Origin of the sequence: Citrobacter sp. U14242 (genome assembly GCF_046555775.1) — a bacterium.
Classification (GTDB): Bacteria; Pseudomonadota; Gammaproteobacteria; order Enterobacterales; family Enterobacteriaceae; genus Citrobacter.
Window position 1 is genome coordinate 230,687 of sequence record NZ_JBKGLW010000003.1, and the last position, 57,671, is coordinate 288,357.

Sequence of the window (57,671 nt, forward strand, 5' to 3'; positions counted from 1 at the left end):
GTGGTGAGCTGGTTACGCAATGCCTGAGCATACTGATCTGCAGTCATTCCCATCTGATTCACAATCGCATTGTAGCGGTTGTTATCAAATTTGCCGTCAACCTGGAAAGCCGGAGTGGCGAAAATAGCCTGCTTAATCTGATCGTCGCTAATGTTGAGCTTAAGCTCACGGGAGTACTGATCCAGCAGCGCTTCGTCCACAAGACGATTCAGCACCTGCTGACGCAGCGTTTTCATATAACCTTCGTTCGCCGCCAGCTCAGAATATTGATCGCCCAGCTGTTGCTGCATGCGGTTACGTTCGCTGTTGAACGCATTCTCGAACTGCCCGCGGCTGATCTCCTGGCCATTCACTTTAGCGGCGTAGTTATTGCCCCCGCCAATCAGGTAACCACTCACGCCGGTCAAAATGAACGACACGATAATGATACCGAAAATAATCTTGAGCACGAGACTGTTAGCAGCCGTGCGTAAGCTGTCCATCATGGTGTAACCACACTCCGCTGTAGATGACTATACGCGTTATCCTTCAGGCCGCCTGCGCGTTGACACAACAACGGCGGCAAGGATTTTGAGTATATATGCTTCACGCAGCATAGCGTTTCCTGAACGCTGCGCACAAAGGCCTATTGTGACAAGAAACTGGGGCAATTGTCAGCCCACAACGCGTAGAAAGTACCGGAATCAGAAATAAAAAAGGCACATCGGTTGATGCGCCCTTGTACTTAGTCACATCCCCAAAGGGGAAATCACTTAGTTTACCGCGTCTTTCAGTGCTTTACCTGCACGGAAGCCCGGTACCTTAGCCGCGGCGATGGTGATCTCTTTACCTGTTTGCGGGTTGCGACCAGTACGGGCAGCACGCTCTTTAACGGCAAAAGTACCAAAACCTACCAGTGCTACGTCATCACCTTCTTTCAGGGATTCGGTAACAGAAGCAATAATTGCATCTAACGCACGTCCAGCCGCAGCTTTAGAGATATCAGCCCCTGCAGCAATTTTGTCGATCAGTTGAGATTTATTCACTCTTCTCTTCCTCTTTATAATATATATCGCACCTGAATCCTTCAAAGTGCGACCGCGCAGCAGTTATATCAGGCCTGCCATGCCCTTACAACACCCGATAATGATGGCAAGCCCAATCCGTTATCTAAATTAGCTATACAAAAAAAGGCTGGCAAGCCCGAAATGGCCTGCCAGCCCTGTTTTTATTAATGCTCTTTGCGCGAGGTCACTATTTTGCCGTCACAACCTGCATTCCAGAGGGTTCATTTTGCAACGCAAGAGTCAGAACTTCCTCAATACGTTTCACCGGATGGATGTCCAGATCGGCGATAACGTTGTCCGGAATCTCTTCCAGGTCACGTTTGTTTTCGTCTGGAATTAAGACCGTCTTAATACCACCACGGTGCGCCGCCAACAGTTTTTCTTTCAAACCACCGATAGGCAGAACCTGACCACGCAGGGTGATCTCGCCAGTCATCGCCACATCGGCACGAACCGGATTACCGGTCAGGCATGAGACCAGCGCAGTGCACATGGCAATACCCGCACTTGGACCATCTTTCGGCGTCGCGCCTTCAGGTACGTGAACGTGGATGTCGCGTTTTTCGTAAAAGTCCGGGTTAATACCCAGTTTTTCCGCACGCGCACGCACCACGGTCAGTGCTGCCTGAATGGATTCCTGCATCACTTCGCCGAGCGATCCGGTGTAAGTCAGCTTGCCTTTACCAGGAACACAGGCGGTTTCAATGGTCAGCAGATCGCCGCCCACTTCTGTCCATGCCAGACCCGTGACCTGACCGACGCGGTTTTCGTTATCCGCACGGCCATAGTCAAAGCGCTGCACACCCAGGTAGTCGTGCAGGTTATCGCCATTGATCTCAATGTGTTTCAGTGACTTATCGAGCAACAATTGCTTAACTGCTTTACGGCACAGTTTGGAGATTTCACGCTCCAGACTACGCACGCCCGCTTCACGAGTGTAGTAACGAATGATGCCCACAATGGCGCTATCGTCGACCGTCAGCTCGCCTTTTTTCAGCGCATTACGCTCAATCTGTTTTGGCAACAGATGACGTTTAGCTATATTAAGCTTCTCGTCTTCGGTATAGCCAGACAGACGAATCACTTCCATACGATCCAGCAACGGTGCCGGAATGTTCATGGAGTTCGACGTCGCAACGAACATGACGTCGCTGAGGTCGTAGTCCACTTCCAGGTAGTGATCGCTGAACGCCACGTTCTGCTCTGGATCCAGCACCTCAAGCAGCGCTGATGCCGGATCGCCACGCATGTCAGAAGACATTTTGTCGATCTCATCAAGCAGGAACAGCGGGTTTTTCACGCCCACTTTGGCCATTTTCTGGATCAGTTTGCCCGGCATCGAGCCAATATAAGTCCGGCGGTGACCACGAATTTCAGCCTCATCACGCACGCCACCCAGCGCCATACGGATGTATTTACGCCCTGTCGCCTTCGCGATGGACTGACCCAGAGAGGTTTTACCCACCCCTGGCGGTCCAACCAGACACAGGATCGGTCCCTTGATTTTGTTCACACGGCTCTGGACCGCAAGATACTCAAGAATACGGTCTTTCACACGCTCCAGACCATAATGGTCGGTATCGAGGATTTCCTGTGCCTGACGCAGGTCTTTTTTGACCTTGCTACGCGCGTTCCACGGCACCTGTACCATCCAGTCGATGTAGCCGCGTACCACGGTGGCTTCCGCCGACATCGGAGACATCATTTTCAGCTTCTGCAGCTCTGCTTCCGCTTTCTCTTTTGCCTCTTTCGGCATCTTCGCCGCGTCAATCTTACGTTTCAGCGCTTCGTTTTCATCCGGCGCATCATCCATCTCGCCGAGCTCTTTCTGAATCGCTTTCATTTGCTCATTCAGATAGTACTCACGCTGAGACTTCTCCATCTGCTTTTTCACGCGGTTGCGAATGCGTTTTTCAACCTGCAGCAGATCGATTTCGGATTCCATCATTGCCATCAGATATTCCAGACGTTCATTCACGTCTGACATCTCCAGCACGGACTGCTTATCCGCCAGCTTCAGCGGCATATGGGCAGCGATGGTGTCCGCCAGACGCGCGGGATCGTCAATGCTGTTAAGCGACGTCAGCACTTCTGGTGGGATTTTTTTGTTTAGCTTGATATAGCCTTCGAACTGGCTGATTGCGGTACGCACCAGCACTTCCTGTTCGCGCTCATCAATAGCAGGCGAATCAAGGTACTCCGCTTTCGCAGAGAAATGCTCGCCGTTATCAGACAGCGCAGAAATACGCGCGCGCTGTAACCCCTCGACCAGCACTTTTACGGTGCCGTCAGGCAGTTTCAGCATCTGCAAAATAGAGGCCACGGTCCCGACGGTGAAAAGATCGTTTACACCCGGCTCATCCGTTGACGCTTCTTTCTGCGCGACCAGCATGATTTTTTTATCATGGTCCATAGCCGCTTCAAGACAACGGATAGATTTTTCCCGCCCTACAAATAAGGGTATGACCATGTGCGGATAAACCACCACATCGCGCAACGGCAATACGGGGATTTCAATGCGTTCAGAACGCTCAGGATTCATAGAGCTCTCTCTTAGTTTAGTTTCCGCCAGGTAATCAGGTGGTACGACTGTGCTTCACACCACCTTTAACATGTATGTCAGTATATGGGGATGTTTCCCACACATTCAACGCCATGTTTACGGAAAAATAAAAGGGGAGATAAAATCCCCCCTTTTTGGTTAAACGTCTGTATGAATTGATGAATTATTCGCCAGATGCCTGCTGTGCTTCCGGCTTACCGTAAATCAGCAACGGCTTGCTCTGACCGCCAATCACAGACTCGTCGATCACCACTTTTTCAACGTCTTCCATAGAAGGAAGATCGTACATAGTGTCCAGCAACGCGGCTTCTACGATAGAACGCAGACCACGCGCACCGGTTTTACGAATCATCGCTTTCCTGGCGATAGCATCCAGCGCTTCCTCGCGGAATTCCAGATCCACACCTTCAAGATTGAACAGCGCCTGATACTGCTTAGTCAGGGCGTTTTTCGGTTCTTTCAGGATCTGGATCAGCGCTTCTTCACTCAGTTCGCTCAGCGTTGCCACAACGGGCAGACGGCCGATGAACTCAGGGATCAAACCAAATTTGATCAGATCTTCTGGTTCAACCTGCGACAGCAGTTCACCTTCGCTGGCCTTATCGGACTGGGCTTTTACCGTCGCGCCAAAACCAATGCCGGAGCCGGTTTCAACACGGTTAGCAATCACCTTATCCAGACCGGCAAACGCACCACCACAGATAAACAGAATCTTAGAGGTATCAACCTGCAAGAACTCCTGCTGCGGATGTTTGCGTCCACCCTGTGGCGGAACGGCAGCAACCGTACCTTCGATCAGTTTCAACAGCGCCTGCTGTACGCCTTCACCGGAAACGTCACGCGTAATAGACGGATTGTCTGATTTACGCGAAATCTTGTCGATCTCATCGATATAGACAATACCGCGCTGCGCTTTCTGCACGTCGTAATCGCACTTCTGCAACAGCTTCTGAATAATATTTTCAACATCTTCACCCACATAACCGGCTTCGGTCAGGGTGGTGGCATCGGCCATTGTGAACGGAACGTCCAGCAGACGCGCCAGCGTTTCAGCCAACAGCGTTTTACCAGAACCCGTCGGGCCAATTAGCAGGATGTTACTTTTGCCCAACTCGACGCCATTGCTGGTGTCGCCGTTGCGCAGACGTTTGTAATGGTTGTATACCGCGACCGCCAGCACTTTCTTCGCCTGTTCCTGGCCAATAACGTAATCGTCCAGGTGGTTGCGAATTTCATGTGGCGTCGGCAGCGCACTGCGTTCACGGTGCGGTGCTACTTCCTTAATCTCTTCGCGAATGATGTCGTTACATAAATCAACACATTCGTCGCAGATATACACGGATGGTCCGGCAATCAGCTTACGCACTTCATGCTGGCTTTTGCCGCAAAAAGAGCAGTACAACAATTTGCCCGAGCCATCTTTGCGTTTATCTGTCATGGGTCAAAACCTCTTCTTTGTTCTTTGTGCCGCACACGACGACGCAAATGCCATTCTCAGGCGCAAGACGCTAGTCAGCGTTGTGCCGCTCCAGGTAATTATAGCGGCACACCTGCGCCCTGGGCATTAATTACGATGGGTCAAAATCGAGTCGACCAGACCGTACTCCACCGCTTCAGAAGCGGAGAGGAAGCGATCGCGCTCGGTATCACGTTCAATCTGCTCGAGAGATTGACCCGTATGATGCGCCATAAGTTCGTTCATGCGCCCTTTTACCTTCAGGATTTCACGGGCATGAATTTCAATATCCGTTGCCTGACCCTGGTAACCGCCCAGAGGCTGGTGGATCATGACGCGAGAGTTAGGCAGGCAAAAACGTTTACCTTTCGCCCCGGCAGTCAGCAGAAACGCGCCCATTGAGGCCGCCTGGCCCATACAAATGGTGCTAACGTCCGGCTTAATAAACTGCATGGTGTCATAGATAGACATCCCTGCAGTAATCACGCCACCAGGGGAGTTAATATACAGGTAGATATCTTTTTCCGGGTTTTCTGCTTCCAGGAACAGCATCTGCGCCACAATCAGGTTAGCCATATGGTCTTCGACCTGGCCGGTCAGAAAAATGACGCGTTCCTTAAGTAGACGAGAATAGATATCAAAAGAGCGCTCACCACGCGAGGTCTGTTCAATGACCATCGGCACCAGCGCCATATGGGGTGCAAAGTTATCTCGTTCGCCGCTGTATGACATTTCCGTCTCCTGGATAAAATTTGAAAAAACCTGCTGTGCTGATTGTAACCTTATGGACGGATTATCAGCTAGTCCCTCTGTAATGGGTACGACATCGCCATAATTCAAGCATAACAATCTTTTGTTGTAACGCTAACACTGAAACGCTGTTTTCGCACCCTTCCCATGCAAAATGCGTGACAAAAAAAAACCCGCCACCAGAAGGTGACGGGTTTATGTGCGAATTTCGTGCTATAAAAGCAACGAATTACGCCTGCTGGTTCATCAGTTCGTTGAAAGTAGTGGCTTTTTCAGTCACTTTAGCTTTCGCCAGAACCGCTTCAACAGCCTGTTCTTCCAGAGCGACGTTACGCATGTTGTCCATCAGCTCTTTGTTTTTGCTGTAGAACTCAACAACTTCTTTCGGATCTTCGTAAGCAGAAGCCATTTCTTCGATCAGGCCTTTTACGCGATCTTCGTCAGCTTTCAGTTCATTGGTACGAATCACTTCGCCCAGCAGCAGTCCAACAACTACGCGACGCTTAGCCTGTTCTTCGAACAGTTCACGCGGCAGTTCCAGAGCTTGCTTCTCGTTGCCACCGAAACGCTGTGCAGCCTGACGACGCAGAACGTCGATTTCGCTGTCGATCAGTGCAGCAGGAACGTCGATGTCGTTGGCTTTAACCAGACCTTCGATCGCCTGAGACTTAACGCGGTTACGCACAGCGCCTTTCAGCTCACGTTCCATGTTTTTACGTACTTCAGCACGCAGACCGGCTACGGAACCATCTTCAACGCCAAAACGTTTGATGAATTCTTCGGTCAGTTCCGGCAGTTCACGTTCTTCAACTTTCTTCAGGTTGATAACGAATTTAGCGGCTTTACCTTTCAGGTTTTCAGCGTGGTACTCTTCCGGGAAGGTCACGTCGATGGTGAACTCTTCGCCAGCTTTGTGGCCTTTAACGCCTTCTTCAAAGCCCGGGATCATACGACCCTGGCCCATCGCCAGTACGAAGTCAGACGCTTTGCCGCCTTCGAACTCTTCGCCGTCTACAGAACCGGTAAAGTCGATGGTGACACGGTCTTCTGCGTCAGCAGCGCCGTCTTTGTCTTTCCAGGTAGCCTGCTGCTTACGCAGGGTATCCAGCATAACGTCAACGTCAGCGTCGGTAACTTCAACAACCGGTTTTTCAACTTCGATTGCATCCAGACCGGTCAGCTCAACTTCCGGGTAAACTTCGAACTCTACCGCGTAAGTGAAATCTTCACCCAGTTTGTATTCGCCCGGAACGTAGTTCGGTGCGCCAGCCGGATTAATTTTTTCTTTGATGATGGCATCAACGAAGTTACGGCTCATCAGGTCACCCAGAACGTCCTGGCGAACAGAAGCGCCATAACGCTGAGCAACGACATTCATCGGTACTTTTCCTTTGCGGAAACCGTCAATACGCACTTTCTTCGCTACGTTGACCAGCTCGCTTTTCACAGCGGTCTCGATGCTGTCAGCAGCGATAGTAATCGTTACACGGCGGCCAAGGCCTTGAGTGGTTTCAACTGAAACTTGCATCTTGTTACCTCAAAAAATCACAGTGCTCGGTCAACTCTTCTCCGCAAGCACAGGTTGTTGGCTTCGCGGAACTGGGATGTTCTCATAATCAATCACATTCCCTGTCGTCAGAATCATCCCGAAGACATTCCGAAAAATAAGACGCGCATTATAGCGGCATCACTTTTATGAGTCGAGAACGGTTATTGCGCGTTGCTGCGGCTTTTTTCACAATTCCCGGCTAATTTTTGTCTGAATACTGGACGACCTACTCAGAATTCAGACAAAACAAAACGGCCCGCAGGCCGTTTTCACATAATCTGTAGCAACATACTGGAAAAGCGCCGGTTGTTGCAAATCCGTTTTTTAGGCGATGCTTCCCGCTCCACGACACGGAGGTGATGCAAAAATGGTATCCTGCAACGCCTCCCATTCCTTAATGGTGTAGGTATGCAGGGCCAGAGCATGTACGGTTGTGGAAAGCTCCGCCGTTAACGTGCTGTAAATCATCCGATGACGATTAAGAAAACGTTCACCTGTAAAGCGATCGCTGACCAGCACAACCTTAAAGTGGCTTTCAGAACCTGCCGGGACATTGTGACGATAGCTTTCATCCACAACTTCGAGGAACACGGGTTGGAACGCTGCCCTTAATTTTTCTTCTATTTGCTCACGAATCATCATGAAATTTTTCCTCCGACAACGCTGAGATGTCACCCATCCCTTTAAATATTAGCCGCTTTTACCGTTTTCATTACACCTTAGCAACAAAAAATTAGCGCTTGTCTGATTTTCTCACCCAAACGAATGAAGTTCACTGATTCTTGTGTTCGCGTTATTGCAAAAAGGCCATTTATGGTCTCTACAACATCATCAAACGGACAACATGATGAATTTACATGCGTTACCCACTTCCCCTCATCGTTGGCGATGTTATGATGGCGGGAATTTTCTCTAACCATACAATTTAGATTCGCTGAGAGCCCTGGCATGTTTAAAAAAATCCTCTTCCCTTTAGTCGCGTTGTTTATGTTGGCTGGCTGCGCAACTCCGCCCACTACCATCAACGTATCGCCGAAAATTACCCTGCCACAGCAGGATCCGAGTCTGATGGGAGTGACTGTCAGCATCAACGGCGCCGACCAGCGTCAGGATCAGGCGCTGGCAAAAGTGACCCGCGACAATCAACTGGTTACTCTGACTGCGTCTCGCGATCTACGCTTCCTGCTGCAAGAAGTGCTGGAAAAGCAGATGACTGCACGCGGTTATATGGTGGGTCCAAACGGTGCAGTTAACCTGCAAATCATCGTAAGCCAGCTGTATGCTGACGTGTCTCAGGGTAGCGTGCGCTATAACATCGCAACCAAAGCAGACATTGCCATTATTGCAACGGCTGCCAACGGCAACAAGATGACCAAAAACTACCGTGCCAGCTACTCTGTTGAAGGCGCATTCCAGGCCTCTAACAAAAATATTGCTGATGCCGTTAACAGCGTCCTGACCGACACCATCGCTGATATGTCCCAGGACACCAGTGTTCACGATTTCATCAAGCAGAACGCTCGCTAATTTAAGCCCCCTGACCCGGCATTTCGCCGGGTCAGCTTTTAATGCCCATGTCCAATCACTATTTACGTATTTTTCAGCAACCAAAATCAGCGATTCTGCTGATGTTAGGTTTTGCTTCCGGTTTACCGCTCGCCCTGACCTCCGGTACGCTTCAGGCGTGGATGACGGTCGAAAACATCGATCTGAAAACTATCGGTTTCTTTTCTCTGGTCGGCCAGGCCTACGTCTTTAAGTTTCTCTGGTCCCCGGTGATGGACCGCTACACGCCACCGTTTTTAGGTCGTCGTCGCGGTTGGCTATTGACGACCCAGGTGATGCTTCTTATTTCCATCGCCGCGATGGGTTTTCTGGAACCAGGAACGCAGTTACGCTGGATGGCGGCACTCGCAGTGGTGATCGCATTTTGTTCCGCGTCGCAGGATATTGTTTTTGACGCCTGGAAAACAGACGTTTTACCGGCAGAAGAACGTGGTACCGGTGCAGCAATCAGCGTACTGGGTTACCGCCTGGGGATGCTGGTTTCCGGTGGTCTGGCACTGTGGATGGCCGACCGCTGGCTCGGCTGGCAGGGTATGTACTGGCTGATGGCGGCACTACTAATTCCCTGCATTATCGCCACCCTGTTAGCGCCCGAACCCACTGACACCATTCCAGTGCCCAAAACACTGGAACAAGCGGTTGCTGCGCCACTGCGTGACTTTTTTGGCCGTAACAACGCCTGGCTGATTTTGCTGCTCATTGTGCTGTATAAGCTTGGTGATGCTTTCGCCATGAGCCTGACCACGACGTTTTTAATCCGCGGCGTCGGATTTGATGCCGGTGAAGTCGGCGTCGTCAATAAAACGCTGGGACTGCTGGCGACAATAATCGGCGCGCTGTACGGCGGGATCCTGATGCAGCGCCTTTCGCTGTTTCGCGCGTTACTCATTTTCGGCATTCTGCAGGGCGTATCAAACGCCGGATACTGGCTGCTTTCTATTACAGACAAGCACATGATCAGTATGGCGGCAGCGGTTTTCTTCGAAAACCTGTGCGGCGGAATGGGTACTGCGGCGTTTGTCGCCTTATTAATGACGCTGTGTAATAAATCGTTCTCCGCAACCCAGTTTGCCCTACTCTCTGCCCTTTCGGCTGTTGGCCGCGTCTATGTGGGCCCAGTGGCAGGTTGGTTCGTCGAGGCCCACGGTTGGCCCACGTTTTATCTGTTTTCCGTGTTTGCCGCGATCCCAGGACTCCTGCTGCTGCTGGTTTGTCGCCAGACGCTGGAACATAGCTGGCAAAATGAGAGTTTTATTCCACGCACAGAGTTTCGTGGTGCGTACAATCTGGCTTTGATGACGTTAGTGGCGGGCTGCTGTTTGCTGGCTGTCTGGCTGCTACTTCTGACGATGAACGCCCTCGATTACACCAACTTCTCTTTCCTGTCGGAACTGCTTGAAGTGGCCGTCGTGGTCGCCGTCTGCGGTGTGGTATTCGGTGGACTGCTGGATTATTTGGCACTACGCAAAACTCGTCTGGCGTAATCTGACCGGTTTATTTGGCCGTTGTAATCACCCTGCGTAATTATAACGGCTAAATAAACAGCAGTTAATAAAAATATAATTTGTTGTTTTGTGCGCCATAGAATTTGGAAATTATTGACTCCTTTTATAAATTCTATTTTCCTTACTCGATTCAGCCGAATCAGATTTATTTTTTGTTCGTTATTTGTCTTTTTATTGATAATCAATTGTTAAGCAATTGTTTTATTTTCGTATTGGTTATACCAATTGCCCTCAACACCTCCCCTGCTCGCCCGCTTTCGTTATAACGTGATGTTGCAACAGGTTCTTAAAGCCGAGGCGACATATATTGCAACATATGTGACATGCACGGCAGAACCCGGTAACACAGATCCAATGATGTTTACAGTAATGTAACCTTCCCGTAAAATGCCCTCACACTTTAAACGCCACCCGGTCCCGTGGAATTGAGGTCGTTAAATGAGACTCAGGAAATACAATAAAAGTTTGGGATGGTTGTCATTAATTGCAGGCACTGCATTACTCAGTGGTTGTAATTCTGCGCTGCTTGACCCTAAAGGACAGATTGGACTGGAACAACGGTCATTGATACTGACGGCATTTGGCCTGATGTTGATTGTCGTTATTCCTGCCATCTTGATGGCTGTTGGTTTTGCCTGGAAGTATCGTGCAAGCAATAAAGATGCGAAGTACAGCCCGAACTGGTCACACTCCAATAAAGTGGAAGCTGTGGTCTGGACGGTGCCTATCTTAATCATTATTTTCCTTGCCGTTCTGACCTGGAAAACCACTCACGCTCTTGAGCCAAGCAAACCGCTGGCGCATGACGAGAAGCCCATTACCATCGAAGTGGTTTCCATGGACTGGAAATGGTTCTTCATCTATCCGGAACAGGGTATCGCTACCGTGAATGAAATCGCCTTCCCGGCGAATACTCCGGTTGAATTCAAAGTGACATCCAACTCCGTGATGAACTCCTTCTTTATCCCGCGTCTGGGTAGCCAGATTTATGCCATGGCCGGTATGCAGACTCGACTGCATCTGATCGCCAACGAAGTCGGTACTTATGATGGTATCTCCGCAAGCTACAGCGGACCCGGCTTCTCCGGTATGAAGTTCAAGGCTATCGCAACAAAGGACCGCGCCGAATTCGACCAATGGGTTGCTAAAGCGAAACAGTCCACGAACACCATGAGCGACATGGCTGCGTTCGAGAAAGTGGCTGCGCCAAGCGAATACAACCAGGTGGAATACTTCTCCAACGTGAAACCCGATTTGTTTAAAGACGTTATTAACAAATTTATGGCTCACGGTAAGAGCATGGACATGACCCAACCCGAAGGTGAGCACAACGCACACGAAGGCATGGAAGGCATGGACATGAGCCACGCGGAATCCGCTCACTAAGGGGCCGAGGAAGAATACGATGTTCGGAAAATTGACGCTGGATGCAGTGCCGTTCCATGAACCCATTGTCATGGTTACGATCGCTGCCATTATCATCGGTGGTGCGGCCTTACTCGGCCTAATCACTTACTTCGGTAAGTGGACCTACCTGTGGAAAGAGTGGCTGACTTCGGTTGACCACAAACGCCTTGGCATCATGTATGTCATCGTCGCAATCGTCATGTTGATTCGTGGCTTTGCCGACGCCATCATGATGCGTAGTCAGCAAGCGCTGGCTTCTGCAGGTGAAGCGGGCTTCCTGCCTCCTCACCACTACGACCAGATCTTCACGGCTCACGGCGTGATCATGATCTTCTTCGTGGCAATGCCATTTGTTATCGGTCTGATGAACCTGGTGGTTCCGCTGCAGATCGGCGCACGTGACGTTGCTTTCCCATTCCTGAACAACCTGAGCTTCTGGTTCACCGTTGTCGGCGTAATCCTGGTTAACCTGTCTCTGGGCGTAGGTGAATTCGCACAGACCGGTTGGCTGGCCTATCCGCCGCTCTCGGGAATAGAGTACAGTCCAAGCGTCGGGGTCGATTATTGGATATGGGCAGTCCAGTTGTCCGGTATCGGTACAACGCTGACCGGTATCAACTTCTTTGTGACCATCATTAAGATGCGTGCACCAGGTATGACGATGTTCAAGATGCCAGTATTTAGCTGGGCATCTCTGTGCGCCAACATCCTGATTATCGCGTCTTTCCCAATCCTGACGGTTACCGTCGCGTTGCTGACCCTGGATCGCTATCTGGGCACCCATTTCTTTACCAACGATATGGGCGGCAACATGATGATGTACATCAACCTGATTTGGGCCTGGGGCCATCCGGAAGTGTACATCCTGGTTCTGCCGGTCTTCGGGGTGTTCTCCGAAATCGCTGCAACCTTCTCGCGTAAACGCCTGTTTGGTTACACCTCACTGGTGTGGGCAACCGTGTGTATCACCGTTCTGTCGTTCGTTGTTTGGCTGCACCACTTCTTCACCATGGGTGCAGGCGCTAACGTAAACGCCTTCTTCGGTATTACCACCATGATTATCGCCATCCCGACCGGGGTGAAGATCTTCAACTGGCTGTTCACCATGTATCAGGGCCGTATCGTATTCCACTCAGCGATGCTGTGGACGATTGGCTTTATCGTGACCTTCTCAGTCGGCGGTATGACCGGTGTGCTGTTGGCGGTTCCGGGTGCGGACTTCGTACTGCACAACAGTCTGTTCCTGATTGCGCACTTCCATAACGTTATCATCGGCGGCGTCGTATTTGGCTGCTTCGCAGGTATGACCTACTGGTGGCCAAAAGCGTTCGGCTTCACGCTGAACGAAACCTGGGGTAAACGCGCATTCTGGTTCTGGATCATCGGCTTCTTCGTGGCATTTATGCCGCTGTACGTGCTGGGCTTCATGGGTATGACTCGTCGTCTCAGCCAGCAGATTGACCCACAGTTCCATCCAATGCTGGTCGTTGCCGCCTGCGGTGCCGCACTGATTGCACTGGGTATCCTGTGCCAGCTGATTCAGATCTACGTGTCTATTCGTGACCGCGAGCAGAATCGTGACCTGACCGGTGACCCATGGGGTGGTCGTACGCTGGAGTGGGCAACCTCTTCCCCGCCGCCGTTCTATAACTTTGCTGTTGTGCCACACGTCCACGAGCGTGATGCCTTCTGGGAAATGAAAGAAAAAGGTGAAGCGTACAAGCAGCCTGCGCACTATGAAGAAATTCATATGCCGAAGAATAGCGGTGCCGGTATCGTCATTACCGCCTTCGCAACACTGTTTGGTTTCGCCATGATCTGGCATATCTGGTGGCTGGCGATTGCAAGCTTCGCAGGCATGATCATCAGCTGGATCGTGAAAAGCTTTGATGAAGACGTGGATTACTACGTGCCGGTACCGGAAGTCGAAAAACTGGAAAACCAGCATTTCGATGAGATTACTAAGGCAGGGCTGAAAAATGGCAACTGATACTTTAACGCACGCGAATGCCCACGCGCACGAACACGGGCACCACGATGCAGGCCAGACCAAAATCTTCGGATTTTGGATCTACCTGATGAGCGACTGCATTCTGTTCTCTATTCTGTTTGCAACCTATGCCGTTCTGGTGAACGGCACCGCAGGTGGCCCAACAGGTAAGGACATTTTTGAACTGCCGTTCGTTCTTGTTGAAACATTCCTGCTGTTATTCAGCTCCATTACTTACGGCATGGCGGCGATCGCCATGTACAAGAACAACAAGAGCCAGGTTATCTCCTGGCTGGCGTTGACCTTCTTGTTTGGTGCCGGATTCATCGGGATGGAACTCTATGAATTCCATCACCTGATTGTTAACGGTATGGGCCCGGATCGCAGCGGCTTCCTGTCTGCGTTCTTCGCGCTGGTCGGCACGCACGGTCTGCACGTCACCTCCGGTCTTATCTGGATGGCGGTGCTGATGGTGCAAGTTGCTCGTCGCGGCCTGACCAGTACTAACCGCACCCGCATCATGTGCCTGAGCCTGTTCTGGCACTTCCTTGATGTGGTGTGGATCTGTGTGTTCACTGTTGTTTATCTGATGGGGGCGATGTAATGAGTCATGCTAACGAGAGCGGCGGCGCATCCCATGGCAGCGTAAAAACCTACATGACAGGTTTTATCCTGTCGATCATCCTGACGGTCATTCCGTTCTGGATGGTCATGACAGGTTCTGCCTCTCCGGCCGTCATTCTGGGAACTATTCTGGCAATGGCAGTGGTACAGATTCTGGTGCACCTGGTGTGCTTCCTGCACATGAATAGTAAATCTGATGAAGGTTGGAACATGACGGCCTTTGTCTTTACTGTGCTAATCATCGCCATCCTGGTTGTGGGCTCCATCTGGATTATGTGGAACCTTAACTACAACATGATGATGCACTAAGAGCGGCGATTATGATGTTTAAGCAATACCTGCAAGTAACGAAACCAGGCATCATCTTTGGCAACCTGATCTCGGTGATTGGGGGATTCCTGCTGGCCTCGAAAGGCAGCATCGATTATCCCCTGTTTATCTACACGCTGGTTGGGGTGTCACTGGTTGTGGCGTCGGGTTGTGTATTTAACAACTACATCGACAGGGATATCGACAGGAAGATGGAGAGGACCAAAAACCGCGTGCTGGTTAAAGGTCTGATTTCCCCTGCGGTCTCGCTGGTATACGCCACCCTGCTGGGTATTGCTGGCTTTATGCTGCTGTGGTTTGGCGCGAACCCTCTTGCCTGCTGGCTGGGGGTAATGGGCTTCGTGGTCTATGTGGGCGTCTATAGCCTGTATATGAAGCGCCATTCCGTTTACGGTACGCTGATTGGCTCACTCTCCGGCGCAGCACCACCGGTGATTGGCTATTGCGCCGTAACCGGTGAGTTCGATAGCGGTGCGCTGATTCTGCTGGCTATTTTCAGCCTGTGGCAGATGCCGCACTCTTACGCGATTGCGATTTTCCGCTTTAAGGATTATCAGGCTGCCAACATCCCGGTACTGCCGGTGGTGAAAGGTATTTCGGTCGCGAAAAACCATATCACGCTGTACATCGTGGCGTTTGCTATTGCCACGCTGATGCTAACCCTGGGCGGCTATGCAGGTTATAAGTACCTGATTGTTGCTGCGGCGGTGAGTGTCTGGTGGTTAGGTATGGCGCTGCGCGGTTATAAAGTGGAAGATGACAAAGTCTGGGCGCGCAAGCTGTTCGGGTTCTCCATCATCGCCATTACCGCGCTTTCCGTGATGATGTCCGTCGACTTTATGGTGCCAAACTCGCAGAACCTGCTGACTTACGTCTGGTAAAAATCTGCTCATGCAAAAAGGGTGCTTCGGCACCCTTTTTTTATTCGCATCATAAATACAACACAATGTCATATTTGTTAAATAACCACGTATTTACCCTGCCTGCATACCGCTTTACACTAGGCGCGAAATTAATACAGAGGTGGGAATGAACGATTACAAAATGACGCCCGGTGAGTTGCGCGCCACCTGGGGTTTAGGGACCGTATTCTCGTTGCGCATGCTTGGCATGTTTATGGTCCTGCCAGTTCTGACCACGTACGGTATGGCGCTACAGGGCGCCAGCGAAGCGTTGATAGGCCTTGCCATCGGCATTTACGGTCTGGCGCAAGCCGTCTTCCAGATCCCCTTTGGCCTGCTCTCTGACCGCATCGGCCGTAAGCCGCTTATTGTCGGCGGGCTGGCGGTATTCGTTCTCGGCAGCGTGATTGCCGCCCTCTCCGATTCAATCTGGGGAATTATTCTCGGCCGCGCCCTACAAGGCTCTGGCGCGATTGCCGCCGCCGTAATGGCGCTGCTTTCCGATTTAACCCGCGAGCAAAACCGCACCAAAGCGATGGCGTTTATCGGCGTTAGCTTTGGTATCACCTTCGCCATTGCGATGGTGCTGGGGCCAATCGTCACCCATGCGCTGGGGCTCCACGCGCTGTTCTGGATGATCGCCGCCCTTGCCACCACGGGGATCGTGCTGACCGTGTGGGTCGTACCCAATAGCACCAGCCATGTGTTGAACCGCGAGTCGGGCATGGTAAAAGATAGCTTCAGCAAAGTGCTGGCGGAGCCCAAACTGCTGAAACTCAATGTTGGCATCATGTGTCTGCACATTTTACTGATGTCCACCTTCGTCGCCTTACCGGGACAACTGGCGAAAGCAGGCTTCCCCGCCGCCGAACACTGGAAAATTTATCTGGTGACGATGCTACTGTCTTTTGTTTCTGTCGTGCCGTTCATCATTTACGCCGAAGTGAAGCGCCGGATGAAACGCGTGTTCCTCGCCTGCGTGTTACTGATTCTTATTGCAGAGATTGTATTGTGGGCCGCTAACATTCGTTTCTGGGGGCTGATTGCGGGCGTACAGCTATTCTTTCTCGCCTTTAACCTGATGGAAGCCCTCCTCCCCTCGCTTATCAGTAAAGAGTCTCCGGCTGGCTATAAAGGCACGGCGATGGGCGTTTACTCCACCAGCCAGTTCCTCGGCGTGGCGATTGGCGGTTCGCTGGGCGGTTGGGTGGTCGAAATGTTTGACGGTCAGGCGGTATTCCTGGCTGGCGCGCTTCTGGCAGCAGTATGGTTATTGGTGGCAAGTACAATGAAAGAGCCGCCGTATGTCAGTAGCCTGCGCGTGGAAATCCCACCTGAAATTGCTGCGGATGACACCCTGAAACAGCGTCTGCTGGCAAAAGAAGGCGTGAGTGAGGTATTAATTGTGGCAAAAGAGCATTCAGCCTACGTGAAAATCGACAGCAAAGTGACCAACCGATTTGAAATTGAGCAGGCGATAAGCCAGGCGTGATGATGAGATTGTCAGATGGCGGTTTGCGCCATCTGACATAACGACTTAGTCGCGGAAGTTTTTGAACTGGAACGGCTGGCCGAGATCGCCACCGCGAACCAGCGCCATAACGGATTGCAGATCGTCACGCGCCTTACCGGTTACACGAATTTCTTCGCCCTGAATCTGCGCCTGCACCTTCAGTTTGCTGTCTTTGATCAGCTTGACAATTTTCTTCTGCACTGCGCTTTCAATACCTTGCTTCAGTTTAGCTTCGACAAACCAGGTTTTACCGCTGTGCACGAAAGTTTCTGGTACATCCAGCGACGTGCCTTCAATACCACGTTTCAGCAGTTTGGCACGCAAAATATCCAGCAACTGATTAACCTGGAAATCAGACTCGCTCAGCACCTTAATCGTCTTATTTGACTCGTTCAGCTCAAAGGTGGCCTCAACGCCACGAAAATCGAAGCGTGACTCCACTTCGCGGCTGGCATTATCGACCGCGTTACGGGCTTCCTGAAGATCAACTTCAGAAACAATATCGAAAGATGGCATCTTTTCCTCTCCCTTCATTTTTGATGCGAAGCATAATACCTGCAAAGTTACTCAACAGACAGCGCTATACTAGGCTGTATCCTTTAATTGTACGTGGTACTGATAGCTGCGAACAATAATGGGATGTAGCGGATATGGATTAACACCTGGTGCTGTTGCAGGTGAGGAGGAAGAATGAGAATTACCGTACTGGGATGCGGAGCGTTAGGACAGCTGTGGCTTACAGCGCTGTGCAAACATGGGCATGAGGTGCAAGGGTGGCTACGCGTGCCGCAACCTTATTGCAGCGTAAACCTGATTGACACGGATGGATCCGTTTTTAATGAATCCCTGACGGCAAACGACCCCGATTTTTTGGCGAAAAGCGATCTGCTGCTGGTGACACTAAAAGCCTGGCAGGTTTCTGACGCAGTCAAAAGCCTGGCCGCTATTCTGCCTGAAACCACCCCCATTCTGTTAATTCACAACGGTATGGGGACAATTGAAGAACTGCGTAGCATTCGGCAACCCCTGTTGATGGGTACGACCACTCACGCGGCACGCCGTGATGGGAACGTCATTATTCATGTAGCCCAGGGCACAACACGTATTGGCCCGGCACGTGAACAAGATGGTGATTTCAGCTATCTGGCTGAAATTCTGCAAGATGTCCTGCCCGATGTCGCCTGGCACAACACTATTCGTGCGGAGCTGTGGCGTAAGCTGGCTGTGAACTGTGTCATTAACCCACTCACCGCACTCTGGAACTGTCCCAACGGCGAACTGCGTCAGCATCCAGAAAAAATAGCATTGATATGCGAGGAAGTGGCGGCGGTCATCGAGCGCGAAGGTCACCACACATCAGCGGATGATTTACGTTATTATGTCGAGCAAGTGATTGACAGCACAGCGGAAAATATCTCATCAATGCTGCAGGACATTCGTGCCTTGCGTCATACTGAGATCGACTACATTACCGGTTATTTGTTAAAACGCGCACGTGCGCACGGCATCGCCGTCCCGGAAAATGCCCGCCTGTTTGAAATGGTAAAGCGAAAGGAGAGTGAGTATGAGCGCTCAGGCACTGGTTTGCCTCGCCCCTGGTAGTGAAGAGACCGAAGCGGTCACCACTATCGATCTGCTGGTTCGTGGCGGCATTAAGGTCACGACCGCAAGCGTCGCCAGCGATGGCAACCTGACGATTGTCTGTTCGCGTGGCGTGAAGTTACTGGCTGATGCGCCCCTGGTCGAAGTTGCGGACGGTGATTTCGACATTATCGTGTTGCCTGGTGGCATTAAAGGCGCTGAATGTTTTCGTGACAGCCCGTTGCTTATCGAAACAGTGAAGCAATTCCATCGCTCCAGACGCATTGTCGCCGCGATTTGTGCCGCTGCCGCCACCGTGCTCGTCCCGCACGATATTTTCCCCATCGGTAATATGACCGGTTTCCCCGCGCTGAAAGAGAAGATTCCAGCCGAACAGTGGCAGGACAAGCGCGTCGTATGGGATCCGCGCGTTAACCTGTTAACCAGCCAGGGACCGGGCACCGCCATCGATTTTGGTTTAAAAATCATCGATCTGCTGGTGAGTCGCGAAAAAGCCCATGAGGTGGCATCACAACTGGTGATGGCTGCGGGAATTTATAACTACTACGAGTAAATCTTCAGGCCACTTCCTTACAAGGAAATATGATGAAAGGATATCTGAGCGGAGTGGCTTTACTGCTCCTTTCCGGCTACACCACAGCAACCCAGCTTGAAATAAAGAACATTGAGTACCGCTATCCCAACAGCACTGAGATGCAGTATCGCCTGCCGTGGTTTAGCTCGGCGGATAACCCGACAGTCGCTAAACGCATTAATGATTATATTTTCGCAAGCTTTATCAACCAGCTACCGGGTAATAATCCGCAGGCTACAGTGAATCAGTTTGCGAAATCAGAGAGGAATCCCACCGCAAACCTTGACTACACGGTTGAGTATCGCGACGCCAAGGTTCTGACCCTGAATATGTTTGTCGAAGGCTGCGGGGCGTATTGCGAGTCGTACAATGTACCGCTGAGCTTCGATTTAGCCAACGGCGCCGCTATTACCCTTAACGATCTGTTTTCCCGCGCCACGATGGCCGAATTAAACACCCGCATCAGAAAAGATATCCGTGGCCAAATCGATGCCTTCGTTGCGGCGCATAAATCACAGACGCCCGAGCAAATAAAAGAAGAAAAAGGTGAGGATTTTGACTATGCCGATTTCTACGCTTCATGCGCTACCTACACTGATGGGTTGTACTACATCGACAAATTCTCCCTGCAAAAAGGCCACCTGGCTTTTCTGAACGGACGCTGTAGCAACCACGCCAGTCGTGCGCTCGACGATCTGGGCGATTTCACCACGAAAGTACCGACCGCAGAACTGCATAATCAGTTCACGCCGTACGGCCAGTATTTGACTACCGCAAAGAGTACAACACCGGTTGAGCCAGCGCCCAGTATTGACGGCAAGGTGATGTACGGCACGCTGGGAAAAAGCATGCGTATTGTGCTGAAGGTGGACTGCAAATACGGTGATTTTTTTGAAGGGGCTTACTTTTACCAGAAATTTTGCGCACCGATTGAATTAACCGGCAAGTGCGACGTTGAAAACAATCAACATTATGAACTGAAGACATCTGCCGCTGAACAAACGCAAGAGAAGATAACGCTGGATTTAAAAGACGGGGTTTATCAGGGCGTCTGGGAATCGAACGGGAAAACGCTCCCCGTGCGTTTTGAATAATATCGTTATATTACCGGATGGCGGCAGAGTTCTTCGCCATCCGGCGTGCAACACACCGGGTTTGAAGAGGGAAAAGTATACCCACTTAGAACCATGGCGCTCCGCTCATGACATTACTGTAAAACAGCATCCTTCCCGCCAGTTCGCCAGTCAAAATAACAGCCCCCCAAGCGTAAGCGCTCCCCCCAACATTCCGACGAGAAATGCACCATACCGCAACGCCAATACTGGCAAATAGCTGCCACCAGAACAGAGGACTTGAGGCATCAGCTCCTGGAACCTGAAAGCGAATCCACAACGCACCAGCGGTTAACAGAATTCCGATGATGACCCCAGCTTTGCATAAGGTCGACGATGAGTTGTGCCAGTAACCAAACGCCGCGGCCACACTTATAAAACCGAGCAAAATAGCCGTTGCCAAAAAGCCGACCGGTGTGGCAATCGAAGACCAGAGCGGATGCAGCGTCATCTGATAATAAACCTGAGAAGTCACCAAAATTGACGCCAGCCCAATAAGCGCCGTCATCCCCCCCAGAGGGTTAACAGCCCAATGCTGAGGCTTAAACCAACATAACCCCATCCAACAAAATATCATTGTATTCAGCGCAATAAACATAACCACTTCCCTGCTAAGCCAGGATATTCCCAACCCTGCCAGTGCACGGTATGCTCCGGTGGGCGTTCCCAGATGCGCCAGAGATGCTAATGACCCCAACACCGTGATGCTCCAAAAAAGCAATGCCAACATACGATACTGGTTTGCACTGAATTTCGTTGTACTGAAACTCTGACACAGCGTAAGCGCCAATACCCCGCCAACCCCCCATTGCGCAAAGACCGTGAAAAAAACGAGTGGTAGTTCATAATGTTCCATTTTTTCACCTCAGTCCTGTGCCGGAATAATCACAATATTGGGCTTACTGATGTTATGGTCAGGTAGGTTGTAGCGTTTTTCCAACACAGCCCATTGAGTAGTGTATTCTTTGCGTAGCGTCGCTATATCACCAAAACGTAATACTCCCGCAGGGCAAGACTCGACACAACGCGGCTGCAATCCCTCATCTAATCTTTCTGCACACAGATTGCATTTGCTGGTTTTTCCCTCATTAGGATCATAAACCGGCGCACTCCAGGGACAGGCCATTATGCACATTCGACACCCGATACATCGTTCGTGGTCCTGCACAACAATACCGTCCGCCCGTTTAGTGTACGTTCCTGCCGGGCACACTTTCATACACTGAGGGTCGTCGCAGTGGTTACATGACATGCTAATAAACGCCTGGGTGTTGGGCTCATCCGTACGACATTCGCGAACCCGACGCCATAGCACCCCGAGCGGCGTCATATTTTCCGATTTGCAGGCCATGCTGCAGGTCTTGCAGCCATAACAGTTTTGCATATCAATAAGAAATCCATACTGTTTTATCATGATTGAGCCTCCCTTCTGACATCAACCAGCGTACTGTTACAGCAGTGACCATTTCCCAGCAATTCCACCTGATCGTTGGTAACATGACTACTGCTTCCGCCCTGCTGTTCCCACCAGCCGTTATCCAGACTGACAACGCCTCGTTTAATATGCGTTGTAACATCAGCAATGGCGCGGTGTTCCCCACGATGATTGAAGACGACAACCCATTCTCCTGCTTGTATCTGGCGATGTTGGGCATCTTCCGGGTGAATCATAACGTTCGGGCGGTTGCGCTGAACTTCAAGGATCCACTCATTCATGCCGTGGCTGGAATGCACACTGCGCGCCAGCTTTCGCTGTACCGCCATAAGGGGATACTTATGGGCAAGTTCAGGCGAACCTTTCACCGATTCCGTCACCTGTTTCCAGGTCACCACAGGCATAAATTTCTTTTTCGCCCACTCTTCTATATAAAAATGTGCTTTGCCAGTCGACGTGCGGAACTGACCATCTTTAAACGGGATCCAGTCCTCTTCAACAGGGCACACAGGCCCTTTTTTCAACATTTCACGGGTAATACCCGAACCTTTAAGACAAGTATCGATGTAGTGCTCAATGGGCTGGTTAAAGACGTCGCCAAAGCCAAAGCGCTCGGCCAGGCGGGCAAAAATCCAGTAATCGGGTTTTGCTTCTCCCGGCGGTTCCACCGCTTTTTCCATCAACTGAACATAATGGCTGCGCACGCCCGCCATCAGGCTGATGTCCTCAAAAATCGTCGTGACAGGCAGCACCAGGTCGGCATACAACGCGGATGAACTCATCAGGTTGTCCGCAACCACAACAAACGGAACTTTTTTAAATGCTTCTCTGACCTGGTTAGTATTAGGAAGCTGCGTCATCGCGCCCAGCGTCATATTCCACCAGAACTTAACAGGATGAGGCTTTTCGTTAACAAGCCAGTCGCCAATTTTAGAAATGGGAATGGAGGGAATTTTTTCCGCATGAGGTGCAGGTGGAATAATCGGTGAAAATTTAGCCATCTGCCGGACACCTCCAGCATCACAGACACCCGCTCCACGTTTTCCGATGTTGCCGGTAATCAGTGCCAGATAAAACTGGCTTGCGGCCACGTACGTTCCAAACTCGGTTCTCTGTGCACCGGACATATTCTGAACAATCATGGCAGGCTGTGTGGAAGCGTAATCGCGCGCCAGACGTAACACGGTCTGTGCAGGAACATCGGTTTCTTCCTCAACCTTCTGCGCCGACCAGGGTTTGGCCTGCGCCCAAACGGTATCCAGCACAGTCATAAAGTGACAATCAACGGGTAGTTCATCGCTCAGTAACGCAGGGATTACACCAGGCTCATCATGTCGTTTCAGCGTCTGAGTTCGCGTATCAAAAACCAGGTAGCTGTCAATATCCAGGGGATCTGCACGCATCAGTTGCTGCTGGTCATCAACCAGGTAGACGGCTCCTGTATGTGCTCGCAAAAAATCAGCGTCATAACGTTTTTCTTCCATAATGATGTTGATCATTCCCAGCGCCAATGCGATATCCGTACCGGGCACGATAGGAACCCATTCATCTGCTTTGGCTGCTGTTTCGTTAAAGCGAGGATCGATAACGACTATCCGCGCTCCGTTACGCTGTGCCTGTGAATAATATTTGAAGTACGCGTGCATAGTGACAGCAGGGTTATTTCCCCAGCACAGGATATATCGACTATCGGCTATCGTATCCCGGGTATCCGCGTACCTTAATCCCACCATTGGCATCATGGCGGCAGTTACCGCCGCACAGCATAACGATCCAGCGTGTTTCGTTGCTCCACCGAGATAATCAAAAAAAGCCTTACCCATATCATTTTTAATAGAATCCATATTTCCGGATGCTGCGGTAAGGAACAGGCCTTTATTACCGTCAGTTGCGATAGTTTCTCTGATTTTTTTCTCAATCAAATCCAGCGCGGCGTCCCAACTGATCGGCTTAAACTTACCTTCTCCTTTTTCTCCTGTACGGAGCAGAGGTTGCGTTAAACGCAAAGGGTGGTAGACCCATTTCGTTCGGCTAATCCCTCGTAAACAACACTTCACATTGAAATCTTTCGTCGCTTCAATTTTCATTAAGCGATCTTTCCAGACATAGGCTGTGAGATTGCAGTGCAAACACTCCATCGCACAAGTAGAACGAAACGTCTGGTAATCCGCTTGCTTTAGACGAAATCGGGGCAGCGGCGAGCCATTGGCCTGTCGTAACGTTAAAAAAACGCCCCCCAGAGAAGACAATCCCACCACGCCCAGCCCTTTTAGCAAGGTTCTTCTTTTTAAACGTATCTTATTTAATGTTTCCATAATTGCCCCTCACAAAGTTCATCATCAGTGAACCAAAGGACATCATTAGTTAACTTGCGATGTATCAAGTTCTAATCATTTAGGAGTAGCGTTGTTTTTTAAATTGCGAGGGCAGTAATGATTTAAAGCACAGTGATATAATTGGGAGGATCTTAAATAGAGAAAAAATATGACTGAGACATCTCAAGGGGTAAATTCGGTTGATATCGCCGTCGGCATTCTGACTTTTGTTGCGCGTTACGACGGCCAGGCAAGAGCTATCGATATCGCTAATGGATGCAATCTGTCCAAAAGCCGCCTGCATAAGTATCTGATTTCATTGTGTAGAACGGGGATGTTGTGCCAGAATGAGAAAGGAATTTACTCACTGGGGGCAACTCTTCATCAGTTGTCCGGAAACGGCTCAGGCGAAAGCGATCCGATCAGTAAACTCAATGACGTCCTCACCGCTTTTCGCGATAAGTTTAACTATTCTACGGGGGTGGTTGTCAGCACTGGCGAAGGACTCGTACTGAAGCACTATAACCGCAGCTTTCGTAATGTTGATATTGATTTCCTCCCCAACACCCCTGTACCGCTTCATCACAGCGCTGCCGGGCAGATTTTTATGAGCTTTACAGACCATCCGCAAGATGATCAGCATGCTTCCCAGATTGCTCAAATCCGGCTGCAGGGTTTTGCTGTGCGTTATCAACCTACCCACGGCATTCCAGGGGCGCAGTCTATTGCCTGCCCACTGCTGGATAATAAAGAGAAGTTGATTGCAATTGCTGTGACGATGGGTTTTTTTAGTACAGAAGACATTCCAAAGATTGCGGTACAACTTATGAACACTGTGGGTTCGCTTAGCCGATAGACTTATGTTGCCCCGGCACCTAAAGCCAGGGCAACAAAAGGGACTACGGACGATACACCTTCACGTTTTCAAAGCCCTGTTCGCGCAGATAAAGCGCCTGCAGACGGCTCATCACCCCGCGTTCACACCACAGCAGCCAGGTTTTATTCTGGTCCAGATCGCCGAATTTAGTGCTCAACTTGTAGAACGGCAGAGAAACCACGTCCACACCTTCCACCTTCAGCGGTTTGTCATCCTGTTCATCGACAGAGCGAATATCCAGAATCACATCGTTCGGGCCAAAGCCGCTCACGGTTTCGATTTCCACCACGGTCTGCTGTGTCTGTTGGGCGATGTCGCGAATGTCAATATTGTTCGCTTCTTCAACCACTTTATCGAGGATCGAGAAATCGAAGTTTTGTTCTTCGGCCTCAATCTTCGCTTTAATCGCTTTCACCGTCGGGCTTTTTGAAATCACCCCGCAGTATTCCGGCATGGTACGGGCAAAGTCTTCAGTACCGATTTCACGCGCCAGATTAATGATGTGCTCTTTGTCGTGCGAGATCAGCGGGCGCAGGATCAGAGTATCAGAAACGTTATCGATCAAACGCAGGTTGGTCAGTGTCTGGCTGGAGACCTGGCCCAGCGCTTCACCGGTTACCAGCGCCTGTACGCCATAGCGCTCAGCGACTTTAGACGCCGCGCGGACCATCATGCGCTTAAGGACCACGCCCATCTGCCCGTCGTCGACTTTTTCCAGGATCTCACCGACTACCGGCTCAAAGTTGATAGCAACAAAGCGTACGCGATGTGAGCTACCAAAGCGGTTCCACAGATAATGCGCCACCTGGCGAACGCCGATTTCATGCGCAGCGCCGCCGAGGTTAAAGAAACAGTAATGTACGCGGCAACCACGACGCATCAGCATGTAGCTGGACACACCTGAGTCAAAACCACCAGAAATCAGCGACAGAACGTCTTCTTGTGTACCAATCGGGAAACCGCCGATACCTTCATAGCGGCCTTTTACCAGCAGCAGACGGTCATTTTCGATTTCAAGATTGACGGTCACATCCGGCTTCGTCAGCTTCACGCGTGCAGATTCAATATGCTGATTCAGTCCACCGCCAACATAACGTTCCACTTCAATGGAGCTAAATTCATGCTTACCGCGGCGCTTGACGCGCACACAGAAGGTTTTTCCTTCCAGTTGATCGCGGTATTGCACCAGTGCTTTCTCGAAAATGTCGTGCATATCGGTAAACGGCACGTCTTCTACTTCGAGAATATGGTGGATCCCCGGAATACGGGTCAGCGCGTCGCGAATATCCAGACGCTGGGTTTCATCTTTGGCGCGAACCTCAACGTGATCCCAGTGGCGGACAACGGCAAGGTCTTCATCGTAGTGCTTTAAAACGTTACGAATGTTCCCTGTCAGAATTTTTATAAAGCGCAAACGCACAGATTGGCTTTTGATGGTGATTTCTGGGAACAATTTAATGATAAACTTCATGGCGGCAATGGTTCTTAGGCAAGTCTGAACGACTTGTAATGGAAAAAAATACAGCAGCCCATACCCGCGACTGCATCCAGGCGCGCAAGTATATCACCATCACACGGCTACTGTGCACATTGCGCGTTATTTGCTTATCAGTGCGAGTCCGTTACCATAGTCTTGTGCTGCCAATACAGAGAGTCAGACATTCATTATGCCGAAGAAAAATGAAGCGCCCGCCAGTTTTGAAACAGCGCTGAGCGAGCTGGAACAGATTGTTACCCGTCTGGAAAGTGGCGACCTGCCGCTGGAAGAAGCGTTGAACGAATTCGAACGTGGCGTACAGCTTGCACGTCAGGGACAGGTTAAATTGCAGCAGGCTGAACAGCGCGTGCAAATCCTGCTGTCAGAAACTGAAGACGCCGCCCTCACGCCTTTTACACCGGATAATGAGTAAATGGATTTTACGCAGCAGCTACAGGCTTGCGTTGAGCAGGCCAACCAGGCACTGAGCCGTTTTATCGCGCCATTGCCCTTTCAGAACACTCCCGTGGTTGAGACCATGCAATATGGCGCATTATTAGGCGGTAAGCGTCTGCGCCCGTTTTTGGTTTATGCTACCGGTCAGATGTTTGGTGTGAGTCTGAGTACGCTTGATGCCCCCGCCGCAGCGGTTGAGTGTATCCATGCCTATTCGCTGATGCACGACGATTTACCCGCGATGGACGACGACGATCTGCGTCGCGGCCTGCCAACTTGCCACGTCAAGTTTGGCGAGGCGAATGCGATTCTGGCCGGTGATGCACTGCAAACGCTGGCATTCTCTATTATCAGCGACGCCCCGATGCCAGAAGTCACCGACCGTGACCGCATCGCCATGATATCTGAACTGGCTCAGGCCAGCGGTATCGCCGGTATGTGTGGCGGTCAGGCGCTGGATCTGGCAGCAGAAGGTCAGCAGGTAGAACTGGCGGCGCTGGAGCGAATTCACCGCCATAAAACCGGCGCATTGATTCGCGCTGCCGTTCGTCTGGGTGCGTTAAGTGCCGGCGATAAAGGGCGAAACGTCCTGCCGATACTCGACAAATACGCCGAAAGTATCGGTCTGGCCTTCCAGGTTCAGGATGACATACTGGATGTGGTAGGCGATACTGCAACATTGGGTAAACGTCAGGGTGCCGACCAGCAGCTTGGCAAAAGTACCTATCCTGCACTTCTGGGTCTTGAGCAAGCCCGGAATAAAGCCCGGGATTTAATTGAGGATGCCCGCCAGTCGTTAAGTTTGCTGGCCGCACAATCTCTCGATACCTCGGCACTGGAAGCGCTAGCGGACTACATAATCCAGCGTGATAAATAAACCAACATATCCCATGAGCTTGCGATGAGTTTTGATATAGCCAAATACCCGACCCTGGCGCTGGTCGACTCCACTCCGGAGTTACGCCTGCTGCCAAAAGAGAGCCTGCCAAAGCTTTGCGACGAACTGCGCCGCTATTTACTCGACAGCGTGAGCCGTTCCAGCGGGCATTTCGCCTCTGGTCTGGGCACGGTGGAGCTCACCGTCGCGCTGCACTACGTCTACAATACCCCGTTTGACCAGTTAATCTGGGATGTGGGACATCAGGCTTATCCGCACAAAATCCTGACTGGCCGCCGCGATAAGATTGGCACAATTCGCCAGAAAGGTGGCCTGCATCCGTTCCCGTGGCGCGGCGAGAGTGAGTATGACGTACTGAGCGTTGGACACTCCTCGACCTCCATCAGCGCAGGCATCGGCATTGCAGTTGCAGCCGAGAAAGAAGGTAAAGAGCGCCGTACCGTCTGCGTGATTGGCGACGGTGCTATCACCGCCGGGATGGCGTTTGAAGCGATGAACCATGCGGGCGATATTAAGCCTGACATGCTGGTTATCCTCAACGACAATGAAATGTCGATTTCGGAAAACGTCGGTGCGCTGAATAACCACCTGGCACAATTGCTCTCTGGAAAACTCTATTCGTCGCTGCGCGAAGGCGGGAAGAAAGTCTTTTCCGGCGTACCGCCGATTAAAGAACTGCTCAAACGTACCGAAGAACACATTAAAGGCATGGTCGTGCCGGGCACGCTGTTTGAAGAACTGGGTTTTAACTACATCGGCCCGGTAGACGGTCACGACGTGCTGGGACTTATCACCACGCTTAAGAACATGCGCGATCTGAAAGGCCCACAATTCCTGCACATCATGACCAAGAAAGGTCGTGGCTACGAGCCGGCAGAAAAAGATCCGATCACCTTCCACGCAGTGCCAAAATTCGATCCGTCCAGCGGATGTCTACCGAAAAGCAGCGGCGGTCTGCCAAGCTATTCAAAAATCTTCGGTGACTGGCTGTGTGAAACCGCAGCAAAAGACAACAAGCTGATGGCGATTACCCCGGCAATGCGTGAAGGCTCCGGTATGGTGGAGTTTTCCCGTAAATTCCCGGATCGCTACTTCGACGTGGCCATTGCCGAGCAGCATGCAGTAACCTTTGCTGCAGGTCTGGCTATTGGTGGTTATAAACCCATCGTCGCTATCTATTCCACGTTCCTGCAACGCGCCTACGATCAGGTGCTGCACGATGTTGCCATTCAGAAACTGCCGGTACTGTTCGCCGTTGACAGGGCTGGGATCGTGGGTGCAGATGGGCAAACCCACCAGGGTGCGTTCGATCTTTCTTTCCTGCGCTGCATCCCGGAAATGGTCATTATGACCCCGAGCGATGAAAACGAATGCCGCCAGATGCTGTTTACCGGCTATCACTACAACAATGGCCCAACGGTCGTGCGTTATCCACGCGGTACTGCCGTAGGTGTAGAGCTGACACCGCTGGAGCAATTGCCTGTCGGTAAAGGTATCGTCAAGCGTCACGGCGAGAAACTGGCGATTTTGAACTTTGGTACGCTGATGCCGGAAGCGGCTCAGGTCGCGGAATCGCTGAACGCCACACTGGTCGATATGCGCTTCGTGAAACCGCTGGATGAAGCACTGATCCTGGAAATGGCAGCACAGCATGACGTGCTGGTAACGATTGAAGAAAACGCCATTATGGGCGGCGCAGGTAGCGGTGTAAACGAAGTGCTGATGGCGCGTCGTAAGCCGGTTCCGGTGCTGAACATCGGCCTGCCTGACTTCTTCATTCCTCAGGGAACTCAGGACGAGGCTCGCGCCGAACTGGGCCTGAATGCAGCCGGAATTGAGGCCAAAATCAAGGCCTGGCTGGCATAATCCCCCCCTCGCTCCTGCTATGCTTAATGAATAACATGCTAAGCAGGAGCGAATTTATGCAATACAACACCTTAGGAAAAACAGACCTTCGGGTCTCCCGCCTTTGCCTGGGCTGCATGACGTTTGGCGAACCCAACCGCGGCAATCACGCGTGGACGCTACCGGAAGAAAGTAGCCGCCCGATTATCAAACATGCCCTTGAGGGTGGTATTAACTTTTTCGATACCGCAAACAGTTACTCCGCAGGCAGCAGTGAGGAAATTGTCGGCCGTGCGCTGCGCGATTTCGCACGTCGTGACGACGTTGTAGTAGCCACCAAAGTTTTTCACCGTGTTGACGACCTGCCGGAAGGATTATCCCGTGCGCAAATTCTGCGTTCTATTGATGACAGTCTGAAGCGTCTTGGTATGGACTATGTCGATATCCTGCAAATTCACCGCTGGGATTACAACACGCCGATTGAAGAAACGCTGGAAGCGCTTAATGACGTCGTGAAAGCCGGAAAAGCGCGCTACATCGGCGCATCATCCATGCACGCTTCGCAGTTTGCAGAGGCGCTGGCCCTGCAGAAGCAACACGGCTGGGCGCAGTTCGTCAGCATGCAGGATCACTACAACCTGATCTATCGCGAAGAAGAACGCGAAATGCTGCCGCTTTGCTCTCAGGAAGGCGTGGCGGTGATCCCATGGAGTCCGCTGGCGCGTGGTCGCCTGACACGTCCCTGGGGGGAAACGACTGCACGTCTGGTATCCGATGAAGTCGGTAAAAATTTGTACAACGAGAGCGATGAAAACGACGCGCAAATTGCTGCACGATTGACTGGCGTCAGTGAAGAACTGGGCGCGACACGAGCGCAGGTCGCTCTGGCATGGCTGTTAAGCAAACCCGGCGTCGCCGCACCGATTATCGGCACATCGCGCAAGGAACAGCTTGATGAGTTGCTCAATGCGGTGGATTTAACACTCAAGCCGGAGCAGATTGCTGAGCTGGAAACACCGTACAAACAGCATCCGGTAGTGGGATTTAAATAAGTCCCGGTTGGCCGGATAAGGCGATTACGCCACCATCCGGCAAACCCATTTAAATGATCCCTATCGGCCAGTGATGGCCGATAAAATACAGGATCCCGGCAGAAAGTATCCCGGCCACAATATCGTCGATCATGATCCCCGTGCCGCCATGTACGTTACGATCGAACCAGCGAATCGGCCAGGGTTTCCACATATCCAGAATACGGAAAATCACAAATCCAGCGGCAACCCACTGCCAGTCGTTGGTCGGCAGCGCCATCAGGGTTATCCACATTCCGACAAACTCGTCCCAGACAATGCTTCCGTGATCGTGCACGCCCATATCTTTTGCCGTTTGATGGCACAGATAGACGCCGATACAGATCGACAGCATGACCGCCAGTGAATAGAGTTGCCACGGCAGAAATGTCATTAAATACCAAAATGGGATCGCCGCCAGCGATCCCATGGTGCCCGGTACAATCGGGCTCAATCCGCTGCCAAATCCGGTAGCCAGCAGGTGCCACGGATTGCGCATGCTCAAACGGCTTTTTGCGACATCTTTTTTAAGGCGCGGCAAAATGGTCATATCCTTTCCAGTCAAACGTGACGGGTTTTCCATCACGCGTAAAATGAATGCCTTCCACATCCGCGCTCATCTGCCCAATGCAGGTAAACGGTGTGCCGAGATGTCCCAGCGCGACGTCCAGCGCCCCACGATTCATTTCCGGTACGGTAAAGCATAACTCATAATCTTCACCGCCCGAGAGCGCCCAACGCAACGCCTGTTCAGGCTCGACGTGTTGGGTAAACGCTGTGGAATATGGCAGCGCATCGACGTTAATCCGTGCGCCGCAGCCACTGGCATTAACGATATGCCCCAAATCTGAAATCAGACCGTCCGAAAGATCGATAGCGGCGCTCGCCAGGTCGCGCAGAGCTTGCCCTTGTAAAATTCGCGGCGTGGGACGCAGGTGGCGCTTGAGCAGATAGTCAGCATCTTGTGCATCGGCAACCTGCAACCGCTGCTGCAAAATTGCCAACCCGGCGGCACTGTCGCCCGGCGTACCGGTAACGTAAATCCAGTCGCCCGGCTTCGCACCGGAGCGTTTTAAGGCCCGTCCAACCGGGACGTAGCCATGAATACCCAGCGTCATCGACAACGGCCCACGTGTGGTGTCACCGCCAATCAGCTGCATATCATAGTAATTCAGGAGTTCAAACAGGCCATCACTGAACGCTTCAAGCCAGGCTTCATCGACATCAGGCAATGTAATGGCCAGCGTCAGCCATGCAGGATCGGCCCCCATTGCCGCCAGATCGCTCAAGTTCACCGCCAGCGCTTTCCAGGCCAGATCTGTGGGATCGATATCGGGGAGAAAGTGGTTGCCTGCCACCAGCGTATCGGTGCTGATCGCCAGCGTCTGTTTTTCAGGGATGTTCAGAAGTGCGCAATCGTCGCCAATACCGGTTTCGACATCAAGACGAGAGCTTCTTACGCGGTCAAAATAACGGGCAATCAGGGAAAACTCGCCACATGCCATACGTTATGCCTCAGCAGGAAAAAAGAAAAAGCCGGGGACAGTGGAAACAGGTTCCACCATCCAGCCGGCCTCGGGATCACTTTTTGTTGGGGCGAATCACAGGTGCTGCTTTATCCAGTACGCCGTTGACGAATTTGTGGCTATCTTCAGCGCCGAAGGTTTTCGCCAGTTCAATCGCTTCGTTAATGGCCACTTTATACGGCACATCACTACGCTTTGACAGTTCAAACAGCGCAATACGCAGCACGGCTTTTTCTACCTGACCCAACTCTTCCAACAGGCGAGACAGGTAAGGCTTCATTAGTCCATCCAGGTACGCGCTGTTAGTCGCCACCCCGGACAGCAGTTCACGGAAATACAGAACGTCGACATCTTTTACGTCCTGTTCCGCCAGGAACTGGTATTCAACATCAGCGATGTCGTTCTGGGACAACTGCCAGGAGTAGAGCGCCTGGACGGCACACTCACGGGCGCGGCGACGAGCAGCAGGTTTCACGGATTTCCCCTTACAAAAATCAGGCCTTGATGGCTTTCAATACATTAATCATTTCAAGCGCAGTCAGTGCAGCTTCTGCGCCTTTGTTGCCGGCTTTGGTGCCAGCACGTTCGATGGCTTGTTCAATACTCTCGGTGGTCAGAACACCGAAGGCTACCGGAATGCCGCTGTCCTGAGCGACATGCGCCAGGCCATTGCTTGCACCGCCAGCCACATATTCGAAGTGTGCGGTACCGCCACGGATCACCGTCCCTAACGCAATCACCGCGTCATATTTACCGGTTTTTGCCAGTGCGTCAGCCGCCAGCGGCAGCTCATACGCGCCTGGAACCCAAACGACGGTAATATTTTCATCTTTAACCTGACCAATACGTTTCAGGGCGTCGATCGCACCTTCCAGCAGGCTGTCATTGATAAAGTTGTTGAAACGCGCAATGGTGATGGCGACGCGAGCGTCCGGGGTAGCAACGTTAGCTTCAATAATGTTCATATTCTTCCTTCGGATTCACTAGACCCCGCAGGGGGGCGGATTTTATCATAATAATCTGTGCGCTGCTTCCCTTTCGAACCGGGAGATCATGCGCCCACTAAATGCAGGCAAAGGTCCGGACCTACATGGCGTATTTCGTTGAATTTGAAATGGGGGGCGTCAGCCAGTTTCTCAAGGCCTGGAAGCACACATAATCCTCGGGCATCGCTCCCTAACAGTTTAGGCGCAACATAGACGATTAGCTCATCCACCACGCCGGCCTGTAATAACGCACCTGCAAGTGTTGGCCCCGCCTCAACCCAAATACTGTTAATTTGCTGCTTGCCCAGCTGCATCATCAACACCACCAGATCCAGATGCCCGTTATGTTCCGGAACCTTCAGGCTATGAACCGTTTCCGGCCAGCTGCGAGGATCGTCCTGGGTACGGACAATCCAGGTTTCTCCGGGCTGTTGCACAATACGATGCGCCGGTGTCACCTGGCTTTGGCTATCAAGTACAATACGGATCGGCTGACGCAGATTTTCCTGCGGATAACTCGCCTGGGTTGATTCCCCCAGTTCTTCCCAACGGACGGTAAGCTGAGGGTCATCCGCCAGTACCGTGGCACTGCTGGTTAAAATGGCATGACTTTGCGCACGCAGGCGCTGAACATCGCGACGTGCCTGCGACGAGGTGATCCACTGGCTCTCACCACTGGCCATTGCCGTGCGGCCATCAAGCGAGGCCCCCAGCTTGAGCTGGACGTAGGGGAATCCGGTACGCATCCGTTTGAGAAAGCCCTTATTGAGCTGTTCAACTTCGCTCATCATCAGGCCATGGCTGACGTCAACGCCCGCCTGCTGCAAGCGATAAAGCCCGCGGCCAGCGACCTGTGGATTAGGATCCTGCATAGCGGCAACAACACGCGTCACACCGGCGGCGATCAGCGCATCGCAGCACGGCGGCGTGCGACCATGATGACTACAGGGCTCAAGGGTCACGTAGGCCGTTGCCCCCTGTGCTTTTTCTCCCGCCATACGCAGAGCATGGACTTCGGCATGAGGCTCGCCCGCGCGATAGTGATACCCCTCACCGACGATTTCCCCATCTTTAACAATCACACAGCCCACGTTGGGATTGGGGTGAGTAGTAAAACGTCCGCGCGCAGCAAGCTTCAACGCTCGCGCCATGTACAATTCATCCTGCATGGCTTAGTCCTGTAGGCGAGCGATCTCTTCGCCAAATTCTTTGATATCTTCGAAACTCCGGTAAACCGAAGCAAAACGGATATAGGCGACTTTATCGAGCTTTTTCAACTGCTCCATCACCAGGTTGCCGATCATCTTACTCGGCACTTCACGTTCGCCTGTCGCGCGCAGCTGTGATTTTATATGGTTTAACGCCATTTCGACGTCATCTGCGCTGACCGGACGTTTTTCAAGTGCTCTGAGCATGCCGCTACGCAGCTTCTCTTCATTAAAGGGTTCACGCACATCGTTGCTTTTTACAACGCGCGGCATAACAAGTTCAGCCACCTCAAAGGTGGTGAAACGTTCGTTACAGACCAGACACTGTCGGCGGCGGCGTACCGAAGAGCCCTCGCCTACAAGACGAGAGTCAATTACCTTAGTGTCTACGGCGAAACAGAATGGGCAATGCATACGGCGTCCTGTACCTTAGTGGTTCGCAGAAATCTATTTTACCCTGAACTGGCGTGACAACAAAGGCGGAGCGCTTTTGAGACAAAGGATCGATGCCTTCGAGCTCTGCGCACACTACCATTATGCTATCGCGACAATGAAGGAAGTAATCACAATGACAAGACGTTACCTAAGAATTCTCCTGGTGGGAAGCCTCTTTAGCCTCAGCGCCTGTGCACAGCAAAGCGAAGTACGCCAGATGCATCAAAGCGTTAGCACGTTGAGCCAGGAGATGACGCAGCTGAATCAGGAAACGGTAAAAATTACGCAACAAAATATGTTGAATGCAAAATCGACCAGCGGAGCCTACCTGCTACCCGGTTCCAAAACGCCTGCCCGGCTGGATAGTCAGATCGGCACATTGCGTATGTCTCTGGTGAATATTGCGCCAAATGCGGCTGGAACGCGCCTGACACTGCGTATTCAGGGGGAATCGAATACCCCGCTCCCTGCCTTTAGCGGTACTGTAGAGTACGGACAGATTCAGGGCACCACAGACAACTACCAGGAAGTGAATGTACAGAATCAGTTGATAAACGCCCCGGCGAGTATCCTTGCCCCCAGCGATGTAGACATTCCGTTGCAGTTAAACGGACTGTCTCCTGACCAGTTAGGTTTTGTTCGCATCCACGACATCCAGCCTGTTAGCCAATAAACTTTTTGCGGAACGTTTTTGTGCGTTCCGCAACACCAGCTCACCTCATTTTGTTACTCCTCTGACATAAACGATATTTCTGGTAAAACTTGGCAACATTCACTGGAGCCAGTACAATTCGCCGCCTAAAGTACGCAAACGTGAACGCAATCGATTACGTGAATGATAGAACTGTGAAACAAGACATATTTTTGTGAACAATGATTTTTATAATAGGCTCCGAAGAAATACGAAATATTTAGAAACGCAATTTGCGCCTTTTTCACTCCCGAAAGGGATTTCAAACAGTGGCATACATATGAAAAAAACATTACTTGCAGCCGGTGCAGTGCTGGCGCTCTCCTCGTCATTTACTGTTGCAAACGCGGCAGAAAATGACAAACCGCAATATCTTTCCGACTGGTGGCATCAGAGCGTTAACGTTGTGGGTAGCTACCACACTCGCTTCGGACCGCAGCTCCGTAACGATACCTACCTGGAATACGAAGCGTTTGCCAAGAAAGATTGGTTCGACTTCTATGGTTACATGGATGCACCGGTATTCTTCGGTGGTAACACCGATGCGAAAGGTATCTGGAACCACGGCTCTCCGCTGTTCATGGAAATCGAACCCCGTTTCTCCATCGACAAACTGACCGGTACCGACCTGAGCTTCGGTCCGTTCAAAGAGTGGTATTTCGCGAACAACTACATCTACGACATGGGTCGTAACAAAGATGGCCGCCAGAGTACCTGGTACATGGGTCTGGGTACCGACATCGACACCGGCTTGCCGATGAGCCTGTCCATGAACGTGTACGCTAAGTACCAGTGGCAGAACTACGGTGCTGAGAACGAAAATGATTGGGACGGCTACCGTTTCAAAGTGAAGTACTTTGTACCGATTACCGAACTGTGGGGCGGTAACCTGAGCTACATCGGTTTTACCAACTTTGACTGGGGTTCCGATCTGGGTGATAAGAGCGCCTACGCTGAGAATGGCATTAAACAGCGTACTAACAACTCTATCGCCTCCAGCCACATTCTGGCGCTAAACTATGACCACTGGCATTATTCTGTCGTTGCCCGTTACTGGCACAACGGTGGTCAGTGGAACGATAACGCGGATCTGAACTGGATGAATGAAAACGTTCGTTCTACCGGTTGGGGTGGTTACCTGGTTGTAGGTTACAACTTCTAATCCAGTAAATTAATCAAAGACAAGCCAGCTTAACCGCTGGCTTTTTTATGGCCGATCTTCACAGCGTACTTTACGTAAAAAGTCACTTAGCGAACGATCTGCGGATTCGCAAAAATGCCTGTCGAGCGGCGTGATCTTCAGACAACGATCAACGCGAAAACAGCGATAATCGTCACGATTCTCACACCATGCAACCAGTAACCAGTGCTCGCCCCAGAAAAATAACCCCAACGGCTGAACATCTCGCCAGGAGAGATTCCCGGACTCATCGCGATAATGTAGCGCCAAAATCTGCTGCACCGAAACCGCGCGATGAATAAGATCGAACGCACTGCGCGAATGCGGCTGATTGCCAAAATCAGGTGCGTAGATCCGCGTTTGTTCGGCCCTGCGCCGACTCTCTGGCGGCAATATCGCCAGCACTTTTTCCTGCGCAGATTCCAGCGCCTGTGAGAGTGAATCCCCACCCCATGTTTTCAGTAGCCGAATAGCCACCATCAACGCTTCCGATTCCTGCTGCGTTAACATCAACGGCGGCAGATCATATCCGGCCATTAAGCGATATCCACTGCCCACTTCGCCTTCAATGGGCACACCGGATAAAGAGAGATCGCGGATATCGCGATAAATCGTGCGTTCAGAAACCTCAAGACGTTCTGCCAGCAGCGCCGCCGTTGTCACTCGCCTGCCACGCAGGATTTGTACAATCTGAAACAAGCGGTCGGCGCGTCTGGTCATCTTTACTCTCTCTCAGGAATTATTACGCAGGCTGATGTAAGCCAACACGATTGCCTTCGCTGTCGGTAAATAACGCAATCGTGCCGATATCCTGCCCCAGTTCAAGTGGCCCAAACACACATTTGCCACCCGCCGTTGTGACACGATCGAGCGTTGCCGCCAAATCGTCCGTATGCAGGTAAATAATAGCGCCCTGCTGCGAAGGTATCATTCCGTCAAATTTTGCCAGTGCGCCGCCGGGAGCCGGATCCTGATGCGGAAATACCGCCAGATCGGCACAATCCATCTTCTCCCGGCGCAGCGAAACCTGCATCACCGGCTCATAAAATGCAACGGCGCGATCCATTTCCACTACTGGAATTTCAAACCAGTTAATGACATTTTTCATACATCCTCCTGCCTTAATGAGTAAGTTCAGGAGGACTATAAAACAGGACTACTGACAGCATACTGTCAGTAGTATTGTGACGATATACAAACAAAAAAAATCCCGACCTTGCGATCGGGATTCCAGTTCTTTTGCTCTTCGTCGATTAAGGCAGAATTGACGGCTGATCCGCCCCTTCTTTCTCAACCTTCTGCTGCAGCATGTGTTCACGCTTCATACCCAGCTTCAGCGCCAGCGCCGATGCTACGTAGATAGACGACGCCGTACCGATGGACACACCAATAAGCATGGTCAGCGAGAAGCCTTCCAGTACCGGACCACCGAACAGGAACAGCATCAGGATAACCATCAACGTCGTACCGGATGTAATCAACGTACGGTGCAGCGTCTGGGTCAATGACACGTTAAAGATTTCGTAAGGCGTACCGCGACGGATCTTGCGGAAGTTTTCACGAATACGGTCAGATACCACGATACTGTCGTTCAACGAGTAACCGATTACCGACATCAGTGATGCAACGATAGTCAGGTCAATCTCGATATGGAACAACGACAGGATCCCGAGCGTAATGATAACGTCGTGCGCCAATGCGATAACCACACCTGCCGCCAGTCGCCACTCGAAGCGGAAACCAACATATACCAGGATGGAGATCAGCGCCGCCATCAGCGCCATCGCACCGGTTTGTGCAAGATCGGCCCCCACGCTCGGCCCAACGAATTCAATTCGCTTCACCGCCGCGTTCTGGTTGGTGGATTCGTTAATCACACTCAACACTTTGCTGCCCAACACCTGGCCGCCGTTTGCCCCTTCAGTTGGCGGCATACGCACCATAATGTCGTGGCTGCTGCCGAAGTTCTGCAGCAGCGGATCCACAAAGCCCGCTTTCTCCAGCGCATCGCGCATCACGTCCATGTCCGCTGGTTTTTCCAGCGTAATTTCAATCACCGTACCACCGGTGAAATCGAGCCCCCAGTTAAACCCACGCACGCCCATCACAATGATGGCCGCAATCAGCAGGAAACCAGAAATGCCGAAAGCCCAGTAGTCCCAGCGCATAAAGTCCCAGACTTTACGGCCGTGGTTCAATTGTTCAACAGTATATTCCTGTGCCACATCGCACTCCTCAGATTGACAGCTTTTTGACGCGCTTGCCGCCATACAACAGGTTTACGATGGCACGTGTACCGACAATCGCGGTAAACATCGACGTCGCCACACCAATACCAGTAGTAATCGCGAACCCTTTAATTGCCCCGGTGCCGACTGCGTACAGGATGATGACCTTGATCAGCGTCGTAATGTTCGCATCGAAGATGGAGCTAAATGCACCCGCATAACCTTCATTGATGGCTTGCTGCACCGAACGTCCGTTGCTCAACTCTTCTTTGATACGTTCGTTGATCAGTACGTTAGCATCGACCGCGACGGCAAGGGTTAAGACGATCCCCGCAATACCCGGCATACTCAACGTCGCCCCCGGCAACAGTGACATAATGCCGACAATCAATACCAGGTTGGCAATCAGCGCGCTTGTCGCAATCAGACCGAACTTCTTATAGAAGAAGATCATGAACAGAATTGAAACCACCAGACCAGCCAGACACGCTTCCAGACCCTGTTTAATGTTCTGCATACCCAGGGTTGGGCCGATTGTCCTTTCTTCAACAATCTGAATCGGCGCAATCAATGCACCCGCACGTAGCAGCAGGGAAAGCTGACGCGCTTCGTTCGGGTTGTTGATACCGGTAATACGGAAGCTGTTGCCCAGGCGAGACTGGATGTTGGCAATGTTAATCACCTCTTCCTGTTTCACCAGCACGGCACGACCGTTGGCATCTTTCTTACCGCTGTCTTTGTACTCCACGAACAGGGTCGCCATCGGTTTACCGATGTTGTCCTTGGTGAAGTTAGACATGATGTTACCACCTGCACTATCCAGCGAGATGTTAACCTGCGGCTGATTGTATTCGTCCTGGCTGGAAGTGGAGTCGGTAATATGGTCACCGGTCAGGATCACGCGCTTGTACAGCACTACTGGCTGACCTTCACGAGATTGTTTCACTTCCGAATCACCCGGAACACGTCCGGATGCCGCAGCAGACTGGTCAACGTTGGTATTTACCAGACGGAATTCCAGCGTCGCGGTTGCGCCCAAAATTTCTTTCGCACGCGCGGTATCCTGGATACCAGGCAGTTCGACGACGATACGGTCAGCACCCTGACGCTGAACAACAGGTTCAGCAACACCCAACTGGTTAACACGGTTACGCAGGATGTTGATGTTCTGCTGGACCGCGTATTCACGAGCTTCACTCAGGCGCGCATCGGTCATCACCGCACGCAACGCATTGCTGCCCTGGCTGGAAATCACCAGATCCTGGTGACGCTTGCTCAGGTAAGAGATAGCTTCATCACGGGCATTTCCATCACGGAAGGTGATGCTCAGACCGTAGTTATCTTCTTTACGCACGGTGGTATAAGGAATGCCTTTTTCACGCAGATCGCTGCGCAGGCTATCGATATTTTGTTCCTGCAATTTACCCAGTGCGGTGTCCATATCCACTTCCATCAGGAAGTGAACGCCGCCACGCAGATCAAGACCGAGTTTCATCGGTTCTGCATGAATGGCTGCCAGCCAACGGGGTGTTGCCGGAGCAAGGTTAAGCGCCACGACGTATTGATCACCCAGCACGCCCATCAACACTTCACGTGCGCGCAGTTGGGTATCGGTGGAGTCAAAGCGCGCAAGAATAGCGCCCTCTTCCAGAGCCACAGACTTAGGTGTGATTTTATCTTCTTGTAACGTTTTCTGGACCTGGATCAGCGTTTGCTCACTGGCGGCGGCACCGCGCACGCCAGTGATTTGAACAGCCGGATCCTCACCATACAGGTTGGGAAGTGCGTAAAGCAGGCCGACGATAATAACGACGACCAGCATAATGTACTTCCACAAAGGATAACGGTTTAACACGGCAGTTCCCTTTGGGAAAACAATAAATTACAGCGCCTTCATCGTGCCTTTCGGCAGAACGGCAGCTACGAAATCACGTTTGATAACCACTTCAGTGGTGTCGTTCAGCGCGATAGCGATGTAGCCAGTTTCTGCTACTTTGGTCACGCGACCTACCAGGCCACCGTTAGTCAGCACTTCATCACCCTTGGCAATGGAGTTCATCAGGTTTTTATGTTCTTTGGTACGCTTTTGCTGTGGGCGCAGGATCATGAAGTAGAAAATCAGACCAAACACCACCAGCATCAGAATCAGAGACATCGGGCTGCCCTGCGCCGGAGCACCTGTTGCCGCTACCGCATCAGAAATAAAAAAGCTCATTCAAATTCCCTCATTATTAAAATTAATCAACGTTCAAAGGTGGAACAGGTCGACCCTGACGTTGGTAAAAATCGGTCACGAAGCTCTCTAATTTACCCTCTTCAATAGCCTTGCGTAAACCCGCCATCAAACGCTGGTAGTAACGAAGGTTATGAATCGTATTGAGTCTCGCGCCCAGTATTTCGTTGCAACGATCAAGATGATGCAAGTAAGCACGCGAATAATTGCGACAGGTGTAGCAATCACACTCGGCATCGAGCGGACTGGTGTCGCTTTTATGTTTCGCATTACGAATTTTTACCACGCCGTCAGTCACAAACAAATGACCATTACGGGCATTTCGCGTTGGCATCACGCAGTCAAACATATCGATACCGCGACGCACGCCTTCAACCAGATCTTCTGGTTTGCCAACGCCCATCAGATAGCGAGGTTTATCTGCCGGAATTTGCGGGCAAACATGTTCCAGAATGCGGTGCATATCTGCTTTCGGCTCACCGACAGCCAAACCGCCGACAGCGTAGCCATCAAAGCCAATATCTACCAGACCTTTGACAGAGATATCACGTAAATCTTCGTAAACACTGCCCTGAATGATGCCAAAAAGCGCATTTTTGTTGCCAAGGCCATCAAAACGGTCACGGCTGCGCTTCGCCCAACGCAAAGACATCTCCATTGAGCGTTTAGCATAGTCCCAGTCAGCCGGATACGGTGTACATTCATCGAAAATCATCACGATATCGGAACCGAGATCGTATTGAATCTCCATCGACTTCTCTGGATCGAGGAAAATCGGATCACCATTGATCGGATTACGGAAATGCACACCCTGTTCGGTGATCTTACGAATATCGCCCAGGCTGAAAACCTGGAAACCACCGGAATCGGTGAGGATCGGTCCTTTCCACTGCATGAAATCGTGCAGGTCGCCGTGCAGCTTCATGATTTCCTGGCCTGGGCGTAGCCACAGGTGGAAGGTGTTGCCAAGGATGATCTGTGCGCCAGTCGCTTCAACTTCTTCCGGCGTCATACCCTTAACAGTGCCGTAAGTACCGACCGGCATAAAGGCAGGCGTTTCCACTACGCCACGATCAAAAACCAGGCGGCCGCGGCGAGCGCGACCGTCTGTGGTATCCAGTTCAAATTTCATCTTCACTCCTGCGTCAGAAAAACAGTCCGACGTTTTAAACACTCATGCCGGAAACTTACTCCCCGACACGCTCAGAAATAGCCTGCGGATTGTACGTGATAAACATGGCATCCCCGTAACTAAAAAAGCGATATTCCGCTTTTACCGCTTCATGATAGGCGTGCATGGTGTTTTTGTAGCCAGCAAAGGCGGAAACCAGCATGATCAGCGTCGATTCCGGCAGATGGAAGTTGGTCACCAACGCGTCTATCACTTTGTATTGATAGCCGGGATAGATGAAGATCTGCGTATCGCCGAAGAACGGTTCAATAAGGTCGTTTTTGGCTGCTTGCGCTGCACTTTCCAGCGAACGAACTGACGTCGTCCCTACCGCAATAACGCGATTGCCGCGCGCTTTCGCCGCCAGCACTGCATCAACGACATCCTGCGGCACTTCGGCATATTCGGAGTGCATGATGTGATCTTCAATGGTGTCTACGCGCACCGGCTGGAACGTCCCCGCCCCAACGTGCAGCGTCACGAACGCCATCTCAATGCCTTTATCACGCAGTTTTGCCAGCAGCGGATCGTCAAAGTGCAGGCCCGCGGTCGGCGCGGCGACGGCGCCCGGTTTTTCGCTATACACGGTCTGGTACAGTTCGCGATCGGCATCTTCATCCGGGCGATCGATATACGGCGGCAGCGGCATATGGCCGATGGCGTTGAGGATATCCAGCACGCTGCGTTCGTCGTTAAACTCAACTTCAAACAGCGCGTCATGACGAGCAACCATCGTCGCTTTAATACTTTCGTCGTCACCCAGCAGCAGTTCAGCGCCAGGTTTCGGCGCTTTCGAGGCGCGAATATGCGCCAGAATACGTTTGTCATCCAGCATACGCTCGACCAGCACTTCAATCTTGCCGCCGCTAGCTTTACGGCCAAACAGACGTGCCGGGATCACGCGGGTGTTATTAAAGACCAGCAGATCTCCAGGGTTGAGCTTATCGAGCAAATCGGTGAAAGTACCGTGCGTCAGCGCGCCCGTCGGCCCATCCAGTGACAGCAAGCGGCAACTGCTGCGCTCAGCCTGCGGATAATGAGCAATCAGGGAATCGGGTAATTCAAAGGTGAAATCGGTAACGCGCATGACACTGACTCAGACTAAAATAAGAGGCGGGTAGTCTAGTGCCGGGGCGTCCTCCCTGCAACCTTTACCCCTCTGGATAAACGTTTAACTATGAATTTTCTTGCACACCTGCACTTAGCACATTTAGCAGACAGCTCGCTTTCCGGCAATCTGCTGGCGGATTTTGTCCGGGGTAATCCGGAAACGCACTACTCGCCTGACGTGGTGGAAGGCATTTTTATGCATCGTCGAATCGACGTCATGACCGATAACCTGCCACAAGTCCTTGAAGCCAGAGCGTGGTTTCGTAGCGAAACGCGTCGCGTCGCACCGATTACGCTGGACGTCATGTGGGATCACTTCCTGTCCCGACACTGGTCAGAAATCTCTCCCGATTTCCCGCTGACGGATTTTGTTCGCTACGCGCACACCCAGGTTGCCACTATTCTGCCAGAATCACCGCCGCGCTTTATTAATCTGAACAATTATATGTGGTCAGAGAAATGGCTTGAGCGCTACCGCGACATGGATTTTATCCAGAACGTACTCAACGGGATGGCCAGTCGTCGTCCACGTCTCGATGCCCTGCGCGATTCATGGTACGACCTGGACACCCATTACGATGCGTTAGAAGAACGCTTCTGGCAGTTTTACCCGCAGATGATGGAACAGGCACGCCGTAAAACGCTTTGATTGCAGCATGTGTTGTAGGGCCGGATAAGGCGAGGCCACTATCCGGCGAACATTGATAGTCAAAACCTGTCTCATTGATTGCCAGCGCCTCTTTGTCTTATTCCCAAACACTCTCTATACTGGCCCGCGTTGCGTTCCAAAACCCCTTAACTTTGCAGGAGAATTTATATGGTACTGGTAACTCGTCAGGCTCCGGATTTCACAGCAGCTGCGGTACTGGGTAGCGGTGAGATTGTTGAAAACTTCAACTTCAAACAGCATACCAACGGTAAAACCACCGTTCTGTTCTTCTGGCCAATGGACTTCACCTTCGTTTGCCCGTCTGAACTGATCGCATTCGACAAGCGTTACGAAGAATTCCAGAAACGTGGCGTTGAAGTGGTTGGCGTTTCTTTTGACTCTGAATTTGTCCACAACGCATGGCGTAACACCCCTGTCGACAAAGGCGGCATCGGTGCAGTGAAATACGCAATGGTTGCTGACATCAAACGCGAAATCCAGAAAGCCTACGGCATTGAGCACCCGGAAGCGGGCGTTGCTCTGCGTGGTTCTTTCCTGATCGATGCTAACGGCGTTGTTCGCCATCAGGTTGTTAACGACCTGCCGCTGGGCCGTAACATCGACGAAATGCTGCGCATGGTTGACGCACTGCAGTTCCACGAAGAGCACGGTGACGTTTGCCCGGCGCAGTGGGAAAAAGGTAAAGAAGGTATGAACGCGTCTCCGGACGGCGTAGCAAAATACCTGACCGAAAACGTTTCCAGCCTGTAATTGGCATGAATCGAAAAAAGGCTCGCATTCGCGAGCCTTTTTTATTTTCTGTCGCCAGAACCTGGATCAGAACGCAAAGCACGAACATCCCAATGCGCCCCAGAACGCCCGGTCATCTGATACCGGAATCCCTGATTTACGCGCAATATCATGCTGATGACCATGCACACCACAGCTTCCGCAGCACTGATGCATCTGAACCATCGCCCCAACCTTCGCGGCAGCTGGCGGCGCTGAACGATAATGTCCCGGTACTTTCACAACGGGCGACCAGTCAGGAACAACCGGAATCGCTGGGGGGGCTAGCGGGGTGAAATGTCCAGCCGCATAAACCACTTTGCCATCGACAATGGTCATCACTGACTCAATGCCTTTGATCTCTTCTTCCGGCACACTGAAATAGTCTTTTGACAGTACCACCAGATCTGCCAGTTGATCCTTTTCAATACGCCCTTTCTTACCCTGCTCGCTGGAGAACCAGGCGCTACCTGCGGTCCACAGTTCCAGGGCAACATCTCGCGCCAGGCGGTTGTTATCATCGTACATCGCCATACCGCCAACGGTACGGCCTGAAACCAGCCAGTACAATGCTGTCCACGGGTTGTAACTTGCCACACGCGTAGCATCGGTACCCAGACCAACCGGTACATCAGCCGCCAGCATTTTTGCGACCGGCGGCGTATGTTTAACCGCCTCTTTGCCGTAGCGATCGATAAAATATTCGCCCTGGAATGCCATACGATGCTGAACGGCAATGCCACCGCCCAGCGCTTTTACCCTCTCGATGTTGCGTTCGGTAATCGTTTCGGCGTGATCGAAGAACCAGTGCAGGCCATTGAATGGGATGTCACGGTTCACCTTCTCAAACACGTCGAGCATACGGGTGATCGATTCATCATAGGTGGCGTGCAGACGGAACGGCCAGCGATGTTCCACCAGGTGGCGCACCACGCGCTCCAGTTCATCTTCCATGCCTTCCGGTAAATCCGGGCGCGGCTGCAGGAAATCTTCGAAATCTGCCGCCGAAAATACCAACATTTCCCCCGCCCCGTTAGCACGATAGAAGTCGGTTCCCTGCCCGGGTTTGAGCATATCCGTCCAGCGCTCAAAATCCTCCAGCTCCTGCTTTGGACGCTGGGTAAACAGGTTATACGCAATACGCACCGTCATCTGCTGGTTCGCGTGCAGTTGCTCGATGATCTCGTAATCTTCCGGGTAGTTCTGGAAGCCGCCGCCGGCATCGATGGCGCTGGTCAACCCGAGGCGGTTCAGCTCACGCATAAACTGGCGGGTCGAGTTAACTTGCATCTCCAGCGGGAGTTTTGGCCCTTTCGCCAGCGTCGAATAGAGGATCATGGCATTCGGTTTGGCTATCAACATTCCGGTTGGATTACCATTGTCGTCACGCACAATCTCTCCCCCCGCCGGATCCGGTGTGGCTTTGGTGTAGCCAACGGCTTTCAGCGCCGCGCGATTCAGCAACGCCCGGTCGTAGAGGTGCAAAACAAATACCGGTGTATCCGGTGCAGCATCGTTGAGCTCTTCCAGGGTCGGCATACGGCGTTCGGCAAACTGAAACTCGCTCCAGCCGCCGACCACCCGCACCCATTGCGGAGACGGCGTGCGGTCAGCCTGCTCTTTGAGCATACGCAGTGCGTCCGCCAGCGACGGGACCCCTTCCCAGCGCAGCTCCAGGTTGTAGTTCAACCCACCGCGAATGAGGTGCAGGTGCGAATCATTTAAACCCGGGATCACGGTGTGTCCCTGCAGATCGACAATCTGCGTACCCTCGGTCGCAAAGCTCATTACCCGATCGTGACTACCCGTCGCGAGGATCTTCCCGTTGGCGATCGCCACCGCCTCTACCTGCGGGCTTTGCTTTTCGAGAGTATGAATTTTTCCGTGCGTCAGAATCAGTGTGGCAGTTTGAGGCATAACAATCTCCTGAGAAACCGGTCAGGCTTTTTTCAGCCATCCGGCAAACAGACGGGTTACGATGGGCATCCACAACCAGACCACCAGCGCAACCACACAGGCATCATTAATCAGATGCAGGAGTAACGAGCCTTTCATTGAAGGCAGCAGAATACCGGTCAGCCACGGCACCAGGTTGGTACTGGGGAAAATCACCAGCAGCGTTATCAAAAACTGCTTCCAGCGTTTGGGCTGGCGTACATGGGGGGCTGGCGGCGTAAACCAGAAGGCCGCTTCGGTGCGCACTTCTGTTTTATCGCCTTCGGCCAGCAGCGGTGCAATTTCCTCAACCAGCTCCCGACGTGTATCGGATTGAGTCCAGTTATACAGATGCTCAAGGCTGTCGAAACGGATAATGATGTTCCACAGGTTTTGTCCATCTGTGGGTCGAATGACATTCGCCCCAAGATGCCCGGGAAACTCGGCGGCCAGCGGCATGATCTTCCCCAGCCACTGCTCATAACGCTGCGCCTGTTCAGGCTGCAGGGTGTGAGTAATTACCAACGTCACATGTTTGTTCTGCGCCATGAAGGGTTCCTTGATGAAGGGAAACAGGCCCGCTTAGGCCACGGAAGCAATACACAAAATCATTCATGGTGCATCGAGGGGCAAGGTTGTGTATCCCCGGGAGCTTACATAAGTAAGTGACCGGGGTACGCAAACGAAGCCAACAAAGAGGCAACATGAAGGATGAAGTGTATTTAGGCTTTGCGCTCAGGCGCGCCATGCACCATGGTATACGCGTAATCCACACCCATACCGTAAGCACCGCTGTGTTCACGCACTAAATCCATGACGGCGTCATAGGTTTCTTTACGTGACCAGTCACGCTGATACTCCAACAACACCTGCTGCCAGGTGACCGGCACGGCACCCGCCTGCACCATACGGTCAATAGAACGTTCATGGGCATCCACAGAAGTACCGCCAGAAGTGTCGGTCACCACATACACTTCATAACCTTCTTCCAGCGCCATCAACGCCGGGAAGGTCAGACAAACTTCCGTCCATAACGCAGAGATAATCAGTTTTTTACGTCCGGTCGCTTTCACCGCTTTCACAAACGCGGCATCTTCCCAGGAGTTCATCGACGTGCGTTCAATGGGCTTCACATCAGGATGCACGGCTAATAATTCCGGCCAGATATAACCACTAAAGCTTTTGGTTTCAACTGATGTATAAATGACGGGGACATTAAATATTTTCCCGGCTTTAGCTAATGCGACGGTATTATTTTTCAGCGTCTGGCGGTCAATATTCGCCACGCCAAATGACATTTGTGGCTGATGATCAATAAAAATAAGCGTTGAGTTTTGTGGGTCAATCAGTTCCCGAATAGACATAGCACACCTTCTTAATCAATAAGTTAAAAGGCAACAGCCTGTAACTGCTGTCAGTAGCAGGATCCTGAATCAGAAAGCTTGTTGAGTATAGCGGGAAATTTCTAACGAGTTATTAAAGAAAACTAACCATCCTGTGAAACTATTAATTCTGTTTTGCGATATATCCTAAACAACATCATGAGCATGACTCATCTAGTATATTCACTGGTATTGTTTTTCTCATTTCGGTACAACAGAGGGGTTTAATTTTAAGGATATTTTCCTCTTATGCGCCTCAATCTGGACGTTCTGCTGATCCTCGACGCACTCGACAAACAGGGCTCTTTTGCCGCAGCGGCCGAATCGCTATTTAAAACACCTGCAGCACTCAGCTATATGATTAAGAAGCTGGAAAGCGATCTGAACATTGAATTGCTTGACCGTTCCGGACACCGGGCAAAATTCACCGACACCGGACGGATGATGCTGGAAAAGGGGCGTTTGCTGCTCCGCGCGGCCAAAGACCTCGAGAAACAAGCGTTACAGCTGAGCGCAGGCTGGGAAAAAGAACTGGCAATAGCGCTCGATGACTCCTTCCCCTTTGCCACATTGCTACCCATTATTGATGAATTTCATGCGCTTAATAAACAAACCCGTCTCAACTTTACCCACCATACGCTGGCGGGTTCATGGGAGGAACTGACCCACAACGGGGCAGATATTATCCTCGGCGCAATTAATGAACCGCCCACATCCGCCGCCTGGTCCTACAAAATGCTCGGCACGCTGGACAATGTCTTTGTCGTCGCCCCAGGACACCCGCTGGCGAGCGCGCCTGATGACCTGACGAATGAGCAATTGTGCCTGCACCGGGCAATTGTTATCAGCGACAGCGCTCGCTTTTGCCACCCGTTACAGACCAACCTGATGGATGAACAGGCGCAGATTCGCGTCGATGATTTCCACAGCAAGGTGATGCTGTTGCGGGCGGGAATGGGCTGTGGATTTCTTCCCCGCCACATTGCCAGCCCATGGATTGCCAGCGGTGAGCTGGTGGAAAAAACGGTTATCTCATTTCGTCAAAAAGACGTCGCCTATATGGCGTGGCGCAATAACAGCGACGGGCTGGCGCAGCGCTGGTGGCGGGAAACGCTGCTGACCAGTGAGGAAATTACGCGTTTGTATCAATGACTCATCCAGACTGAAGCCGATATTGCGGGCAGCATCAGGATATCATCGACGAGTTGGCCTTTGCCCTCTTTGTGCTGCCATTGACTGACATCGAGCAACGGTGAGGCTGGCAGCACGACTTCACAAGCGTCACCGCGATTGATCGCCACCAGCACGCGCTGTCGGTTCAGTACCCGCACAAACACCACCACGTTGTCCTCGGCATAAATCACCTGACAACCGCCATGGCGTAACGCCTGGTTACCGTGACGCATTTTTGCCAGCCGTTGGTATAACGCCAGCAACTCGCTATCCTGCTTTTCCTTTTGCCACGGGAACGGCTTGCGGCAAAACGGATCGTTATTCCCGTCCAGCCCCACTTCATCACCGTAGTAAATACAGGGAACACCAGGCCAGGTAAACAGCCATACCACTGCCAACGGCAGGCGCGCAACATCTTTGCCCAACAGCGATTTAAAGCGGGCGGTATCGTGGCTGTCGAGCTGGTTGAACATGCGCAACTGCTGCTGATGCGACAGACCCGCGCGGTAGTTATCCATCCACGCCATACAGGTCTGGGCGTCAATCGACTGCGGATCGTAAGAGATATCGGTGTTGGCGAGAAAGCCCCAGACAGGAAAGGTAAAGCCGCGATAGTTCATGGCGGCATCTTCAGCATCAGCCTGTAGCCACTGACGGGCATCGCCAAAATGCTCACCCACCACATACGCTTCTGACTGCGTTTCTTTCGCCGCCTGGGTAATCCCAGCCACATGCTGCAGGTTGTTACGTGCGCCACCCGCCTCGCCCAGCATATGCACAACATCCAGTCGCCAGCCGTCCATACTCCAAGGTGCTTTTAGCCAGTGCCGAACAATACTGTCTTCGCCACGATAAATTTCATTCACCAGGCTTTCAGAGGAAAAGTCCAGTTTGGGTAGGCTTGAGTACCCCAACCAGTCCAGCGCAACCCCATCATCAGAAAAATGGTACCAGTCGCGCCAGGGGGAATCCGGATTATGGCACGCTCCATCCGTCCCGCGATGATGCCGGTCAAACCAGGCATGTGAGTCGCCGCTATGGTTAAAAACACCGTCCAGAATCAGGCGCATCCCCTGCTGTTGCGTGTTCTGCCGCAAACGCAGCAACGCCCGATCGCCGCCAAACTGCGGATCAACATGGCGATAATCTTCGGTATCGTATTTATGTACACTTGGTGCGGTAAATACCGGATTCAGGTACAGCGCCGTTACCCCTAACGTTTTCAGATACGGCAGTTTCTCGCTGATGCCGTCCAAATCGCCGCCATAAAACGTCGAGCCTCCTGCCTCTGCAGTCAGCGGTTCTTCCCAGTCACGCTGCACAATATCCTGCCCGGCGGCGTGGTGATAATAGACATTATCCGGCCCCGCATCACGCGACTGGCTGCGGGCAAAGCGGTCCGGGAAAATCTGATAGAAAACCTGGTCAGCCACCCATTGCGGACCGTTGTCCGGTACATCGACGGCAAACTGCTCCAGACGCGCAGGCGGAAAGCGGTTGAATCCCTGCGGGGTGAACCACAATTGACGATCGAGCCAAAGCAATTTAAAGCTATAGCGTCGACGGGGCTGCCCGCTGGTAAGATCGATCGCCGCGCGCCATGCGGTGACACCAGGGTGCGGTTGACTGCGCTGTTTGTGCATGCACAGGGAAATTTCTTCGTTATCGTTTTCAGCGCGTAGCGTCACGCGCTGAGGAGGATTTTCCCCTGCCAGCCATAACGTAATCGTCAGTTGATCTTTGTTTTGCTTCACAAATGGGGCAACCGGAAGGTGCCAGGCGTTCAACATCACGTATCCCCTTTGATGATAATGACGACACCTTGCCATAGCGAAGTGCAGGATCACTCATCATCTTAACGTTTATTGGGGGAGGAGTTCGGGGGAGGAGATGTTGCCGGGTGTCGACACTGTCTTACCCGGCAAACAAATTACTGTACTTCAGCCAGTTGACGCTCGCGGCGGCGTTTGAATACCCAACCTGCCAGCAGCAGGATAATCCACGCAAAGCCAACATACAGCGAAATACGGGTATCCGGATGGTAGCCGATAAGCCCGATGATAAAGACCAGGAAAATCAGACCAATCACCGTCGTGACCACGCCGCCAGGCACTTTAAACGTCAGCGCTTTGACTTCTTCCGGCGGCAGACGACGACGGAAGGCAATCTGCGACAACAGGATCATGATCCACACCCATACCGTGGCGAACGTTGCCAGCGAAGCGATCACCAGGAAGACATTTTCCGGCATGATGTAGTTTAGATATACCGCAAACAACAGCGCAATCGTCATCACCATCACTGTTACCCACGGCACGCCGCGGCGCGAGGTTTTAGCGAACATTTTTGGTGCACTACCCTGCTCAGCCATACCGTGCAGCATACGGCCTACACCGAAGACATCAGAGTTAATGGCTGACAGCGACGCAGTCAGAACCACAAAGTTGAGAATGCCTGCCGCAAAGGTAATACCCATGTGCTGGAATGTCAGGACGAACGGGCTGCCGTCTGTGCCGACCTGGTTCCACGGGTAGATAGACATAATGACGAACAGCGTCCCCACATAAAACACCAGAATGCGCATGGGGACAGAATTGATTGCGCGCGGAATAGATTTTTCCGGGTCTTTTGCTTCACCCGCGGTAATACCAATAATCTCAATCCCGCCGTAGGCGAACATCACCATTTGCAGCGACATCACCATCCCGAGCCAGCCGTTGCTAAAGAACCCGCCGTTACTCCACAGGTTATGGATGCCGGTCGGTTGCCCGCCGTTGCCAATCCCCCAAATGATAATGCCGAAACCAGCAACAATCATGATGATGATGGTGGCAACTTTGAAGAACGAAAACCAGAATTCCAGCTCACCAAACACCTTCACGCTCATCAGGTTAATAGCGCAGATAATCAGCACGACACTGAGTACCCAAATCCAGTGCGGTACGGCCGGGAACCAGACGCCCATGTAAATACCGAAGGCTGTCACATCGGCAATGGCGACAATCAGGATTTCAAAACAGTAGGTCCAGCCGGTAATGTAGCCAGCCAACGGTCCGAGGTTTTCCTGCGCATAGCGCGAGAAAGAGCTGGCTGCGGGGTTATGGACTGACATTTCGCCCAGCGCACGCATAATAATGTACGCCGCGACGCCACCGATAATATAGGCCAGCAACACGCTCGGCCCCGCCATTTTGATGGCATCGGCTGAACCGTAGAACAGCCCGGTACCAATTGCTGAACCTAGTGCCATAAAGCGAATGTGCCGGGTGCTCAGCCCACGCTTTAGCTTGTTATTACTTTCCATCGATTCCTAACCTGTTAACACAATAAAAAACCACGGGGCCATATTAATAGCCCCGTGGTTAAAACTTATTGTCAGTGATATTAGTGTGCGCTGGAGGTCACTTGTCGACCCGCTGCGCGATCCCAGATAACGGCCAGGACCACCATCACGACTGTTGGCATCAACCACGCCAGCCCTTGTTCTGCCAGCGGTAAACGCTGGGTCCAGGCTGGTAAGACATCGCCAATTGCAGAAGCTTTAATGCCATCAAGGATACCAAAAATCAGGCTGATAAACATCGCAGGTGCAATGACGCGGGAAGAATTATGCCACCATGAGCGGGTAAAACTTAATACAACCAGTGCGATACATGGCGGATAGATAGCCGTCAGCACTGGAATAGAGATCTGAATCAGATGGCTCAGGCCAAGGTTAGAGACCACCATGGAGAAGCCGCCAAGGATAAACACCAGCGTACGATAAGACAGTGGAACATACTGTGCGAAGAACTCGGCGCACGCACAGGTCAGTCCAACCGCAGTCACCAGGCAAGCAATGAAAATCAACGCCGCCAGCAGGAAGCTGCCTGCACCACCGAAGGTGTGCTGAACATACGCATGCAGAATTGCCGCACCGTTAGCAGATTGATCGACCAGCGTCGCACTGTCTGAACCCAGGCGGAACAACGCGAGGTACAGCAACGTTAAGCCGATACCCGCCATCAAACCCGCCCAGACGGTATAACGCGTCAGCAGACGTGCTTCGGTAACGCCACGCGAGCGAGCAGCGTTCACGATAACAATACCAAAGACCATCGCACCCAGCGTATCCATCGTCAGATAGCCGTTCACAAAGCCATTCGAGAATGCTGCGTTTTGATAGGCTTCCATCGCATTGCTGATCGGGCCCGCTGGCCAGACAATCGCCGCCACGGAAAGCACAACCAGTGCCAGAATTTTCAACGGAGCCAGGAAGTTGCCCACGGTATCCAGCAGTTTGCCGGGATACAGTGACACCAGAATCACAATCGCGAAGTACACCACGCTGTAGATGAACAGCGGCAGCGCGGAATCACCGGTCAACGGTGCAATCCCAACTTCGAACGAAACCGTTGCGGTACGCGGCGTGGCGAATAATGGCCCCACGGCCAGATAGCAGACGGTAGCCAGCAGCAGACCGGCAACTTTACCGATAGGCGTGCTCAGGCTGTCCACGCCGCCGCCTACTTTCGCCAGTGCGACCACGGTAAGTACCGGAAGGCCTACGGCGGTAATCAGGAAGCCAAAGGCTGCAGTCCAGACGTGTTCGCCTGCCTGCAAACCAACCATTGGGGGGAAAATAATGTTACCTGCACCAACGAACAGTGCAAATGTCATAAATCCCAGAGCGATAATATCGCGCGATTTTAACTGATGGGTCATAAAGTCTTACTGCCTGTGGATGTGGTGTTGAAAACGTTTAATTTTCTGCCTTTCCCCGCGGGATGATACAGCGGAATTTTTAAGCAACTCCAGCGGGAAATTCTCCCTGCATGGCGCGGCGAAGAATAGTTTTTCGATTTACCGCGTAAATGCAGTCGGTATGACAGCATTTGATGCGCAATTTAAACGCTTATAACGTTTTAAAGCAAGGTGGGATCTAAAAACCAGAACAATATAGCGATATGAAAAATTGAGCCAGCACAAAACACCATTCCCTGGAAAAAGACATGGGTAATCATGCGAACAAAAAACAATCAAACGTCGTAAAATTCAGGATCTATTTATTGACTGCAACAAAAAAAGCCAGCTTGCGCTGGCTTTTGGAAAGATAAGCTTACGAATACGTTTCAACCGTTATTTTTGGCAATTAAACGTTCCGCAAGCACAAAACTAAAACGTGTTCCTTTGCCTGGGGTACTGTCTATATTCAAACGGCTGTCGTGATGATGCAGAGCATGCTTCACAATCGCCAGTCCTAATCCGCTCCCCCCCGTTTGTCGGGATCGCGCTTTATCTACACGATAAAAACGCTCAGTCAGACGTGGAATATGCTCAGCAGCAATACCCGGACCGTTATCTTCCACGCTAAACTCCGCTCCCGACGCCACATGCTGCCAGCGTACGGTAATATGCGTTCCCGCAGGCGTGTGATTCACCGCGTTATACACGAGGTTTGAGATTGCGCTACGCAGTTGTTCTTCGTTGCCCCGCACGTTCAGTTGGCTATCAACATCAAAAGTAAACGTGTGTTTATGCTGGCTCAGCGTTTGTGCTTCGTGTTCAACCACGCGCAGCATCATCGGTACATCCACCTTTTCATTGAGCATCATCGTCGGTGCAGCTTCAATTTTCGACAGTGTCAGCAACTGCTTCACCAGCCCTTCCATACGGTAGGTTTGCTCACGCATGGTATGCAGCGCTTTTTCTCGCGTCGTCCCTTCCAGCGGATGCTCCTGCATCATCTCCAGATAACCTTGCAGCACCGTCAGCGGTGTGCGCAGCTCATGGCTGGCGTTGGCGAAAAAGTTACGCCGGGAACCTTCCAGTTGGTGCATCTGCGTAACATCACGCGCCACCATCAGCAATTGCTTATCGGTGTAGGGCATTACACGAATTTCCAGATGCCGTCCGGTATTGAGAACCAAGTTGATCGGCCGACTAAAATCGCGCGTTTTCAGGTATAAAGTGAATTCCGGGTAGCGCAGCAGGTTAAGAATGTTTTGCCCGCTATCATCCGGCCAGCGTAACCCTAAAACCTGCTGTGCCAGTCCGTTACACCAGAAAATCCCGCCTTCTTCAGTGGTCAGCACCACTGCGTCGGGCAGTGATTCGGCACCGCTGCGAAAACGTTTAATGAGGTTACCCAATTCGCGACGGCGCTTTTTGTTACGCAACTGCATTTGATGCAGGCCGTAGAGCAGTGGCTCCCAACTGCCACGCCCCGGTGGAGGCGTCATACTCCTGTCGACCCACAGCCACCAGGACAACCGCAATAAATTCCAGAAATGCCAAATAAGCAGACCCGTTACCGACGCCAGTAAAAACCAGGGTAGATAACCAAAAAAAGCGCTAAGGATAAAAGCCGGTATGCAGCAGAGGATCAGCTCCAGTACCAGCCTTTTCCATGACAATCGTTCAAGCAAACGTCACACTCCATTTACAGCCTAATCCCTCAGGCTCTTATTACCTGCAGTCAGAAGCGAGTCGAAAAGCGATATCCCGTCCCGCGTACCGTCTGCACCATACGATCATGCCCACTATGCTCCAGCGCTTTACGCAATCGACGAATATGTACATCGACCGTCCGGTCCTCTACATATACGTTGGTTCCCCACACATGATTGAGTAATTGCTCGCGGCTGTAGACACGCTCAGGATGGGTCATAAAGAAATGGAGCAATTTGAATTCGGTAGGTCCCATATCCAGCGGGTCCTCACCGGTCATCACACGGTGCGAGGTAGGGTCAAGACTCAGCCCCTGCATCTCGATAACCTCTTCCACCGCCATGGGGGAAATACGTCGTAATACGGCTTTAATACGCGCCACCAGCTCCTTCGGAGAGAACGGCTTAGTAATATAGTCATCCGCGCCGGTTTCCAGTCCCCGCACACGGTCTTCTTCTTCACCGCGCGCCGTCAGCATCATCACGGGGATATCCCGCGTCATCGCTTCACGCTTGAGGTGTTTAATAAACTGTAGACCCGAGCCGCCGGGAAGCATCCAGTCAAGCAGGACAAGATCCGGCCAGGGTTCATTAAGTTGGTTCACAGCACTGTCATAGTCTTCGGCTTCTACGGGTTGAAAACCGTTTTGCTCGAGCACGAAGCAGACCATTTCACGAATTGGAGCTTCATCTTCTACGACCAGAATACGTCTCGCCATGATTTGCCCTGTTTATAATTAAATCGTTTGCCATCAATACCGTGGCATTATGCGTCACTTTTATGACAGATTTATGAAAAGATAGTCCAGGTTTAACGCAGCCAGGCGAATTATGACAGCCCGGAAACAAGATATTACCGCCCTTGCAAGGTTATAATCTCCGCCATCGTTTTTTTGTCATGGAACTCTTATGCGCATCCTCCACACGTCTGACTGGCATCTGGGCCAAAATTTCTACAGCAAGAGCCGCGCCGCTGAACACCAGGCCTTTCTCGACTGGCTGCTGGAAACGGCACAATCCCATCAGGTGGATGCCATTATTGTGGCAGGCGATATTTTTGATACCGGTTCACCGCCAAGCTACGCCCGCGAGCTCTATAACCGTTTTGTTGTCAATCTACAGCAAACAGGCTGTCATCTGGTCGTGCTGGCAGGAAACCATGACTCCGTTGCCACACTCAATGAATCCCGCGATATTCTGGCGTTCCTCAACACCACCGTCGTGGCCAGCGCGGGCCATGCACCGCAAGTGCTACTTCAACGCGACGGCATGCCGGGCGCGATCCTCTGTCCGGTTCCTTTTTTACGCCCACGTGACATCATTACCAGCCAGGCGGGGCTAACCGGTCACGAAAAACAGCAGCATGTATTAGGTGCAATCACCGACTATTACCAACAGCAATATCAGGACGCCTGCGCGCTGCGTGGCGACCAGAATCTGCCGATTATTGCGACAGGACATCTGACCACCGTCGGTGCCAGTAAAAGTGACGCCGTACGTGATATTTATATTGGGACGCTGGATGCTTTTCCGGCACAAAATTTCCCACCAGCGGATTACATCGCGCTGGGACATATTCACCGGGCACAGGTCATCGGCGGTACAGAACATATTCGCTATTGCGGCTCCCCAATTGCACTCAGTTTTGACGAGTGCGGCAAAAGCAAATGCGTCCACCTGGTGAG

The 57,671-nt window shown here is 51.8% G+C and carries 55 protein-coding genes (2 of these 55 running past the window's edge); 22 read left to right on the forward strand and 33 right to left on the reverse strand.

Going from position 1 to position 57,671, the window contains the following annotated elements; genetic code table 11:
* The 7 genes from ppiD to bolA form a co-directional block, all read right to left on the reverse strand.
* Positions 1-485, reverse strand: partial view of a peptidylprolyl isomerase gene (ppiD, locus tag ACLJXE_RS06085; protein ID WP_410750365.1) — the beginning only. The gene continues 1,390 nt to the left of window position 1, outside the view; only the first 485 of its 1,875 coding nucleotides appear in the window; it begins with the start codon at positions 483-485; its stop codon lies off the left edge, out of view.
* A 267-nt stretch (positions 486-752) separates the two neighbouring features.
* Positions 753-1,043 (reverse strand): nucleoid-associated protein HU-beta, encoded by a 291-nt coding sequence (gene hupB, locus ACLJXE_RS06090; protein WP_219352570.1) that lies wholly within the window; start codon positions 1,041-1,043, stop codon positions 753-755.
* A gap of 190 nt (positions 1,044-1,233) precedes the next feature.
* Complete coding sequence (gene lon, locus ACLJXE_RS06095; RefSeq protein ID WP_016152052.1) at positions 1,234-3,588, reverse strand: endopeptidase La; 2,355 nt, start codon at positions 3,586-3,588, stop codon at positions 1,234-1,236.
* Positions 3,589-3,772: 184 nt separating this feature from the next.
* Positions 3,773-5,047: an ATP-dependent protease ATP-binding subunit ClpX gene (clpX, locus tag ACLJXE_RS06100; RefSeq protein ID WP_040232704.1), complete on the reverse strand. Its 1,275-nt coding sequence runs from the start codon at positions 5,045-5,047 to the stop codon at positions 3,773-3,775.
* 126 nt (positions 5,048-5,173) lie between these two features.
* Positions 5,174-5,797 (reverse strand): ATP-dependent Clp endopeptidase proteolytic subunit ClpP, encoded by a 624-nt coding sequence (gene clpP, locus ACLJXE_RS06105; protein ID WP_003021624.1) that lies wholly within the window; start codon positions 5,795-5,797, stop codon positions 5,174-5,176.
* 247 nt (positions 5,798-6,044) lie between these two features.
* A complete protein-coding gene (gene tig, locus ACLJXE_RS06110; protein ID WP_137384629.1) occupies positions 6,045-7,343 on the reverse strand; it encodes a trigger factor in 1,299 nt (432 codons plus the stop codon).
* 345 nt (positions 7,344-7,688) lie between these two features.
* Complete coding sequence (bolA, locus tag ACLJXE_RS06115; protein WP_040232707.1) at positions 7,689-8,006, reverse strand: transcriptional regulator BolA; 318 nt, start codon at positions 8,004-8,006, stop codon at positions 7,689-7,691.
* 306 nt (positions 8,007-8,312) lie between these two features.
* Here bolA and ACLJXE_RS06120 point away from each other — a divergent pair, with 306 nt between their 5' ends.
* The 8 genes from ACLJXE_RS06120 to ACLJXE_RS06155 all read left to right on the forward strand — a co-directional run bounded on the left by ACLJXE_RS06120 (position 8,313) and on the right by ACLJXE_RS06155 (position 17,180).
* A complete protein-coding gene (locus tag ACLJXE_RS06120; RefSeq protein ID WP_005125164.1) occupies positions 8,313-8,891 on the forward strand; it encodes a lipoprotein in 579 nt (192 codons plus the stop codon).
* 47 nt (positions 8,892-8,938) lie between these two features.
* Positions 8,939-10,414, forward strand: a complete 1,476-nt coding sequence (gene ampG, locus ACLJXE_RS06125; protein ID WP_410750472.1) for a muropeptide MFS transporter AmpG — start codon at positions 8,939-8,941, stop codon at positions 10,412-10,414.
* 459 nt (positions 10,415-10,873) lie between these two features.
* Positions 10,874-11,821: a cytochrome o ubiquinol oxidase subunit II gene (gene cyoA / locus ACLJXE_RS06130; protein WP_271441079.1), complete on the forward strand. Its 948-nt coding sequence runs from the start codon at positions 10,874-10,876 to the stop codon at positions 11,819-11,821.
* A gap of 19 nt (positions 11,822-11,840) precedes the next feature.
* The gene (gene cyoB, locus ACLJXE_RS06135; RefSeq protein WP_003021610.1) at positions 11,841-13,832 is read left to right on the forward strand and encodes a cytochrome o ubiquinol oxidase subunit I; all 1,992 of its coding nucleotides are present in this window, start codon (positions 11,841-11,843) and stop codon (positions 13,830-13,832) included.
* A complete protein-coding gene (locus ACLJXE_RS06140; RefSeq protein ID WP_045440539.1) occupies positions 13,822-14,436 on the forward strand; it encodes a cytochrome o ubiquinol oxidase subunit III in 615 nt (204 codons plus the stop codon). Before cyoB ends, ACLJXE_RS06140 begins: the two co-directional genes overlap by 11 nt.
* Positions 14,436-14,765, forward strand: coding sequence for a cytochrome o ubiquinol oxidase subunit IV (locus ACLJXE_RS06145; RefSeq protein WP_003021607.1), 330 nt, complete (start codon positions 14,436-14,438; stop codon positions 14,763-14,765). The genes ACLJXE_RS06140 and ACLJXE_RS06145 overlap by 1 nt, the downstream gene beginning before the upstream one ends.
* An 11-nt stretch (positions 14,766-14,776) precedes the next feature.
* Positions 14,777-15,667: a heme o synthase gene (cyoE, locus tag ACLJXE_RS06150; protein ID WP_137378452.1), complete on the forward strand. Its 891-nt coding sequence runs from the start codon at positions 14,777-14,779 to the stop codon at positions 15,665-15,667.
* A gap of 148 nt (positions 15,668-15,815) precedes the next feature.
* Positions 15,816-17,180 carry an MFS transporter gene (locus tag ACLJXE_RS06155; protein WP_410750366.1) on the forward strand — a complete coding sequence of 455 codons (1,365 nt, stop codon included), beginning with the start codon at positions 15,816-15,818 and terminating at the stop codon, positions 17,178-17,180.
* A gap of 45 nt (positions 17,181-17,225) precedes the next feature.
* Here ACLJXE_RS06155 and ACLJXE_RS06160 read toward each other — a convergent pair whose 3' ends face one another.
* The gene (locus tag ACLJXE_RS06160; RefSeq protein WP_003831002.1) at positions 17,226-17,717 is read right to left on the reverse strand and encodes a YajQ family cyclic di-GMP-binding protein; all 492 of its coding nucleotides are present in this window, start codon (positions 17,715-17,717) and stop codon (positions 17,226-17,228) included.
* A 174-nt stretch (positions 17,718-17,891) separates the two neighbouring features.
* Here ACLJXE_RS06160 and panE point away from each other — a divergent pair, with 174 nt between their 5' ends.
* From panE to ACLJXE_RS06175, 3 genes are read left to right on the forward strand one after another with little or no spacing between them, the layout of a single operon-like run.
* Entirely contained in the window at positions 17,892-18,803 is a 912-nt protein-coding gene (panE, locus tag ACLJXE_RS06165) for a 2-dehydropantoate 2-reductase (protein WP_286628505.1), read from the forward strand.
* A complete protein-coding gene (gene yajL / locus ACLJXE_RS06170; protein ID WP_410750367.1) occupies positions 18,766-19,356 on the forward strand; it encodes a protein deglycase YajL in 591 nt (196 codons plus the stop codon). The genes panE and yajL overlap by 38 nt, the downstream gene beginning before the upstream one ends.
* Before the next feature lie 32 nt (positions 19,357-19,388).
* Entirely contained in the window at positions 19,389-20,471 is a 1,083-nt protein-coding gene (locus ACLJXE_RS06175; RefSeq protein ID WP_410750473.1) for a hypothetical protein, read from the forward strand.
* An 85-nt stretch (positions 20,472-20,556) separates the two neighbouring features.
* Here ACLJXE_RS06175 and ACLJXE_RS06180 read toward each other — a convergent pair whose 3' ends face one another.
* The 3 genes from ACLJXE_RS06180 to ACLJXE_RS06190 are packed head-to-tail and all read right to left on the reverse strand — an operon-like array spanning position 20,557 to position 24,239.
* Positions 20,557-21,345 (reverse strand): dimethyl sulfoxide reductase anchor subunit family protein, encoded by a 789-nt coding sequence (locus ACLJXE_RS06180; RefSeq protein WP_410750368.1) that lies wholly within the window; start codon positions 21,343-21,345, stop codon positions 20,557-20,559.
* 9 nt (positions 21,346-21,354) lie between these two features.
* Complete coding sequence (locus ACLJXE_RS06185; protein WP_410750369.1) at positions 21,355-21,903, reverse strand: 4Fe-4S dicluster domain-containing protein; 549 nt, start codon at positions 21,901-21,903, stop codon at positions 21,355-21,357.
* Positions 21,900-24,239 carry a molybdopterin-dependent oxidoreductase gene (locus ACLJXE_RS06190; protein WP_410750370.1) on the reverse strand — a complete coding sequence of 780 codons (2,340 nt, stop codon included), beginning with the start codon at positions 24,237-24,239 and terminating at the stop codon, positions 21,900-21,902. Before ACLJXE_RS06190 ends, ACLJXE_RS06185 begins: the two co-directional genes overlap by 4 nt.
* A 169-nt stretch (positions 24,240-24,408) precedes the next feature.
* On the opposite strand from ACLJXE_RS06190, the gene ACLJXE_RS06195 reads away from it, so the two are divergent.
* Positions 24,409-25,095, forward strand: coding sequence for a helix-turn-helix domain-containing protein (locus ACLJXE_RS06195; protein WP_410750371.1), 687 nt, complete (start codon positions 24,409-24,411; stop codon positions 25,093-25,095).
* Positions 25,096-25,138: 43 nt separating this feature from the next.
* Here the strand turns inward: ACLJXE_RS06195 and thiI are convergent, their stop codons facing one another.
* Complete coding sequence (gene thiI / locus ACLJXE_RS06200; RefSeq protein WP_410750372.1) at positions 25,139-26,587, reverse strand: tRNA uracil 4-sulfurtransferase ThiI; 1,449 nt, start codon at positions 26,585-26,587, stop codon at positions 25,139-25,141.
* A gap of 196 nt (positions 26,588-26,783) precedes the next feature.
* On the opposite strand from thiI, the gene xseB reads away from it, so the two are divergent.
* From xseB to yajO, 4 genes are read left to right on the forward strand one after another with little or no spacing between them, the layout of a single operon-like run.
* Positions 26,784-27,026, forward strand: coding sequence for an exodeoxyribonuclease VII small subunit (gene xseB / locus ACLJXE_RS06205; protein ID WP_096759458.1), 243 nt, complete (start codon positions 26,784-26,786; stop codon positions 27,024-27,026).
* Positions 27,027-27,926: a (2E,6E)-farnesyl diphosphate synthase gene (ispA, locus tag ACLJXE_RS06210; protein ID WP_410750373.1), complete on the forward strand. Its 900-nt coding sequence runs from the start codon at positions 27,027-27,029 to the stop codon at positions 27,924-27,926.
* Between the two features lie 24 nt (positions 27,927-27,950).
* Positions 27,951-29,813 carry a 1-deoxy-D-xylulose-5-phosphate synthase gene (gene dxs, locus ACLJXE_RS06215; protein WP_410750374.1) on the forward strand — a complete coding sequence of 621 codons (1,863 nt, stop codon included), beginning with the start codon at positions 27,951-27,953 and terminating at the stop codon, positions 29,811-29,813.
* Positions 29,814-29,869: 56 nt separating this feature from the next.
* Positions 29,870-30,844, forward strand: a complete 975-nt coding sequence (yajO, locus tag ACLJXE_RS06220; RefSeq protein WP_410750375.1) for a 1-deoxyxylulose-5-phosphate synthase YajO — start codon at positions 29,870-29,872, stop codon at positions 30,842-30,844.
* Positions 30,845-30,893: 49 nt separating this feature from the next.
* On the opposite strand, the gene pgpA is transcribed toward yajO, so the two are convergent.
* The 6 genes from pgpA to nrdR all read right to left on the reverse strand — a co-directional run bounded on the left by pgpA (position 30,894) and on the right by nrdR (position 34,996).
* The gene (pgpA, locus tag ACLJXE_RS06225) at positions 30,894-31,412 is read right to left on the reverse strand and encodes a phosphatidylglycerophosphatase A (protein WP_410750376.1); all 519 of its coding nucleotides are present in this window, start codon (positions 31,410-31,412) and stop codon (positions 30,894-30,896) included.
* Positions 31,390-32,367, reverse strand: a complete 978-nt coding sequence (thiL, locus tag ACLJXE_RS06230) for a thiamine-phosphate kinase (protein WP_271441090.1) — start codon at positions 32,365-32,367, stop codon at positions 31,390-31,392. Before thiL ends, pgpA begins: the two co-directional genes overlap by 23 nt.
* Positions 32,368-32,443: 76 nt before the next feature.
* Positions 32,444-32,863, reverse strand: coding sequence for a transcription antitermination factor NusB (gene nusB, locus ACLJXE_RS06235; RefSeq protein WP_000801129.1), 420 nt, complete (start codon positions 32,861-32,863; stop codon positions 32,444-32,446).
* A gap of 19 nt (positions 32,864-32,882) precedes the next feature.
* Positions 32,883-33,353, reverse strand: a complete 471-nt coding sequence (gene ribE, locus ACLJXE_RS06240) for a 6,7-dimethyl-8-ribityllumazine synthase (protein WP_003021575.1) — start codon at positions 33,351-33,353, stop codon at positions 32,883-32,885.
* An 86-nt stretch (positions 33,354-33,439) separates the two neighbouring features.
* A complete protein-coding gene (gene ribD, locus ACLJXE_RS06245) occupies positions 33,440-34,543 on the reverse strand; it encodes a bifunctional diaminohydroxyphosphoribosylaminopyrimidine deaminase/5-amino-6-(5-phosphoribosylamino)uracil reductase RibD (protein WP_410750377.1) in 1,104 nt (367 codons plus the stop codon).
* A gap of 3 nt (positions 34,544-34,546) precedes the next feature.
* A complete protein-coding gene (nrdR, locus tag ACLJXE_RS06250) occupies positions 34,547-34,996 on the reverse strand; it encodes a transcriptional regulator NrdR (protein ID WP_003021571.1) in 450 nt (149 codons plus the stop codon).
* Between the two features lie 154 nt (positions 34,997-35,150).
* Between nrdR and ACLJXE_RS06255 the strand changes: the two genes are divergently transcribed.
* Positions 35,151-35,690: a DUF3251 domain-containing protein gene (locus tag ACLJXE_RS06255; protein ID WP_410750378.1), complete on the forward strand. Its 540-nt coding sequence runs from the start codon at positions 35,151-35,153 to the stop codon at positions 35,688-35,690.
* Between the two features lie 298 nt (positions 35,691-35,988).
* On the forward strand, positions 35,989-36,870 hold the full coding sequence (locus ACLJXE_RS06260) for a nucleoside-specific channel-forming protein Tsx (protein ID WP_271454028.1): 882 nt from the start codon (positions 35,989-35,991) through the stop codon (positions 36,868-36,870).
* Between the two features lie 45 nt (positions 36,871-36,915).
* On the opposite strand, the gene ACLJXE_RS06265 is transcribed toward ACLJXE_RS06260, so the two are convergent.
* From ACLJXE_RS06265 to queA, 7 genes are all read right to left on the reverse strand, one after another.
* Positions 36,916-37,608, reverse strand: a complete 693-nt coding sequence (locus ACLJXE_RS06265) for a helix-turn-helix transcriptional regulator (RefSeq protein ID WP_410750379.1) — start codon at positions 37,606-37,608, stop codon at positions 36,916-36,918.
* 22 nt (positions 37,609-37,630) lie between these two features.
* Complete coding sequence (locus ACLJXE_RS06270; protein WP_286628520.1) at positions 37,631-37,996, reverse strand: VOC family protein; 366 nt, start codon at positions 37,994-37,996, stop codon at positions 37,631-37,633.
* Between the two features lie 145 nt (positions 37,997-38,141).
* Positions 38,142-39,113, reverse strand: a complete 972-nt coding sequence (gene secF / locus ACLJXE_RS06275) for a protein translocase subunit SecF (RefSeq protein ID WP_137384645.1) — start codon at positions 39,111-39,113, stop codon at positions 38,142-38,144.
* 10 nt (positions 39,114-39,123) lie between these two features.
* A complete protein-coding gene (gene secD, locus ACLJXE_RS06280; RefSeq protein ID WP_137384646.1) occupies positions 39,124-40,971 on the reverse strand; it encodes a protein translocase subunit SecD in 1,848 nt (615 codons plus the stop codon).
* Positions 40,972-40,998: 27 nt separating this feature from the next.
* Entirely contained in the window at positions 40,999-41,331 is a 333-nt protein-coding gene (gene yajC, locus ACLJXE_RS06285) for a preprotein translocase subunit YajC (protein ID WP_002890398.1), read from the reverse strand.
* 22 nt (positions 41,332-41,353) lie between these two features.
* The gene (tgt, locus tag ACLJXE_RS06290) at positions 41,354-42,481 is read right to left on the reverse strand and encodes a tRNA guanosine(34) transglycosylase Tgt (protein WP_045440480.1); all 1,128 of its coding nucleotides are present in this window, start codon (positions 42,479-42,481) and stop codon (positions 41,354-41,356) included.
* A 55-nt stretch (positions 42,482-42,536) separates the two neighbouring features.
* Positions 42,537-43,607, reverse strand: a complete 1,071-nt coding sequence (gene queA / locus ACLJXE_RS06295; protein WP_410750380.1) for a tRNA preQ1(34) S-adenosylmethionine ribosyltransferase-isomerase QueA — start codon at positions 43,605-43,607, stop codon at positions 42,537-42,539.
* A 90-nt stretch (positions 43,608-43,697) separates the two neighbouring features.
* Here queA and acpH point away from each other — a divergent pair, with 90 nt between their 5' ends.
* Both acpH and ACLJXE_RS06305 read left to right on the forward strand, forming a co-directional pair.
* Positions 43,698-44,279 (forward strand): ACP phosphodiesterase, encoded by a 582-nt coding sequence (gene acpH, locus ACLJXE_RS06300; RefSeq protein ID WP_286628522.1) that lies wholly within the window; start codon positions 43,698-43,700, stop codon positions 44,277-44,279.
* Positions 44,280-44,447: 168 nt separating this feature from the next.
* A complete protein-coding gene (locus ACLJXE_RS06305) occupies positions 44,448-45,050 on the forward strand; it encodes a peroxiredoxin (RefSeq protein ID WP_003021524.1) in 603 nt (200 codons plus the stop codon).
* A gap of 66 nt (positions 45,051-45,116) precedes the next feature.
* Here ACLJXE_RS06305 and ACLJXE_RS06310 read toward each other — a convergent pair whose 3' ends face one another.
* The 3 genes from ACLJXE_RS06310 to ACLJXE_RS06320 form a co-directional block, all read right to left on the reverse strand.
* On the reverse strand, positions 45,117-46,985 hold the full coding sequence (locus ACLJXE_RS06310; protein ID WP_410750381.1) for an amidohydrolase: 1,869 nt from the start codon (positions 46,983-46,985) through the stop codon (positions 45,117-45,119).
* A 21-nt stretch (positions 46,986-47,006) separates the two neighbouring features.
* Entirely contained in the window at positions 47,007-47,552 is a 546-nt protein-coding gene (locus ACLJXE_RS06315; RefSeq protein ID WP_410750382.1) for an antibiotic biosynthesis monooxygenase, read from the reverse strand.
* 173 nt (positions 47,553-47,725) lie between these two features.
* Complete coding sequence (locus ACLJXE_RS06320; RefSeq protein WP_286628525.1) at positions 47,726-48,367, reverse strand: hydrolase; 642 nt, start codon at positions 48,365-48,367, stop codon at positions 47,726-47,728.
* A gap of 267 nt (positions 48,368-48,634) precedes the next feature.
* On the opposite strand from ACLJXE_RS06320, the gene ACLJXE_RS06325 reads away from it, so the two are divergent.
* Complete coding sequence (locus ACLJXE_RS06325; protein ID WP_410750383.1) at positions 48,635-49,537, forward strand: LysR family transcriptional regulator; 903 nt, start codon at positions 48,635-48,637, stop codon at positions 49,535-49,537.
* Here the strand turns inward: ACLJXE_RS06325 and malZ are convergent.
* The 5 genes from malZ to phoB form a co-directional block, all read right to left on the reverse strand.
* A complete protein-coding gene (gene malZ / locus ACLJXE_RS06330; RefSeq protein ID WP_410750384.1) occupies positions 49,531-51,348 on the reverse strand; it encodes a maltodextrin glucosidase in 1,818 nt (605 codons plus the stop codon). The two genes, ACLJXE_RS06325 and malZ, sit on opposite strands and share 7 nt — an antisense overlap.
* A 140-nt stretch (positions 51,349-51,488) precedes the next feature.
* The gene (gene proY, locus ACLJXE_RS06335; protein WP_410750385.1) at positions 51,489-52,862 is read right to left on the reverse strand and encodes a proline-specific permease ProY; all 1,374 of its coding nucleotides are present in this window, start codon (positions 52,860-52,862) and stop codon (positions 51,489-51,491) included.
* Between the two features lie 80 nt (positions 52,863-52,942).
* Positions 52,943-54,262, reverse strand: coding sequence for a branched-chain amino acid transporter carrier protein BrnQ (brnQ, locus tag ACLJXE_RS06340; RefSeq protein ID WP_286628528.1), 1,320 nt, complete (start codon positions 54,260-54,262; stop codon positions 52,943-52,945).
* A gap of 407 nt (positions 54,263-54,669) precedes the next feature.
* Positions 54,670-55,965 carry a phosphate regulon sensor histidine kinase PhoR gene (gene phoR / locus ACLJXE_RS06345; RefSeq protein ID WP_410750386.1) on the reverse strand — a complete coding sequence of 432 codons (1,296 nt, stop codon included), beginning with the start codon at positions 55,963-55,965 and terminating at the stop codon, positions 54,670-54,672.
* Between the two features lie 50 nt (positions 55,966-56,015).
* On the reverse strand, positions 56,016-56,705 hold the full coding sequence (gene phoB / locus ACLJXE_RS06350; protein ID WP_003021496.1) for a phosphate response regulator transcription factor PhoB: 690 nt from the start codon (positions 56,703-56,705) through the stop codon (positions 56,016-56,018).
* A 190-nt stretch (positions 56,706-56,895) separates the two neighbouring features.
* On the opposite strand from phoB, the gene sbcD reads away from it, so the two are divergent.
* Positions 56,896-57,671: the 5' portion of an exonuclease subunit SbcD gene (gene sbcD / locus ACLJXE_RS06355; protein WP_410750387.1), read on the forward strand. Its footprint extends 427 nt past the window's final position; only the first 776 of its 1,203 coding nucleotides appear in the window; its start codon is at positions 56,896-56,898; the stop codon falls past the right edge of the window.

What these genes read in the sequence shown, in the direction of transcription:
- lon (WP_016152052.1), bottom strand. Translation starts at nt 3,588, where the DNA reads ATGAATCCTGAGCGTTCTGAACGCATTGAAATCCCCGTATTGCCGTTG.
- clpX (WP_040232704.1), bottom strand. Translation starts at nt 5,047, where the DNA reads ATGACAGATAAACGCAAAGATGGCTCGGGCAAATTGTTGTACTGCTCT.
- clpP (WP_003021624.1), bottom strand. Translation starts at nt 5,797, where the DNA reads ATGTCATACAGCGGCGAACGAGATAACTTTGCACCCCATATGGCGCTG.
- tig (WP_137384629.1), bottom strand. Translation starts at nt 7,343, where the DNA reads ATGCAAGTTTCAGTTGAAACCACTCAAGGCCTTGGCCGCCGTGTAACG.
- bolA (WP_040232707.1), bottom strand. Translation starts at nt 8,006, where the DNA reads ATGATGATTCGTGAGCAAATAGAAGAAAAATTAAGGGCAGCGTTCCAA.
- ACLJXE_RS06120 (WP_005125164.1), top strand. Translation starts at nt 8,313, where the DNA reads ATGTTTAAAAAAATCCTCTTCCCTTTAGTCGCGTTGTTTATGTTGGCT.
- ampG (WP_410750472.1), top strand. Translation starts at nt 8,939, where the DNA reads ATGTCCAATCACTATTTACGTATTTTTCAGCAACCAAAATCAGCGATT.
- cyoA (WP_271441079.1), top strand. Translation starts at nt 10,874, where the DNA reads ATGAGACTCAGGAAATACAATAAAAGTTTGGGATGGTTGTCATTAATT.
- cyoB (WP_003021610.1), top strand. Translation starts at nt 11,841, where the DNA reads ATGTTCGGAAAATTGACGCTGGATGCAGTGCCGTTCCATGAACCCATT.
- ACLJXE_RS06140 (WP_045440539.1), top strand. Translation starts at nt 13,822, where the DNA reads ATGGCAACTGATACTTTAACGCACGCGAATGCCCACGCGCACGAACAC.
- ACLJXE_RS06145 (WP_003021607.1), top strand. Translation starts at nt 14,436, where the DNA reads ATGAGTCATGCTAACGAGAGCGGCGGCGCATCCCATGGCAGCGTAAAA.
- cyoE (WP_137378452.1), top strand. Translation starts at nt 14,777, where the DNA reads ATGATGTTTAAGCAATACCTGCAAGTAACGAAACCAGGCATCATCTTT.
- ACLJXE_RS06155 (WP_410750366.1), top strand. Translation starts at nt 15,816, where the DNA reads ATGAACGATTACAAAATGACGCCCGGTGAGTTGCGCGCCACCTGGGGT.
- ACLJXE_RS06160 (WP_003831002.1), bottom strand. Translation starts at nt 17,717, where the DNA reads ATGCCATCTTTCGATATTGTTTCTGAAGTTGATCTTCAGGAAGCCCGT.
- panE (WP_286628505.1), top strand. Translation starts at nt 17,892, where the DNA reads ATGAGAATTACCGTACTGGGATGCGGAGCGTTAGGACAGCTGTGGCTT.
- yajL (WP_410750367.1), top strand. Translation starts at nt 18,766, where the DNA reads ATGAGCGCTCAGGCACTGGTTTGCCTCGCCCCTGGTAGTGAAGAGACC.
- ACLJXE_RS06175 (WP_410750473.1), top strand. Translation starts at nt 19,389, where the DNA reads ATGAAAGGATATCTGAGCGGAGTGGCTTTACTGCTCCTTTCCGGCTAC.
- ACLJXE_RS06180 (WP_410750368.1), bottom strand. Translation starts at nt 21,345, where the DNA reads ATGGAACATTATGAACTACCACTCGTTTTTTTCACGGTCTTTGCGCAA.
- ACLJXE_RS06185 (WP_410750369.1), bottom strand. Translation starts at nt 21,903, where the DNA reads ATGATAAAACAGTATGGATTTCTTATTGATATGCAAAACTGTTATGGC.
- ACLJXE_RS06190 (WP_410750370.1), bottom strand. Translation starts at nt 24,239, where the DNA reads ATGGAAACATTAAATAAGATACGTTTAAAAAGAAGAACCTTGCTAAAA.
- ACLJXE_RS06195 (WP_410750371.1), top strand. Translation starts at nt 24,409, where the DNA reads ATGACTGAGACATCTCAAGGGGTAAATTCGGTTGATATCGCCGTCGGC.
- thiI (WP_410750372.1), bottom strand. Translation starts at nt 26,587, where the DNA reads ATGAAGTTTATCATTAAATTGTTCCCAGAAATCACCATCAAAAGCCAA.
- xseB (WP_096759458.1), top strand. Translation starts at nt 26,784, where the DNA reads ATGCCGAAGAAAAATGAAGCGCCCGCCAGTTTTGAAACAGCGCTGAGC.
- ispA (WP_410750373.1), top strand. Translation starts at nt 27,027, where the DNA reads ATGGATTTTACGCAGCAGCTACAGGCTTGCGTTGAGCAGGCCAACCAG.
- dxs (WP_410750374.1), top strand. Translation starts at nt 27,951, where the DNA reads ATGAGTTTTGATATAGCCAAATACCCGACCCTGGCGCTGGTCGACTCC.
- yajO (WP_410750375.1), top strand. Translation starts at nt 29,870, where the DNA reads ATGCAATACAACACCTTAGGAAAAACAGACCTTCGGGTCTCCCGCCTT.
- pgpA (WP_410750376.1), bottom strand. Translation starts at nt 31,412, where the DNA reads ATGACCATTTTGCCGCGCCTTAAAAAAGATGTCGCAAAAAGCCGTTTG.
- thiL (WP_271441090.1), bottom strand. Translation starts at nt 32,367, where the DNA reads ATGGCATGTGGCGAGTTTTCCCTGATTGCCCGTTATTTTGACCGCGTA.
- ribE (WP_003021575.1), bottom strand. Translation starts at nt 33,353, where the DNA reads ATGAACATTATTGAAGCTAACGTTGCTACCCCGGACGCTCGCGTCGCC.
- ribD (WP_410750377.1), bottom strand. Translation starts at nt 34,543, where the DNA reads ATGCAGGATGAATTGTACATGGCGCGAGCGTTGAAGCTTGCTGCGCGC.
- nrdR (WP_003021571.1), bottom strand. Translation starts at nt 34,996, where the DNA reads ATGCATTGCCCATTCTGTTTCGCCGTAGACACTAAGGTAATTGACTCT.
- ACLJXE_RS06255 (WP_410750378.1), top strand. Translation starts at nt 35,151, where the DNA reads ATGACAAGACGTTACCTAAGAATTCTCCTGGTGGGAAGCCTCTTTAGC.
- ACLJXE_RS06260 (WP_271454028.1), top strand. Translation starts at nt 35,989, where the DNA reads ATGAAAAAAACATTACTTGCAGCCGGTGCAGTGCTGGCGCTCTCCTCG.
- ACLJXE_RS06265 (WP_410750379.1), bottom strand. Translation starts at nt 37,608, where the DNA reads ATGACCAGACGCGCCGACCGCTTGTTTCAGATTGTACAAATCCTGCGT.
- ACLJXE_RS06270 (WP_286628520.1), bottom strand. Translation starts at nt 37,996, where the DNA reads ATGAAAAATGTCATTAACTGGTTTGAAATTCCAGTAGTGGAAATGGAT.
- yajC (WP_002890398.1), bottom strand. Translation starts at nt 41,331, where the DNA reads ATGAGCTTTTTTATTTCTGATGCGGTAGCGGCAACAGGTGCTCCGGCG.
- tgt (WP_045440480.1), bottom strand. Translation starts at nt 42,481, where the DNA reads ATGAAATTTGAACTGGATACCACAGACGGTCGCGCTCGCCGCGGCCGC.
- queA (WP_410750380.1), bottom strand. Translation starts at nt 43,607, where the DNA reads ATGCGCGTTACCGATTTCACCTTTGAATTACCCGATTCCCTGATTGCT.
- acpH (WP_286628522.1), top strand. Translation starts at nt 43,698, where the DNA reads ATGAATTTTCTTGCACACCTGCACTTAGCACATTTAGCAGACAGCTCG.
- ACLJXE_RS06305 (WP_003021524.1), top strand. Translation starts at nt 44,448, where the DNA reads ATGGTACTGGTAACTCGTCAGGCTCCGGATTTCACAGCAGCTGCGGTA.
- ACLJXE_RS06310 (WP_410750381.1), bottom strand. Translation starts at nt 46,985, where the DNA reads ATGCCTCAAACTGCCACACTGATTCTGACGCACGGAAAAATTCATACT.
- ACLJXE_RS06315 (WP_410750382.1), bottom strand. Translation starts at nt 47,552, where the DNA reads ATGGCGCAGAACAAACATGTGACGTTGGTAATTACTCACACCCTGCAG.
- ACLJXE_RS06320 (WP_286628525.1), bottom strand. Translation starts at nt 48,367, where the DNA reads ATGTCTATTCGGGAACTGATTGACCCACAAAACTCAACGCTTATTTTT.
- ACLJXE_RS06325 (WP_410750383.1), top strand. Translation starts at nt 48,635, where the DNA reads ATGCGCCTCAATCTGGACGTTCTGCTGATCCTCGACGCACTCGACAAA.
- malZ (WP_410750384.1), bottom strand. Translation starts at nt 51,348, where the DNA reads ATGTTGAACGCCTGGCACCTTCCGGTTGCCCCATTTGTGAAGCAAAAC.
- proY (WP_410750385.1), bottom strand. Translation starts at nt 52,862, where the DNA reads ATGGAAAGTAATAACAAGCTAAAGCGTGGGCTGAGCACCCGGCACATT.
- brnQ (WP_286628528.1), bottom strand. Translation starts at nt 54,262, where the DNA reads ATGACCCATCAGTTAAAATCGCGCGATATTATCGCTCTGGGATTTATG.
- phoB (WP_003021496.1), bottom strand. Translation starts at nt 56,705, where the DNA reads ATGGCGAGACGTATTCTGGTCGTAGAAGATGAAGCTCCAATTCGTGAA.